The organism is Arthrobacter oryzae, assembly GCF_031454875.1.
Classification (GTDB): Bacteria; Actinomycetota; Actinomycetes; order Actinomycetales; family Micrococcaceae; genus Arthrobacter; species Arthrobacter oryzae_D.
Window position 1 is genome coordinate 1 of record NZ_JAVDRQ010000009.1, and the last position, 57,671, is coordinate 57,671.

Sequence of the window (57,671 nt, forward strand, 5' to 3'; positions counted from 1 at the left end):
TCGCCACACCCGCCTCCGCATTCATCACAGGCCAAACCATCGCCTGCGACGGCGGATACACCCACAGCAGCTAAACCACCGCACACACCACACCCACAGGAGAACAGCGATCATGAAGCAGTACCCGCACCTGTACATCGACGGCCAATGGACCGACCCGACCAATGCCCGTGAAGTGGAGCTCATCGACCCCACCCGCGAGGAGGCTTTCGCCAGGGTCACATTGGGGAGCGCTGAGGACGTAGACCGCGCGGTCGCCGCAGCCCGACGTGCGTTCGAAAGCTTTTCCAACACATCGGTGGACGAACGGATAGCGCTGATCGACCGCATCATCGACGTCTACGAGTCGTACACCGACGAGTTCTCCGAGTTGATTGCGCGCGAAGTTGGCATTCCCGTCAGCAGCCGCGCCCAGGTCATGGGCCCTGCAGACCACATGAGGGTGGCCCGGGACATCTTGCGAGAGTACCCCTTCGAGGCGCGCATCGGTGGCGCCATAGTTCGACGCGAGCCGATCGGCGTCTGCGCGCTGATCTCACCGTGGAACTGGCCGATCCAAACCGGTGTCATCAAAACTATTTATGGGCTGGCTGCAGGGTGCACGATCGTCGCCAAACCCAGTATTAACTCCGCAGCCAGCGGCACCCTTCTTGCCCAGGTGATGCACGAGGCGGGTGTGCCGGCAGGTGTGTTCAACCTGGTGAACGGGACCGGCCGCGTCGTGGGCGATGCGCTGTCCCGCCACCCGGGCGTGGACATGATCTCCTTCACTGGGTCCACCGGCGCCGGGCAGCAGGTAGCGGCCGCCGCCGCAGAAACAGTGAAGCGCGTCTCGCTCGAACTGGGTGGAAAGTCAGCCAACATCGTGCTGCCCGACGCTGACCTCGAAAAAGCTGCCCGTTGGAACATTCAACGCAGCTTCTTTAATACTGGCCAGTCCTGCCATGCCCCCACTCGCATGCTGGTACACGAGAGCCAGATGGAGCAGGTGGTCCCCTTCCTCGTCGATGAGGCTCAGCGCTTCCGCCTCGGTGACCCACTGGAAAGCTCGACGACAATGGGTCCGGTCGTCAGTGCCGACCAGTACAAGTCAATCAGAGACCTGATTCAAACCGGTATCGATGAGGGAGCCAACCTCGTCACCGGTGGCCTCGAGCGCCCTGAGGGCCTGGAACATGGCTATTTCGTGCAGCCGACAGTATTCACTGGGGTTACACCGGACATGACGATCGCCCGGGAGGAAATCTTTGGACCCGTCCTGGCCGTCATCCCCTACCGTGACGAGGACGAAGCACTACGGATCGCCAACGATTCCCCCTACGGCCTCGGAGGCTACGTCTTCGGCGGCGACCGGACCACCTGCCGCCGTGTGGTCAACGGGCTGCGTGCCGGGCGAATCAGCTACAACGGCGCAGCCACGGATTCATACACGCCCATGGGCGGATACAAGCAGTCAGGCATCGGCCGCTCCATGGGCAGGTTCGGACTCGAAGAATACCTCGAAACCAAATCCGTGTACGGATTCGAAGACGAGGCCCAAACACTGCCGGCTCTCTTCGGCTGAAACAACCCAAGTCGATCAGGAGACATAGGACATGAACAACGAAGCCCCATTGCTGCGCAACCACGCCAAGGAAAAGTTATCCAGGGGCGAGAGGGTGTATTCCATGACAGTCCGTCTGGTGCGGACCGTCGACATCGCCTCTATCGCCTACACCGCAGGCTTCGACTCCATTTATATCGATATGGAGCACAGCAGCTTTTCCCTGGAGGCGGCGGGTCAAATCTGCCTTGCCTGCAATCATCTCGGCGTCACTCCTCTTGTTCGCGTACCCGGCCTGGATCCGTCCTTCATCGCCAGGGTCATGGATTCCGGTGCCATGGGGATCATCGTCCCCGGCGTGGAGTCGGCCGAGGAGGCGCGCGCTTTGGTCCGTGCCGTCAAGCATGCGCCGCTGGGCGAGCGTTCCCTGGCAGGGGCCGCGCCCCAGCTGCACTACCGCACCCTGCCGGCGGATCAAGTCGTCCGTGAGCTTGATCAGGCATCAATGGTGGTGCCGATGGTCGAGTCCCAGGCAGGCCTGGACGCAGTGGAAGCCATCGCGGCAGTAGACGGTGTGGACATGATCCTCGTGGGTGCCAACGACCTCAGCGTAGAGCTCGGTGTTGCAGGGCAAATGGACCACCCCAGGGTGCACGAGGCATATCTTCAGGTCATCAAGGCCTGCCAAGCGAACGGAAAGTCCGTAGGCATCGGCGGACTTGGTGGGCGCCCGGACCTCATCCGCAAGTATTTGGACCTCGGTGCGGGCTACGTCTCCACCGGGAACGACATTTCATTCCTCAGCGGCGCTGCAGCACAAAAGCGTCAGCAGTTTCAATAAACGGCAAATTTCGGAACAGGGAGCACACATGAAAATCTGCGTATACGGCGCAGGGGCCGTGGGCGGGCACATCGCCGGTCGGCTCGCAGGCAGTGAAGCCGAGGTCTCACTGATCGCCCGCGGCGAGCAACTTGCCGCGATCCGGAAGAACGGGCTGCGGGTGGAAACGCGTGACGGAACCTTGCTCTCTCACCCGGTGGCCACGGACCGGCCCGCGGATCTGGAGCCGCAGGACATCGTCATCGTCGCGGTGAAGGCCCCGGCCCTGCCGGCCATCGCCGAACACGTCGCTTCCCTGCTCCACCGCGACAGTCTGGTGCTGTTTGTCATGAACGGCATCCCCTGGTGGTACTTCCACTCTCACGGGGGAGCCCTGGACGGAACCCGCCTTCAACGGCTGGACCCCGCGGGAGAGCTATGGGACCACATCAGTCCTGAACGCGCTGCAGGCGCCGTGGCTTACACGGCCTGCAGCGTAATCGCACCGGGAGTGATCCGTGCCGAGAATGCAGTCAACCGCCTGATCATCGGACGCCCCGACGGTCAGCCTGACGCAAGGCTCGACACGCTCGCGTCGCTCCTAAACCCCAGCGGTCTGGAGGTCACCACCACGCCGAAAATTCGAGACGCGGTATGGGCCAAACTGGTGATGAATCTGATCGGGGGTTCGCTGGGCGTCCTTACCGCCTCGGCAATGAAGGACGTCCTCGATAAGCCTGCCGTTGCCGGCACCGCCAAGGCAATGGCGGACGAAGGCGTCGCCATCGCTCGCGCTCTCGGATGCGACCCGGGCGAACCCGACAAAGGCCTGGGTAAATTGGCGACGTCCAGCCATCTCCAAAGCATCGCGCAGGATCTGCTGGCTGGACGGCCCATGGAAATCGACGGGCTGTTCCGGGTCCCACTCGACCTGGCCGAACTCGTGCAGGTCCCAACCCCCAACCTCGATTTGGTGATCGAGCTGGCCACCCAGCGTGCACGTGCCGCGGGGCTGTATCACGACACCGGTAGATGACGCCGCTCGTCCTGCGGAAGGCTCCCGCGCTTGAGGTGCCCTGAGAGCGGGCTATGAGACATCCAGACGGCCGTAAATCGGTTGGGGGCACAGTCTATTGAACCAACCATTATCGAACTCAAGGGGAAGTCATGATCACTGATGGTAGGCAAGATGACGAAGACGCCTTCATCGTTGTGGGAACGGACACCGAGCCGACCAGTCCACGCTGGGTGCCGAAGCCAAGCGAACGCGTTGAAGTGCGACGAACAGGATCTGACATACGACGAGGGGTCATCGAGACGGTGATGAAGGACAACTCAGGCTTCTGGTTGGCCGCCGAAGGGGTAGAACCCCGCTTATTTGTTCTCCTGCACGACCAGAAACAAACCATTCGGCGCATCACGGTTTCTGGCTGACGCCAGACCTCAACAAAGTAGCTGCCGCCTGGGGGCAAGGCGTTGCCCTCCGGATGATTGCCCACATGCCGGTTGTTCTTCCGCATCGCAGCCCATTTTCACTCAATCTTGCCGGGTCCGATTGTGCTCGCAACCGGTCGGATCCGGCAATCCAAACAGAACCGAAAGCGACAAACCGTGCCTATTGATCAGACAGACGTAAACACCATTGAACCTCGGCTCAGGGCTATCCACCGGTTGGGGCCAGTCTGCGTAGGAGACACCAACCGGAGCGACTGCCCCTACTGCACAAGCCCTGAAACCGACTAGCCCCCAAAACCCCAGGGCCCCGCAGTTCAAGGTGTCTGACGAACCAGCAAATTCATAAAAAGATTCTTCGTGGAGGAGATTATGCGCACCGTTCCCTTTGGGCCAACAGGCAGCCATGTGCCCAACGTCGTGGCGGGCATGATGAGGATCAAGGACAGTTCCGACAACGACATCCGTAAGCTGTACACCACGGCCCGTGATGCCGGTGTCGACTTCTTCGACCACGCCGACCTGTACGGCGGACAACCGCACACGTGTGAGCAGCGATTCGCCTCGGCCCTGAAACTGAGCACGGCCGAGCGCGAACAGATCACCCTGCAAACGAAGACCGGCATCGTCGCGGAGGAGTGGCATTACGACTCCTCCTACGAACACATCGTGACCTCCGCGGAAGAGTCGCTGGAAGCCCTCGGGACCGACTATATTGACGTGCTGCTGCTGCACCGACCCGACGCGCTCGTCGAGCCCGAGGAGGTCGCCCGCGCGTTTGACCACCTGGAATCCAGCGGGAAGGTCCGCGCGTTCGGCGTCTCGAACCACACACCGCGCCAGATCGACCTGCTCAAGACCGCGGTGGCGCAGCCGATCGTCGCAAACCAAATACAGTTGTCACTCACCCACTCCACGATCATTGCTCAGGGCCTGTCATCGAACATGACCGGCGAGGACGACTCGATCAGCCGGGACGGCGGCGGCATGGTCGACTACGCCCGCATCAACAAGATCACCCTGCAGGCGTGGTCACCCTTCCAGAAGGGATTCCAGGACGGCGTGTTCTTCGGCTCAGCGGAGTATCCAAAACTCAACGCCGAACTCGACCGGCTCGCCACGAAGTACGGCGTCACGCCGACCGCTATTGCTACGGCGTGGATCACCCGCCACCCGGCCGGCCTCCAGGTCGTACTTGGGACTACAACCCCCCAGCGCATCACCGACGCGGCAGCAGGCTCCGACATCCCGCTGACCCGGGGCGAGTGGTACGGCCTCGTTCAGGCCGCAGGGCACAACGTGCCCTGACCCGAGCAGGGCGGACGTGCGGAGCACGACTCCATGCCCATCACCCGACCGGCCAGAACTTCGACTCCGCCGATGGGCGCAACCACGTGTAACGGGCAGGTCCGCACGTGGCCGCCCGTCTCAATCGGCGCATCCGAAACGTGCCACGGACCAAAACAGGCCAGCGACTCCGAAGCAAACACCGCACGCCACAGAAAGCAGGAGCGCACGAGCGCTCCTGACTGAGCGCCCAACTGGTGGCGCCATGGACGGTCACCTCGTGTGTTCCGGCACTGCCGTAACCTTCGTCCATGGTTGCCGAGGAACCCGAGACCGCAAATCCGGACCGCTCCCGGCTACCAAATCTGAGGCAGGCGGGAGTGTCCCGAAAGGCCCGGACGGGCAGGTAATGAACCGGCCGGTCTGCGTGGCGATGGGTGTCACTGCCGACGGGAACGGGACATTCTGGGGCAGGGCCGGAGATGGCGGGAAGGAGCGACGTCCTGGCTCGCGGTGCTGACCGAGACCGAGAACCGCGGTGTTGAGGACGTCTGAATCAGTGTCTGTGATGGACTCAAAGGCCTGCCGGAGGCGATCAATACCGTGTGGCACCCCTCCGCCGTGGTATGGACCTACCTCGTGCACCTGGTCCGAAAACCTTCCGTTGTGACTCGCGGACATGCTGGACCGAAATGGCCCGGGACCTTCGCCTGGTCTACACGGCGCTGTCCGAATCCGCGGCCAAACAACGCCTCGGAGAGTTCGCTGGCAAATGGGGCAGACGGCACCCGGTAATCATCCGGCTGTGAGAATACGCCTGGAGCGAGTTCGTGCCATTTTTAGACTGAGAGGTGGAGATCCGCCGAGTCATCTGCAGCACGAACGGCAACGAATCCCTCAACGCCCGCTACCGCCGCGTAGTCAGGGCATGCGGACACTTCCCCACCATCCCGGCCGCCCTGAATGCCTCAACCGCACGTATGAGCATGCATGGTGTAGCTGTCGTTAGGCGGCGGCAAGGACGGCGTCGGAACGTCTGCCCCGAAAGCAGCGCACTTCAAATGGCAGAGCACTGACGACCCGCGACGTTAGTCCAGACGAGACGCGGTTGGGAGCTGGCATCGACTTTCCGCGCTTTGTTGCTTCGGTGGCATGTCCGCCGCCGCTCGTCCCGTGCCGGAGGAGGGCTCCCCTGTCGCGAGAGCCCGGTTTCTTTGAAAGAACCATAGGGTGAGCGCTAAAACGACGACGAGTGCTGAGCAAGCCATGACCGCCGTCCACTGACCGACCTGCCAGAGCACAGCTGCCAGAGTTGAACCGAGGGCACCGCCAATGAAGTTGCTGACGATGTGGGCCGTGTTGAGGCGGCTGCGCGCGGCAGGGTTTATCGAGACCATCATCGTTTGAAGGAGCACCAGTACGGATTGGGTGCCGACGGAGAGTAATGAAATGGCAATGAGTACGGCGACCATGGATGCGCCGCCGAATCCGGCAAGAGCGACCGCTGCCAAGGTAACAACCAGCCCAATGCCGATGGCAGGCACGGCCCAACCACGGTCATACACCCGTCCTGTGAACTGGGCGCCGATTATTCCCACTACCCCGAACAGGCTCACAAGGCCAATGTGTGATGCTGGAAGGGAGAACGGAGGCGCGGACAGCAACAGTGTAAGCCCAGTCCAGAATGCAGTGAAAACGCACATCAACGACGCTCCAAAGAGCGGGATCACCCTGGCCCGCCGATGCCGAAAAGCAACTTGGAGGACCGAAGAGAGGAGCCGGCCGTAGGTTAGCCGCTCCCTAGGGTTGAGGACTGGAATCGCACGCCACATGATGACGGCAAGTACAAGTATCGTGCCCGATGCCAAGACATAGATCATGCGCCACCCGAAGGCGTCCGCCACTATACCGCTGACCAATCGAGACAGCAGGATGCCCGATAAGAGCCCGGACGCCACCGTCCCGAGTACCCGTCCGCGCTGTTCATCGGTAGCAAGATCTCCCGCGAGTGGCAGCAGCATCTGACCAGCTACGTTGGTGAAGCCAACCAGGGCAAGAGTCGACAGAAGAAGGGCAAAGTCGGGAGCCAGCACACAGCCCGCCAGTGACAAGGAGCAGCAGATCATGATTGCCGGGATCAGGCGCTTCCGGTGCATGGTGTCGCCGAGCGGCACGACGAAAAACACACCGAGCGCATAACCGATCTGCGTCAGGGTGACGAGCAGCCCGGCCGTGCCTGGTGCGACGTCCAGGTCTGCAGCAATGTCGCCCAGAAGCGGCTGGGCCCAGTATAAGTTTCCGACGCCGACGCCGCCAACGAAAGCGAAGAGAAGAGTTAAGCCCAGGCCGATCCCCGGCATTCTGGCGGGCCTGTCTTTGCGGGCGACCAAGGCGACCCCTTTCAGCGTGGGAATTAGGCGAATGAGTCTCTTCGGAACAACCCTGTTGCTGGCAGCTAGAAATTAAGAATATCTCAAAACATAGGATTTTGCAGAGGACGTGAGGTGTTATACACCCTCCTCGCCGTCGCGACCCGTGGTCAATGCCGCGCCACCCCTGCAAGGAAAGGGCGGAAGCCGTGCCACGCGCGGTGCGAAATTGCCGCTGGCAGCCAGCAGAACAGCAGTAGTCCTGGGGCTGCCTTTAGCGGCTGGTGCTAGAGCCTGCCTGAATCGGACAGCCCCGATTGCAGCGAAACGCCGTGCCGCACCGGCCCGGCGACCATGTTCAATAGATCTTAAGCGACCTGCGTCGGGACGTAGGATCCGAGCATGTCCGCCATCGGTATGCGCCCGAGTTCGCCAGCGATTTTCTCCATGACGTGCAGCACACCTTGGGCTGCCTCTTCGGTGAAGCGGAAGCTGGGTCCGGACACGGTGAGTACGCCGACGATATCACTACTGCCGGCGGCTCGGATGGGATAGGCAAGGGCGGCAATACCCTCCTCGAAGATGTTGGGTAGGTACAGGTGACCAGCCGTCCGTGCCCTGTGCAGTATTTTCAGGGCCTCTTCGATGCTGCGGGGCGCGGCAGAACCGTACTCGTCCGGAAGTGCGAACCCTTCTGCCTGTAAACGTACCGCAGCCTCGTCGTCGGAGAGGTTGCTAAGCAGGAGTAAGCCGCTTGCGGTGGAGGCAAGGGGAATGCTGCCGCCGTGGACATGAAGGGGATCGTACTTCAGGCCGGACTGCCTGCCCTGGGCCTTGCTGACGCGTACAAGGTGGTTTCCGTCGACGAGGTTCAGGCGAGCGAGCTCCCCGCTGGCCACAGCGAGATCTTCCAGCAAGGGGCCCGCAAGGGCCACCAGCGGGATCAGTTCGAGGTACTGCAGGGCGTGAGACGTAAGTTTCAGCGTCAGATGGTAACGTCCAAACTCGTCGATACGCGCATATCCCAGACGCGTCAGTTCCCCGAGCAGCCTGTGTGTGGGGCCTTTGGATGTCCCTAAGGCCGTAGCGATGTCAGTGAAGGTGAGCCCCCGTGGCGCGCGGCTCATCATCTCGATTGCGTGGAGTCCGCGCTCCAGTTCAGCGCTCATGTCTTCTCCATACTGCATCCACCAATTCTTCCTGCCGAACCCGGCGTCCTTCACAGGCGGCGAGCATACGGCGTCAGGACCTGCCCGCGAGTTGCGAGCCGTCCAGCACTCCCAGCCTAGACGACTGGAACCATGTTCCACAGTTCCGCGAAGGCTATTGACCAAATCCTATATCGCGGGATACTGTCAAGTTCTGGAACTAAGTTACACAAAGCTGAGGTCCACATAAGCCTGCGAATCCCACCGCCGAGCCAAGGCATTTGCGCCCACGTCATCGGTGATGAGCTGAGACCAAGTAGCACAGAGGTCAGTGACTGCGCGAGGCCACAGCCCGCACTCTCACTCACGGCGCAACAAATTCGCAAGGGGCAGGAGACCACCCGCGCCAACGCCACGAGCCTAATCAAGATCTCGAGGGCATTCGAGGGCACCTGAACGGAACTTGCGACACTTACCTGCCCCCACAAACGAGAAGTCCCTATTACAGCAGCATCATGCAGGCACTCAACGAGGAGACGTACCATGAAAAAACCTAAGACCGAAGTTCGCCCACATCAGAGACTGTTGGGCGGCGCCATCGGCAGCGTCGTCGAGATTTTCGACTTCTCGGTGTACGCACTGACGGCACCGGCGCTTGCGATTCATTTTTTTCCCAAGGGCGATCCGGCCGCAGCGCTGCTTGCAACATTTGCGGTCTTCGCTGCGGCGTTCTTCGCCCGGCCGCTGGGGGGCGTACTTTTCGGCATCCTCGGCGATCGTCTAGGCCGAATGCGTATTCTGTCCCTGACGGTCCTGATGATGGGCGGGGCCACGCTGCTGACCGGGTTGCTCCCCTCGTATGCGGCGATCGGCATCGCTGCACCGATCCTGCTCGTGATCTGCCGCCTCGTACAGGGCCTGTCACTGGGTGGCGAGTCCTCCGGCGGCTACACCTACGTCATCGAATCCGCCCCCGACAACAAGCGGGGGAAGTGGATCGGTATCGTTATCTTTGCGCTCTACTTCCCGACCGCGTTCCTGTCGCTGATGATCGTCGGTATCAGCGGTGCAATGGGCGACTCCGCCTACATGGAATGGGGATGGCGCGTGCCCTTCGTTATCGGTGGAGTGATCGCTGGGGTCGGCTTCTGGCTGAGGTTGCGCCTCGATGACCCTGAGGAGTTCAAGGCCGCGTCGGTCAAGAAGGTCACGGTCAAGGACACGATGCTCGGCCTCGCCCAGTCGTGGAAGTCTATCGGCCGGATTCTCCTGCTGCAGGCTCCGCAGACAGCAGCGGCCTACCTGCTTATCGGGTACATGTTCACGTTCGTCGTGACGCACGGCCACCTTTCGCAGTTTCAAGCGCAGCTGACCACTGGAGCCTCGGTCCTGCTCTTGGCCTGCCTCGGGCCGGTCTTCGGCAGCGTCAGCGACCGCGTCGGACGCAAGCCTGTGCTTTGCGCGGGATTCATCTGGTTGGTGCTGATGGCCTATCCGGCATTCGCTCTGGCTTCGAACGGCACCGTGATCGGGGCCCTCCTTGGTCAGTGCCTCCTGGCGATCGGCGTTGCTCTCATCAATTCGGCGTTCTTCGTCATCGCGGTCGAGGTCTTCCCGACGAACGTGCGGTACGCCGGGCACGGGCTGGCCTTCAACCTCGCAGCGGCCATCTTCGGAGGAACGACGCCGCTCGTCGCCACAGCCCTTGTGAATCAATTCGGTACTCCCGTCGCCCCCGCCTTCTATGCAATCGCGCTCGCACTGACGCTGGGCTTGGCTGGATTCCTGCTCACGCCGGAAACCCGTTACGTGAGCCTGCGCCACTCTTTGCTAGGCGACCGCAAGCACAGTGCGAGTGACTCATCCGCGGAGGCCACTGCATCCGCCGGGGCGCCCACCGCTCCGAACTCGCCCGACATCACAAGGCAGTAGTCGCCTAGGCACCTACCATGGTCCGGGCCAAAACCTGACTCCGATTTTCACCCAAGAGAGGCAATACAGCCGCATACTATCCGGGAGGGCTTCCAATGACTAATAACCTGATGACAAACCATGATTCGGTATTTATCGGGGGTGACTGGGTAGCATCAGCAACACGTGACCGTATCGAGGTGGTTTCACCGTGGAGCGAGGACGTTATCGCTACGGTGCCTTCGGGCTCCCGCGCGGACATCGACCGTGCGGTGGCCGCCGCTCGTCGTGCCCTCGACGCCGGGCCGTGGCCCTCAATGTCTCTCGCAGAACGTGTAGCGATTCTGAAACGGCTGCGCGAGCTCCTCGTTCAGCGCAGCGAGGAGCTCGCCCAGCTCATTACGGCTGAGATGGGCTGCCCCATCACTCAGTCCCGCAACATTCAGGTCGTCAATCCCGTTGGCATCCTCGACGCGTACCTCGAGACTGCGGCGACGTACCCCTTCCGTACGGTGCGCCGTTCGGCGAACGGCCAGGCTCTCGTTACGCGTGCGCCGGTTGGCGTGGTGGCGGCTGTGGTGCCGTGGAACGTACCCGCCTCGCTGACTGCCCAGAAGATCGTCCCGGCGCTGCTGGCTGGTTGCACGGTTGTACTCAAGCCGGCGCCAGAGACGCCGCTGGACGCCTACTTCGTGGCTCGACTGCTCTCAGAGGCCGGCCTACCGTCGGGGGTTCTGAATGTTGTGCCGGCCGACCGAGAGGTCAGCGAGTACCTGGTGTCGCACCCCGGTGTGAACAAGGTGACGTTCACCGGTTCGAGTGTCGCCGGTCGGCGGATCGCAGAGGTCTCCGCACAAGACCTGCGACGAGTGACCCTGGAGCTCGGGGGCAAGTCGGCCGCCGTCATCCTCGACGATGCCGACCTGGATGCCGCTGTATCAGCCCTGCGCATCGGGTCCTTCAGAAATAGTGGACAGGTCTGCAGCCTCAAGACCCGGCTCCTGGTGCCCGCGCAGCTTGAAGACGAGTTCCTCGACCGCCTCAACGCGATGATCGACACGATGCCGATCGGTGACCCCCGGGACGAGGCCACTCAAATCGGCCCCCTCGTAAGCGCCCGTCAACGTGAGCGGGTTGAGGGGTACATCGCATCCGGAATCGCGGAAGGCGCCCGGCTCGTCCGGGGCGGGGGGCGGCCTTCCGGCCTAGATAAGGGGTGGTTCGTTGAGCCGACGGTATTCACCGGCGTCGACCCGGACGCCACCATTGCCCAGGAGGAAATCTTCGGACCAGTGGTATCGGTCATCCCGTACCAAAACGAGGACGAAGCGATCGCCATCGCCAACAACTCCGACTACGGCCTCAACGGGTCGGTCTTCACCGCGGACATCGAGCGCGGATTGCGCGTAGCCGGCCGGATGCAGACGGGAACGGTGGAACTGAACGGGAATCCGGCGGGTTTCCGCGCCCCGATGGGCGGAGTCAAGCAGAGTGGAATCGGCCGCGAGTTCGGCCCCGAAGGTATCGACGCATACATCGAACTGAAATCGATCGGAATCTCGAAGGAAGTCGCCGATTCACTGCAGTAAGCAACCCTGTCCTTCCGCGCCGTACTTCGAATGCTGTGCGACCCCCTATGGCGCACCCACCGATGGCGTGAGCCGCTGACCATGCACGTTTAGCTTTCTACATCAAGGAGAATCCCATGCAAGGAGTTCTATTCAAGGGCGACCGCAAACTCGAACTGCAGGAGTTTCCGGACCCAACTCCGGGACCCGACGAGGTCGTCGTCGAAGTTCGCGCGTCGGGAATGTGCGGATCAGACCTGCACGAGTACCGGAAGCCGTCAGGCCAGACCCCGAAAGCCATCGCCGGCCATGAACCGGCCGGCGTGGTCGTGGCCGTCGGCGAACTGGTGCCGGCGTCATGGATCGGGCGCTCGGTGATGATCCACCACTACATCGGTTGTGGGCGCTGCGACCAGTGCCGGACGGGTTGGACCCACATGTGCCGTGAGGAGCATCGCGCGCTCGGATACGCGGTGAACGGAGGGCACGCCAACTATATCCAGGTGCCGTTCTCGATTGTTATGCCGTTGCCTGACGGTCTGTCGTTCGAGGCGGCTGCCGCCATCAGCTGCGGGACGGGAACCGCGTGGGGGGCACTCGAAATGATTAACCTGCGCGGCGACGACACCATCGCCATCTTCGGGCAAGGGCCGGTGGGTCTTTCCGCTACCCAATTGGCCACCGCGCTCGGAGCCAGGGTCATTGCGCTCGATATCGAACCTCACCGGCTGGAACGTTCGCGCGAGTTCGGCGCAGCCGAAGTCATCAATCCGCTCGAGGTCGGCTCCGTCCGCGAGGCAGTATTCGACCTCACCCACGGCCGCGGCGTGACGAAAAGCCTTGAGACATCAGGTGCGCCGGTTGCTACCAATCAGGCGCTTCAGGTGCTCGGCCTCTGGAGTACCGTGTGCTGGGTCGGGCGTGGAGCCCCGCTCCAGGTCGACATGACAGAACTGCTTTCGAAGCAAGTAACGGCCAAGACTTCCTGGACACTCTCCACGGAGCAGATGGGTCGGCTGGCAGACTTTGTCCTTAATCGCGGGGTTGACGTCGATGCTCTCTTCACCGATCGATGGAAGCTCAACCAGGCAGTCGAAGCCTATGAATGGTTCGACCGCCAGAGCAGTGGTAAGGGCGTTATCGTCCCCTGAGCATCTCTACTGTGCGCAGCCAATCGGCATAAGACATGGCTGAATCCCTGATTGAGGTAAAACGAACAGAGAGGTTTGGACTCGCGTCATGGAAGGACAGGAATTGCTATCCAGCGCGGGTTCAGAGCCAGGGACTCCGGCAAGCGCCGGCAGTCTGGCTAGGATGCCCCCACATCCTGTCGCTCTTCAACGAACCGGAGCCGGTTTGGTCGACAGCGTCTCTCGTTGAGGCTCCGGGAACTTCTCGTGCCACTATACGAGGCAGGGTTACTCACCAAGTCCGCAACGGCTATTACAGTCTAGGCCCACGGTCGACACGGATCTGCAGATCCGATTGGCAGACCCGCAGCTGATGGCCAGTGAGAGGCCCTCGAGGGATTGGTGGAGGAGATCGGCCAATCAGCCCTTCTGCTCACCGCGTTCCATGATGCCTCGCCCTGTGCGGCGGGGAGTGCCGCGCGTCCCGGAGCTCCCCGAATCAAATAGATGGAGGACGGCGGCGCTCGCTGTTTCAAGGTGGAGTCCAGCGGGAAGGTCCGCGCGTTCGGCGTCTCGAACCACACACCGCGCCAGATCGACCTGCTCCAACCGCTGTGACGCGGCCGATCATCGCGAACCAGGTACAGCTGTCACTCACCCACGCCGCAATCATCGCCTAATGCCTGTCATCGAACATGACCGGCACGGACGAATCGATCAGCGTGATGGCGTCGTTGTCGTTCTTGCCGGCTGGAAAGATACTCAGGTCCGGACCGTACAGGAACAGCGCGACGCCCACCGCCACGCAAAGGAGCTCCACCACCAGCTCCAAGGGGTCATCGGGCACGGGCCGGAACACACCAGCACCCGGAACACGACGACGATCACGATGGGCAGCAAGTTCCTGAGCGCCTGAAGGAATTCAGCTCTGAATCGGCGGAATATTTTCGATGTGCTATTTCCGTTGGAACCGGTGCGGCGATTCAAGAGAGCGGCAGCCAATTCCCCACGCAACTATGGATGTCGGCTAGTCATGAACTCGGGGCCCTTGCTTCTCGAACACATATCCTCAAATTCGCCTGCCGGTGAAGACAGATGTCGAAGCGCCAATCAAGAGGACGAGGATGAAGCCAGTCACCTCGCTGATGAGACGCACCACTCCTACCCTGGCCGCCGCGGCGACAAGAGTCGCCTCTTCCGCCGCGGGCACACGCGCATTGGACAACTGGGAGGGCCCCGGTCCCTGGCCTCCGCGTCATGCCGCCCCGCTCCCCCACTTCCATGAACCACCAGAAGCAACTTCGCTGTTTGTCATTCTGATCCACATCATCGCTGGGCGGGTCCTCCACGCAACCAGGGCGCTACGCGCCGCTCACGATCCAAAGTTTCGTTCGGCGCTCCTCCGTCGCTTATTTCCTCGCGAAACTTTGAACCGCTCCCGGTTCCCCAAGTTGCGTTCCGGACCCTCCAACCCAGCGGTGACTCCGTCTATCAGAACGACGCATAAATCTGACAGACACATCCGGTGCCCGCCAGTCGCTGAAGGAGAAGGACCATGGAACCGCTCACCATCAAAACCCCGGCCGACGTCCTCAGTTTCGTCGGGCACACCCGCGGGTTCTGGCCGCACGAGAGCCTCGTCTGCATCACACTGGACGCCAACCGCGTCGGCGCAACACTCAGAGTCGACCTCCCGACACGGGAGGGCGGACTCAGGTACGCCCGCACTGTGGCCGACTACCTCGCCCACGACGCCAGCGCCGCCAGCGTGCTCTTCGCCGTGTATACCTCCGAACCCCAGAAACCCGGGCAGCCCAAGCCGCACGCAGCAACCATCGCGGCGCTGACGTGCGCGCTGGCCGAACGCGGCATGACCATCCGTGACGGGCTCCTCGTCGGAGACACCACCGTCTCCCCGTACGACGGCGACCTCAAGGACGGACTGACGCTCCCGCTGAAAGCGACCCAGTCCAGCCAGATCAACGCCGAATTCGTCTACCGCGGCAGCACCGTCGCACCGACCAGCCGCATCACGCTGCCGGCCTCGACAAAAGAAAACCGCACAGCGGACGCCGTCGATGACCGGGTGAAAGCCATCCACGGGATGAATCCGGGCGAGGCCCTCGAGCAGGCCAGAACACTCTGGGACGGCATGCTGGACGCGATCTCCTACCCGAACCACGATGAGACCATCAGCCTGATTGCCAACTTCCAGGCCCCCGCCATCCGCGACCAGCTCATGGCCGACATTCCCGGAATCGACGAACCCATGGACCGGGTTCTCCTGGCCCAAACACACGGCGGGCCTCAATGGTCCCGGGTCGAATGGGCACAGCAGCTGCTGCTCCACGCGTACACGCACAGCAGCACCAAACACTCGGCCCCCATCCTCACCGCCATCGCCTTCGTCAATTGGTGGGAAGGCCGAGGCAGCAAAGCCCACCAGTTCCTGGAACTCGCCCTCGAAGCAGACCCCGCCTACCGTTTGGCCAGGCTCAGCGACCTGATGATCGGCTCCGGAATGGTGGCCGGCTGGAACATGGACAAAGACCGGGCCTTCCGGCCCTGGGGCCTCGAAGCGTCCTGACCTGCAGTCAGAGGGATGAGGACGACGACGGCGGGACGTCCCGGAACCAGCTCCCCGCCGCCGCGTCCCACCCGTCCGGATCAGAATTCCACTCCTGCGTATGCTCCACGGAAGGGAAAGTGAACAGTGTTGCCAGCTCGGGGCGCCAAAGTCGGACGGATCAACCAAATCAGGGCTGTCCGGAAGAAGAGTCCGGATCCCACACACCTGCACTCTGTCGACGGATCGTGCGCCGGCATCGGACAGCCCGGAGACGTTCCAGCTGAACCCGGGACGTCCAACGACACCGACGATCCGGGCCGCAAAGTCATGTCGCCGGCAACAGAGAACCGCATGAAGTAGTGAAGGCAGAACGATGAGGAAGGGACCAAAATGCAGGCCGAAAGGCCGACTGTGCACAGAAGTGTGCACAATGTGCACACCCCTTTGGCCGGACAAACACGCCATGAGCGCACTCTGCCTGCCTCGCAGAAAGCAGCCCATCCTTCGAACATCCTCGAAGAAATTCAGAATCGTCATGTCGTCACCACAACTCTTGGCCATGAATGAGTGACGGCCAACACCCGACCACCGGTGCAGCCAGATAGGACGGCACATATCCCAGATTCCAGCCGGAGGAGGGCCCACAGGCCAGGGCTCTGATCCCACCACCCACATAACTTCATAGGCCATCGCGGCGCCAGGCACAGTCCGTGGCCAGTGTCAGAGGGACCCGCGGAGGGTGAATGTCCAGACATTAAAAGCAAAAACCCCTCTGGCGAGGGGTCATGCGTGCCCGAGGTGGGACTCGAACGTGATTCCAGGCCTTGGAAACGCTTGGAAGTGGCAGAAACATGCGGAATCCGGGCCAATCCGATGGCTGTACGAGGTAGTTCGAGACGGGAAGTGTGGACATTGTCCACACTTCCTTTCTGCGCGATGGACGCCGAGCAACAAGGCCTTGACGCGTCCCTGCCCATCCGTGGGGCGTGCCGGGAAACCGGCACTGCCGCCCTTGCAGCACGCAACCCCCCGGATCGATGAAGTATCCACCACAGTGATTACACCTCCTTCATCAAGAACATGGTGGAGACGGCACCGTAGAACAAGACCAAGCCCCACGTGTCAGCCCGAAGACAGAACGTCCATTGTCGGCGCTAGAGCGGGACGAGTGGCATTGGATGAGGTTACTTGTCCAACGCCGCTTTGAACTGTATTCCTGAGTCACAGATGGGTCCGGTTGTTTGGGTCGGCATCGACGGCATACTCGGCATCATTTCGCGTAGCAGCAGTTACTTAGTCAACTTGGCGGGTTCCCTCTCCGCTGACAAATGGTCGCTAGCCGCCGTTGCTTCATAGAAAGCAGTGAGCTCACGTTTCAGGATCTTTCCGCTGGGTCCCAGCGGCAGTTCCTTCATGAATTCGATGATCCTGGGGTACTTGTAGGCGGCCAGCCGCGTCTTGGCAAAGGCTGCCACTTCCTCCGCCGTCAGCGTGGCGCCAGGGGTTGGAATGATGGCCGCTGCTATTTCTTGCCCGTGGGTTTCGTGGGGGACGCCGAAAACGGCAACGCTGATCACCTCAGGGTGTTCGTTCAGAACTTCCTCGATTTCACGCGGGTAGACGTTGTAGCCGTTCCTGATGATCATGTCCTTTTTGCGGTCGAGGATACGAAGGTAACCGTCGCTGTCCTTGGTGCCGAGGTCCCCGGTACGGAACCATCCGTCGATGACCGCTTCAGCGGTGGCATCGGGGCGGTTGAGGTAGCCCTTGAACAGGTTGTGTCCTCGGATGACCAGTTCTCCGAGCTCTCCATCGGGCAGCAGTTCGATCCTGTCATCGATCTCGGGCCGTGCTACCTCGATCTCTACGCCCCAAATCGGGGTTCCGATGGTGCCGGGTCGCGGCTTGGTGCCTACGTGGTTGAAGCTGGCCACCGGTGACGTTTCGGTAAGCCCGTAGCCCTCGTGGACCTCGGCGCCGAAGACTTCACGGAATTTTTCCAGAACAGCCAAGGGAAGTGATGAGCCGCCTGAGACGCCGTAGCGCAGCCGCACAGGTCGGGCGGGATTGGTTTTGGCAGCCGCCAGTAGAGCTGCGTACATGGTCGGCACTCCGAAGAACACGTCGATTGCGTGTTGATGAATAAGTTCCAAGGCGGCATCGCCCGTAAATCTGGGGCACATGACAATGGTTGCGCCCGCGCGCAGGCCTGTGTTGAGAACGCATGTCTGGCCGAACGTGTGGAACAGCGGCAGACCACCGAACACCGTGTCGCCAGCCCGGAAATCAAGAGTGCCGGTCAACAGCACATTAACCTGTTCCATCAGGCCAAAATGCGTGCCGAGGGCTCCCTTGGCTTTTCCCGTAGTCCCCGAGGTGTACAGGATGGTTGCCGTGTCCTCCGGCCTCCGCGGGACATAGTTTTGAATTGGGGTCGCCGTGGCGGCTTCGGCTTCCAGCCGCCCAGAAACTCCGGCACCTTCGGGGGCCATGACGCTGACGACGTCGACTTCCGCCCTTGCGGCCCCGGCGGCGCCTTCTTCGAGCAGCGGCGCTGCACAAACCAACAACTTGGTGCCGCTGTCGCGCAGGGCGAACTCGATTTCTGCGGCTTTAAGCAGTGCATGCACCGGGACCACGATCCCTCCGAGGGCGAGGATTGCGTAGTAGGCACGGGCGAAATCTGCCACGTTGGGGATGAGGACGGCGACGGGGTCACCCGGTCCGATGCCGCGCTCACGCAGGGCTCCGGCGTAGGCGCGGGTCTGCTCCCACAGCCTTTTGTAGGTGATCTCTTCCTCGCCGACAATGAGGGCTGTGGCGTCAGGTCTGCGGGCTGCGGATTCGGCCAGGATAGCCGCCACGTTTATGGTGCCGAAGGCATTGTTGGCTGGCGTGTTTGTCATGGTGTCATGTCCTTGCTTGGTGGTTTCGGTAGGTTCAGGCTTTGAGAATGAGGGCATCGCCCTGACCGCCGCCGCCGCAAAGGCCTACGACGCCGGTCCCGCCGCCGCGGCGCTGGAGCGCCAGTGCCTGATGGAGGACCAGCCGGGCGCCCGAGGCGCCAACGGGATGCCCGAGGGCGATGGCACCGCCGTCGGTGTTGATTCGGTCCGGGCTGACGCCAAGGTCTCTGGCCGACTGAATCACAACGGACGCGAACGCTTCGTTGATTTCAATCAGGTCCAAGTCTTCGACTGCCAGTCCTTCATGTTTGAGCGCGAGTACAATCGCCCGCGAAGGCTGGGAGTGGAGGGATCCATCGGGACCTGCAGTCTGACCGTGGGCACGGATTTCGGCGATCCACTCCAGGCCAGCCGCTTCAGCCGCAGCCTTGCTGGCGATGACCACCGCAGCGGCCCCATCAGAAAGAGGTGAAGACGAACCGGCCGTAATTGTTGCGTCGTCCGCAGCGGAAAAGGCAGGTTTGAGCTGGGACAGTAGCTCCGCAGTCGTTCCCGGACGGATGCCTTCATCGGAATCCAGCACAATTGCCGGCCCCTTACGCTGGCCGATCGTGACGGGCACGATTTCGTCGCTGAGGATTCCTGCCGCGCGGGCCTCTTCCGCGCGTTGGTGGGAACGTGCTGCGATCTCGTCCTGCTCCTCGCGGGCGATACCGCGGGCAGAGTTGCCGGCATCGGTAGCGGCGCCCATCAGGTCACCACTGAACGGATCCTGCAGACCGTCGTTGTAGAGGGAATCGATCAGGGGCGCGTCCCCGATGGTGATACCGGAACGAAGACCCATGGCCAGGTGCGGGGCGTTGGTCATGGATTCCTGACCGGCAGCCACGACAAAGTCGGCCTCGCCGGTCCGGATCATCCGGGCTGCGTCGATCACGGCGGTCAGACCTGACAGGCAGAGCTTGTTGACCGTTACGGTTGGGACGTCCCAGCCGATCCCTGCACCCAAGGCGGCTTGTCGGGCAGGCCCCTGACCCGCGCCGGCTTGAACGACCTGGCCGACGATGACTGCTTCAATGTGTTCGGCTGCCACGCCGGCCCGTTCCATGGCGGCACGGATGGCATGGGAACCGAGTTGGCTGGCCGTGAGGGAGGCAAGCCCACCCCGGAAGCGGCCGAAAGGTGTACGGGCACCGCCGAGAATGACAGGGACATGGGTATTTGGGGACATGGGTAACCTTTCAGAGGTTTCAGAAGTCACAGCGGCATGGAAATGGGCTGCGGAGGCGTTTACGCATAAGCAGCGATGGCCGCGGCCTGATGGAAGACAATCGGCACGGACGGGCGGGAGATCAGCAGCATTACGTGGCCCTGCGCCTTCTCATACAGCGCACGGGCCTCGACTCCCTCTGCTGCAATTCACAGGGCATCCGCGGCCATGGTTACGGCTTCCACGTAGCCGGTCCGGATGACCCGACCGTTCTTGAGGACGTGCACCTCGAGGCCGACTAATTCATTCCAGTCAGCCATATCCCATTCACCGGGCGTGTGGTGGGCGACGGGGGCATCTTCCTCTGATATCGGCTCCCTCCTATCGATCATCGCTAATCGCTTTCGGTGCTGTGTTGCGGATTCCGTCAATGATGACCTGCAGGCCGTCCCGGAACAGGGTGGGCTCAATCACGATCGGCGGAAGCAATCGGATCACGTTCTCGTGCACGCCGTTCGTCAACGCCAGCACTCCGTTCGCGTGGCAATAGGCTGATACCGCCTTGGCGCGGCCGGACGCAGGCTCCATCGTCGCCTCGTCGCCGAACTCTATGCCGATCATTGCCCCGCGGACGCGGACATCAATGACGCCGTGCCCCCCTCCGACGAGCGGGCGGAGCATCTCGATGGCGATCCTGCCCAGATCCGTTGCCTTGTCCAAAACCCCGTCGGTGTCCAGCTGTTCGAAGACGGCAAGAGCAGCTTCACAAGACAGCGGATTCCCCGCGTACGTGCCTCCGAGGCCAGCGGGATGCACTGCGTTCATGACGTCGGCCGCTCCAGTTACCGAGCTGAGCGGCATACCGTTGGCAAGAGCTTTTGCTGCGACCAGGAGGTCTGGAACCACATCTTCGTACTCAATGGCCCAGATCCGTCCTGTACGACCCATCCCGCTTTGGACTTCGTCGGCAATCAGAAGGATGCCGTGCTCATCGGCGATCTCCCGCAACCCGGCCAGGAAGCCCTTCTGTGGAATCAGGCATCCGGCCTCGCCGAGGATCGGTTCGATGATCATGGCCGCAAACGACGTAGGATCGTTCTCCCGCAAGGCTGCCCGGACACAGTCCAGTGAAAGCTCAACTGCGTCCGCCGAAGCGCGTGGTGAAGTTGGTACCGGGACGTGGATGACGTCGTTTGAGAACGGCCCGAATCCGGTCTTGTAGGGATGTGCCTTGGAGGTCAAGGACATCGTCATGTGTGTTCGGCCGTGGTAAGCACCGTCAAAGGCCAGAACCTTCGACCTTCCTGTGAAGTAGCGGGCAATTTTCACAGCGTTCTCGTTTGCCTCGGCTCCCGTGGAGAACAGCGCAGTGCGCTTCTCCTTGCTGCCAGGTGCCCGCCGGTTCAGCCATCGGCAGACTTCCACGTAGCTCTCATACTCGGTGGTCATGAAACACGTGTGCGTGAACCGGTCTAGTTGTGCCTGCAATCGCTCCCTGACGCGTTCGTTCGAGGCGCCAAGGGAAGTCGGTCCCAGTCCTGAAGCGAAATCGACGATGCGGTTTCCGTCCACGTCCAGGAGGATGCCGCCGTCGGCACAGTCAATAAAGACCGGCAGCTGCGCGCCGAACCCGTTCGACACATGGGCGCGCCGTTCAACCATGAGCTCCCGTGAGCGCGGGCCGGGGATCTCCGTGGCGAGGTACCTTTCCTGCGGTACTCCCTGAACTGCCCGTCGCTGGTCAAAGCCTGGGAGCAACTGGTTACCGGTGATCATGAGGACGGTCCTCCATGTAATCGGCGATGAAGCCTGTGTTGAATTTGCCGCTCCTGAACGTCTCCGTGTTAAGGACTTCGCGGTGAAATGCAGCTGTGGTCACGACGCCCTCGATCGTGAACTCACTTAGGGCCCTGAGGGTCCGCTCGATCGCCTCTTCCCGGTCCTGCCCCCAGCAGATGAGCTTGCCGATCATCGAGTCGTAGAACGGCGGGATGCTGGATCCGCTTTCGATGTGGGTGTCAAGCCGCACGCCGAATCCCCCCGGTGCCCGGAATCCTTGGATCGTTCCGGGGTTGGGTGCAAAATTGCGCTCAGCGTCTTCTGCGTTGATACGGCATTCGATGGCATGGCCGCGTATGCGAACGTCGTTCTGGGTGATCCTGAGTTTTTCTCCCCCGGCTATGTTCAGCTGCAGCTTGATCAGGTCTATCCCCGTCACCATTTCGGACACCGGATGCTCAACCTGGATACGTGTATTCATCTCAATGAAGTAGTACTCGCCGGTTGCGTTGTCGAAAACGAACTCCACCGTTCCGGCGTTGGTGTACCCAACTTCCTCGCAGAGTGCTACGGCTGCCTTCGCCAGGCCTTCCCGTGTTTCGTGGTCGATTACCGGAGAAGGCGCTTCTTCGACGAGTTTCTGGTTGCGACGTTGCACAGTGCAGTCCCGTTCGCCCAGGTGCAATGTAGTTGTGCCGTCCGAGACCACCTGGATCTCGATGTGGCGGATGTCGGTGAGATAGCGCTCGATGTATACGGAGGGGTCTCCGAAGGCGACTTCGGCTTCGGCCATGATTTCCGCGAGGTCACCGGCAAGCGTCTCGGCGGCCTTCACGACGCGGAGGCCGCGGCCTCCACCACCGGCCGCAGCTTTGATCAGTAAGGGGAAGCCGACTTCTTCTGCCACCCGAAACGCCTCGTCGTGATCGGCAATGGCTCCGTCGGAGCCGGGGACGGTGGGCACCCCTGCACGTCTGGCGATTTTCTTCGCCTCGATCTTGTCCCCCATGCGGCGGATAACCTCTGCAGATGGTCCAACGAAGCCCACGCCCTCGGTCTCGCACAGTGCTACGAAGTCGGCGTTCTCCGACAGGAACCCATACCCCGGGTGGATCGCGTCCGCACCGCTCCCCTGTGCCGCGGCGATCAGTGCATCGGCGTGGCGGTAGCTGAGCTTGGCCGGTGCAGGACCTATGCAGAGGGACTGGTCGGCAAGCCTGACGGGAAGGGAGTCCCGGTCGGCTTCCGAATGCGCGATGATGCTGCGGATCCCGAGTTCCTTGCAGGCGCGGATCACTCGCAGGGCGATTTCGCCGCGGTTGGCGATCAGCACACTGGAGAGCGTCATGCTGTTTTCCGGATCACGATCAGGGGTTGGCCGTATTCGACCATCGACTCGTTCTCCACCAGCACGCGGGCCACGGTGCCCTCGACGCCGGCTTCGATGTTGTTCATGAGCTTCATGACTTCGACGATGCCCAGGACGCTGTTCGGAGCCACGGTGTCGCCAATGGATACGAAGGCAGGCGCACCCGGCTGGGGGGAAGCATAAAAGGTGCCGAGCATAGGAGCGGTGATCAGTACCTCATTGTCGGCGAGTAGTCCGGCGTCGTTCGCTGCATTTGGCTCCCCCTCAGCGGGTGTGACCGCTGAGTTCTGTGCCGCGGGCACGGGCGCTGCCTGCTTTGTTGGACTCGACGGCGCGGCGGCCGTGGGTGCAGGTGCCGGAGGGGCGCCATGGTGGCCGTTAGTGGACGCCGGTGCTTCTTGTACGCGGCCGGTGGTGTGGCGGTTTCGCGATACGTACAGTTCAATGTCGCCGAACTTGAGCGAAAGTTCCCGGACGTCTTCTGCGAGATTCACCCAGTCAACAATTGCCTTGAGTTCTTTCATGTCGGGCAGGCTATTGACCATTTTCCTTGTCTCCTTTTTCCAGGGTGATCAGCAGATCGCCACTTTTGAGTGCCTGTCGGCCGGTCCGGGTGGTGTTGTAGAGGGTGGTGATGAGGTCGAGCGTTGGTGTCGGTTGATCTCCGGCGGACCCGCCTCCTGAGACGACCCTTTTCATCTCATCCACCTGTGTTCCTGCGAACTGAGCCCGGAGCAGCCACAGGTCCATGTCTTCGTCCGGGTACCGCGCCCGGAGGGACGGCAGCATCGGTGCCAATGGCTCCGGTGTTTCTGCAATGTTTGAGGATCCGTTGGCCAGGATCTTCTCCAGCGCTGCAGGCTCAAGGGGTGCCAGAGGCTTGCCATAGTAGCCGAGGGCGTATTTCTTCACCTCGTTGGGAACCACGCGATAGCGTTCTCCGCTCATGACGTTCATGACCGCTTGGGTTCCCACATGTTGGGCGAAGGGGGTGATCATGATGGGATAGGCCAGTTCGGCACGCACGCGGGCAACTTCCTGCATGAGCTCATCGAAGCGGTCCGCCAGGCCGGCCGCCTCGAGCTGCGACTGGAAGTTCGACAACATCCCGCCGGGTGTTTGGTGCATGTAATGCATGCCCGTGTATTCGTGGGGCACTCCAATCGGCTTGCCTTCTTCCTCTGCGATGCGGGAAATCTTCCGGCTGATCGCCGCGACGCGTACGTCATCGACGTTCACCGTGTAGCCAAGCGCCCGCAGATCCCGCACCGTGCCCTGGGTGGAGGGTTGCCCGTTGCCCGAGGCGAGCGGCGCGATGGAAGTGTGTATGGAGTCGGCTCCGAGTTCCACCGCTTCCAGGCAGACCAGCGGCGCAAGGCCCGTCAGGCTGTGGGTGTGTACTTCCAGCGGCCTGTTTCCTATGACGGCACGCAACGCCGGTACCAGGGTACGGACCCTATCCGGAGTCAGGAGCCCTCCGGCGTCCTTGAGCATGATCCTGTCCACGCCGGCTTTTTCGATCAGCTCCTGCGCTTTGGCGACGAACAGATCGTCGGTGTGCACCGGCGACTCACAGAAGGACACTGCGCCGAAGGTCTCTGCGCCCAGGTCTTTGGCCCGGAGCAGGGCTGCGGAGATATTGTCGACGTCGTTAAGCCCGTCGAACGCGCCGATCTCCCTGAAACCGTTGGCCACAAGGCGATCAACCCACGCCTCAATGACGTCGTCGGGCAGGAAATCGAAGCTTGCCAGGTTCTTTGAGCGGATTAATGCTCTGAAGGTCGTGTTGGGCGCATGCCGGTGCATCAGCCGGACCCGCTCCCACGGGTCTTCCTTCAGGTACCGGACGGCGACATCGAATTGGATGGGCGCCATCAAGTCCACGTGCTCGAACCCCGCAGCGTCGAATTCCTCGATCATCTCGATCATGTGAGATGTGCGCATGCGCGTCGCCCACAGGCTCTGGTGGCCGTCGCGCAGCGTGGTGTCGATGATTTTCACTTCACGGCGACTGTGTGGGGGTCGTCCGCCGCGGCTCATGACTTCCGCGATGTTGACGGAGGAGTTCTCCGGCATGTGCCTCAGCTCCTTTGCTGGTGTGGTGGTGGGGTGTGCGGGTTCCGCGTCAGCGTGTGGCAAGGTGCGGCGAGCCGGCCTTCGCCGAGAAATTCTTCGGCGGGAGGTCCGCCATCGTCAGGAGCCCGGGCGGGAAGCCAGGAAGCGACGGGATGACGTTCGCGGCGACAGCGACGGTGGACGCATAGCTGTCGACGCGGCTGCTGGAGAACTGCAATGTTTGGAATCCGCTGTCAATCCTCCAGCTGTCGCCCTCGGGGAAGCTGTCCGCGGTCTCGAAGATCCCGAAGTCGATGGCTGCATCGACCACCACCCGGCCATCGACGAGTCCCTTCGCTGAGTGCCTGAGCACTGCGATCGTTCCAGCTTCAAGGGTGAGGTGAGGAGTTGTGCGCGGGTGCTCAGTGAAGAGGACAGGTGCCGGCTCATCGACGACGATCTCGTCGAGGCTCCAGCCCAGGCCGTCACCAAGGGCGGCGACGGACTCCCGGAAGCCCACGTGCCCGATCACCCCGCCCTCCTTACGTTGGGCGGCAAACTGTGTGGCCGTGAGCCCGAAGCCGAATTTCGAGAGGATGCCTCCGTACCCGGACATCTCCGCTGTCCTGCGCATCGTCACGCTGGTCACGTCCGTGGTGAGGCTGCTGAGCAGCATGGGGAGGGTGTCCAGGAGGATTCCAGGGTTGCAGCCGGTGCCCAGGACGGTGCGGCCCGCGGCCCGGGCCCGCGCGTCGATGCGCCGGGCAACGGGACCATGGTCGAAGAAACCGAAGCCCAGCTGTTCGCAAATGGTGACCACGTCCATGCCGCGGTCCAGGAGCGCGTTGATGATCGGTTCGACCTCCGCGACGAACGACGTGGTGGCGACGAATGCGACGTCGGCATCGGGCGCATCTGCCACGCCAGCCGCCACGCGGGCAGCCGGGTCCGCGCCGGGGACGACGGAGGCGAGGTCACCTGGGCCTGTTGCAGGGTCGACGGCGCCGACCAGCCGGCATTGCGAGGCGCCGACCAGCAGCGCTCCCACGGCACGGCCTACGGCTCCCAGACCGACGAGCAGCACGCGTGGGGCGTCAGTAGAGTTCATGATTGTCCTTTGGGATGAGTGGGGGTTAGGGATGGCGGCTTGGCATCAGCGGTCAGCCGAGGCCGCCCAGAGTGTCTGTCTCGGTGTAGCCGATCCGGGCCAGCACCTCGGGCCGGGTCCGCCGGATGCGGGCGAACCAGGCGAATCCGACGAGCATCGACGCCACGAAGACGTACGGAATGAGGTTCAGCGGGAACGCCGGCACCGGCCAGACGTTCGCGAAGAAGATGTACGCCATGGCCAGCACGGCGATGGTCGCACACACCGTGACCAGGGTGCGCGGCATGCCCATCTTCCGCACGTACACCGCGCAGGCGAACGAGACGAGGGCGTAGGCGGCCATGTAGCCGTACACTCCCAACGTGTCGAGCCAGATCACGATCTCCATCGGGTGTATTCCGTTGAGCAGCAGGGCGATGTCAACGACGACCGATAAGGTGCCGCCGATGAGGAGCACCCGGTGTGGAGTGAGGTGCTTGCGGTGAGTCCGGCCGAGGCTCTCGTGCACCACTCCCTCCTTGCCCATGACGTAGACGATGCGTCCGAACACGTTGAGCGCTGCGATGCACACAGCCGAGAACGAGGCAGCGACGCCGAAGAGCAGTACGGCCGTGAACCAACCGGGCATGCCGATCCTGTCAGCGATGTCCTGCAGCGGGTTCGCCGATTCCGCGAGCCCGTCGCCGAGCACCGCGATCTGCGTGTACGCCCCGAAGAGGTAGATCAAGCCGATGCCGACGACGCTCCACATGATGACGCGGGGAATGGCCTTGTACGGATTCTTTGCCTCACGGCCGAGCGCGTCGGCCGAGGAGAAACCCGCGAAGCCGAGAACGCCCAGCTCCATACCCGCCGCGATACCCTGAGGCGGTGCACCTACAAGGGTGAACTGCTGGGGATGCCACGCGTCCGGTCCGATCGCGAAAAGTGCGGTGACGAACAGCGTCAGGATGATCAGCACGGACACGATCTCCAGCACGAACGAGACACGCGCTGAGATCTGGATCCCTTGGATGGTGAAGAACGTCGTGACGGCACCGAGGATCAGGGTCAGCACGACGTACCCGACCGTGCTGGCCGCCGGCACACCGAAGGCCTGCAGCAGGTCGGCCGCGTAGGAGACGCCACCGCCGAGCGAGCCCGCCGTGACCCCCCAGCAGCCGATGATCAACGCCAGACCGGCAATGTAAGCGGCCGTCGGTCCGAGCGACTTCGACACGTAGGTGTAAAGGGAACCGGCCGAGGCGTTCTTCCTCGCGAAGATGGTGACGCACCAGCCGACGCTGAGGATCACAATCATCGCGAGCAGGAGCGACAGCAGTGTGCCGCTTCCCGCGCTGATGAATATCGCGGCCGCGGTGAACGCCAGGACCGCGCTCGGGGCGATGTTGGCGATGGCCTGGGCGCCGAGCTCGGCGGGCCCCATCACGCCGCGACGCAGCCCGGCATCTTGGGGAGGTGCCTGTTTGACTGTGGACATGGGTGCTCTCCTTCGAGCGAATGATTTGTGAGGTTTTGTTCGGTCCTTCTGCTCAGATCAGGGGATGAGCAGTGTCCGCAGCACGCCGCCCGCCTCGAGGTCATCAAGCGCCTCCGCAGCTTCGGCCAGTGGTCGGCGCCCCGAAATGAGCGGGTCCAGCTTGAGCCGGCCTTCCATGTATTGGTCCACCAGGGCGGGAATGTCGATTGAGGGGCGGACCGAACCATAATTGGACCCGAGGATCCGCTGGTCAGCTTCGGCGAGGACCAACGGCTCAAACGAAGCCTTGGCACCGGTGGGCGGCAGTCCAACAATCACAGCGGCGCCCCCGAGGGCCAACATTGCAATCGCCTGCTCGGTAGTAGCGGTGCGTCCAATCGCATCGAACGCGTAGTCGACACCGTCAGGAAGCAACGCGCGCAGCTGCTCAACCGCGTTGCCTTTGGAGGCATCGATGCGATCGGTCGCACCGAACTCCAGAGCCATCTCCGTCTTTTCGGGCACGACGTCGATCGCGATAATCCGCTCGGCTCCCGCTATTCTGGCGCCCTGGACCACGTTGAGTCCCACCCCTCCGCAGCCGATGACGGCGACCGTCGAGCCGGGCTCGACGCCTGCGGTGTTCGTGACGGCGCCGACGCCCGTAGCGACTGCACAGCCGACCACGGAGATCACGTCGAGCGGGGCGTCATCGCGGACCTTAATCGCACCGGATGCCGGCACCACCACCTCCTCCGCGAAAGAGGAAACGCCCAAGTAGTGGAATAGGGTTTCTTCGTCGCCGTCGTCGGTGGTCTTGCTCATGCGGGGGGTGCCGTCGAACAGCACGCCCTTAGGCGCCACGAGGGTCGCAACTTTGTGGCAGCGTGCCTCGTGGCCCTGTTGGCAGTAGCGGCACTCGCCGCACGGCGGCACCCAGCTGAGGACCACATGGTCACCTACGGTGAGCGATGTGACGCCCTCGCCGAGTTCGACGACGACGCCTGAACCTTCGTGCCCCATCACCATGGGGACGGCGGCGCCCCAGTCACCCTGGCGGACGTGCAGATCGGAATGGCAGACGCCGGCCGCCGCGATCTTGACGCGGACTTCAGCCGCTTTCGGGGCAGCTAGATCGACATCGTTCACGGCAACGCGGGTAGCGGAATCGCGGAAGACAACAGCCTTCATGCTTCCTTCTCCTTCAAATTGGGCATGCGGGATCAGCACCTCGCATGTAAGGGGGGTGGGGGTCGAGGCAGTGCGGCAGCTCTGCCTCAAAGTCCGGATATCCGGATGATGCCGGTGGTTTATTCAGCGACGAAATAGAGTCGTTTGTTCGCGAACTCCCCGATGCCCACGGGTCCCATTTCACGGCCGAAACCGGATCGCTTCACGCCGCCGAACGGGATGTCCGCTCCTTCCGCGGCAATAATGTTCACGTGGGCCATGCCGACCTCCAGCTTCGAGGCCACGCGTGCAGCGCGTGCCGTGTCAGTCGAGAACACCGAACCGCCAAGGCCCATCGGGCAGTCATTGGCCAGCTCCAGTGCCTCTTCGTCGCTGTGCACCCGATACACAATCGCGACGGGCCCGAAGATCTCTTCACGGTAGGACGCGGAATCGCGCGGGACGTCGACGAGCACTGCCGGAGAGTAGTAGGCACCGGGCCCGTCGGACAGGACACCGCCGGCCAGCAAACGTGCACCTTCAGAGACGGCTCGGCGGACCTGCGCGTCAACGGTTTCCGCTGCGGCGCGGGTGGAGAGTGGGGTGTACTCCCCCGCTTCGAGATTCAGTTGGTCGCCGGGTTTGAGCCCGTCGGCCAGTCGCACCAGTTCGGCGACGAAGTCGTCGTAGATGTCGTTCATGACGATCAGGCGCTTGTTGGAGTTGCAGACCTGGCCGCAGTTGTAGGTGCGGTTCTCCCACGCCGTCTGGGCGATGCCGGCCACGTCGTCGGAGCCCAGGACCACCATCGCATCGATACCCCCGAGTTCCAGAACGCACTTCTTCAGAGCAGCACCGGCCTGGGCGCCGATTATTGCACCCGCGGCTTCCGAACCCGTTAGTGAAATGCCCTGCACCCGGGGATCGCCGATGATGGCTGCGATCTGCGCATGCGAGGTGAATAAGGCTTGGTAACCTCCGGCCGGAACGCCGGCCTCCTCCAGGATCTCCTGCATGACCACGTTCGAGCGCGGACAGATATCGGCATGCTTAAGCAGGATCGAGTTCCCGAGCACCAAATTCGGGGCCGCGAAGCGGGCCACCTGGTAATAGGGGAAGTTCCACGGCATGACACCGAGGAGGACGCCCAGCGGCAGCTGCTCGACTACCGCCTTGCCCGGCACGGAGCTTGGAATCTCGTAGCCGGCGATGAGACCCGGTCCGTGGACGCCGTAGTAATCGAAGATCGAGGCTGCGAAATCGACTTCTTCAAGGGCGGCTTCGATGGACTTGCCCATTTCGGTGGAGATGATCCGCGCAAGCTCTGCACGACGCTCCGTGAAGAGCCCGGCGACGCGCCGTACTACTCCGGCGCGATGCTGCACGCTCTGGCCTCTCCATTCCCGATAGGCGCTCTCAGCAGCTGTGAGCTGTTGCTCTACCTGGTCGTCGGTTGCTGACTCAAATGTTTCAGTAATGTCGCCGGTCGCCGGGTTCTGAACTCGGTACTTGGCCATGATGGTTCCTGTCCGTTTCTTTGGAATTTCGTCTGAGCGCCCTTTAGTGGGCGGCGAGGCGTGCCCGTCGTCGGCTGCCGTTGAACAAATCGCTGACCCGGTCGAAGAGCCAAACCGCGCGCAGCACCAATGGATTTATCGCCGGAGAGGGCGCGTAACCCGCTTTTTCCTCCCAGACCGACTCAAGGTCCGCTGATCGCTTGCCGTCGACGATGTTGTCGGCGATGAGCGACCCCAGATAGGGAGCCTGCGCGAGCCCGTGGCCGTTGCAGGAGGCGGAGTAGTAGACGTTGTCTCCGACCCGCCCGGCCACCGTGGTCCACGACGAGGAGAATGAGATCCAGCCTCCCCAGCAGCGCGCGATGGGAACGTCGGACAGCGATGGGAAGCGCTTGTAAAAATTGTCCGCCAGTTCCCTCATCATCCCCGGGTCGGGACTTCTTGGCTGGAGCGGATAGTTAGCCCCCGATTCCAGACGCCGGACACCGAAGACAATGGTGTTGCGGGCCGTGAGTCGGAAGTTCTCCATGATCTGATGCTGCGTGACCACGCCCGAGCGGCTCGTCCATCCCAGTGCAGCGATCCGCTCCGGAGCGATCGGCTCCGTCTCGACCTCGATGATCCATGAGGGGGTCGAGAGGTGCTTGGGGATGATGTCCCACTCGCCGGAGTAGGCATTCGTCGACAGTACGACTCTGTTCGCGATGAGCTCTGCACCAGAGGAGGTGGTCATAACGACCTTGCCGCCCCTGCGCTGCACATCGATGACCCGGGACTTTTCGAACACACGCGCCGACGAGTCGAGCAGTGCCCGCCGCACCCCACGGCTCAGCTTGCCCCGATTGAGCATTCCGCCGCGACGCTCGCGCATGCCTCCAACGAAGGCCTCGGGGATGCCGATCTCCTTGGCCGTGCCGACCTGTCCATCGACTCCGACCTTCCTGAGGATCGCCGCGAGGGTTTTCACCCGGAACATCTGGATCGGGGACACAGCCGCCCACACCATGCCATTGGCGTCGTAGTCGCAATCGATCTTGTGGTCCTCGATGAGCCCGTCCACGTAGTGCGCCGCGTTGTCGGCGAACCTCACCATGCCGGGCAGCTTCTTCGGGGAGAGGACGCGCAGCATCCGGAGGTCGCCGCCGGGAGCGGAGGCTATCTGCCCGCCGTTACGCGAGCTGGCTCCGTATCCGCAGAACTCGGGTTCGAGGAGCACCACGTCCACTCCGCGCTGGGCGAGCCGCAGCGCGGTTGCCATACCGCCCACGCCGCCGCCGACCACGGCGACGTCGCACTCCTGGATCCCCCGCAGGGACGGCGCGAGTTCCGTTGGTGGGTCAATCCATCCGGTGAACGTGGCGTACTCCACGTTCTTGAACTTGGCGTTCATGACAGTATTCCTTCTTTGTTCGCGGCGGCAGCGACGTCCTCCCGCGCGTTCCGCTCCGACAGCGCCTTGTAGCCCTTGAAGTAGATGAACCCCTGGGTTCCCCACGTTGCCAGCGCAGCTGTGTAGAACCAGGAGCGGTGGGCGTCATCGAACGGCCATGGGAAGAAGTCGTACGTGGTGGCGATCAGCATCGCCACGAGCGTGATCATCTCGGTGGCTATGGCCCAGCCCTTCGAGCCGGCACGCCAGAGCCTCCGCGCGAAATAGAACAGGAAGATCGACGTGATCAGGTTTGTGACGGCGAAAAACGTCGCGGGGGCCACGCCATACGCCCCACCCTCGTGGAGCCCCACCAGGAAGATTCCGCCGGCAATCGCGAGTACGAAGGCGCCGATCTCCGCCCAGAGGGTCGGCTTGTAACGATGAGTGACCATCATCAGGCCGAGGATGAGGACCAGAGTAAACCCGAACGAGCGCGAGAACGCGTCGAGGAAATACGCAATCGTGTACATGGGGCTGCTCGGGTCGCCGCCGCTCAAGAGCGACCAGAGCAGGAAGTTGGTCGCCGAGGTGCCGACCACCATCCACTCGAGCCCGAGGAGATAGTTCTTATGCCTCCGGATGAACAGCCACCCGTAGAAGAAACCTACGAATATGAGCCACAGATCTGCGAGAAGGAAGAGCGTTTCAATCATTTTTCTGATTCCTTTCGAATGCGCTGGGCGACGCGCTCAGCAGCACGCTGTCCGGTGAGTACCGCGCCGTTCATGCATCCGGCCCATTCGCCGGCGGTCTCGGTGCCCGCCCACTCGACGCGACCATGCGGTTCGGTAAGGGCGCGTGCATACGTCGTCGAGGCATAGGGGGGTGCCGCAGGGTTGGGCCCTCCTGGGGCGAACGTGTCCGTGCCCCAACAGTGGTCTACGTAGTCGATGGGTTCTTTTGCCCGGTCCCCATATAGTCCGGCCAATTGGTCAAGGACACGCGCGCGTCGGAGTTCTGGACTGAAACCATCGAAGACTCGCGGATCGCAGAAGGCCATCAGGATCCCCGGACCGTTCTGGGGCGAGACATCGAAGGTGATGAACACGGTGCCGGTGTCGGTAACGGCCTCACCGGAAAGCCCTTCGGCCCGCCAGAACGGCGTCTTGTATGCCACCAGTGCCTTACTCAGGGCACCCATGCGCCAGGTCTTGGTAAGGCCTTCGGCTGTCTCGGATAATGCAGGTTCGAACTGAATGTCAGCGCGGTGTGCGGGAGCGACCGTAACTATGGCGTGCCTGGCCTGGATTGTTGCCGAGCCGGCATGGACAATGACGCCCTGTCCGTCCTGGACTATCCGGCGAACCGGCGTATTCAGCACCACACGGTCACCGAGTGTCTGTGCAAGCCGCCGGGCGATTTCCTGGGTGGTCTCGACAATCCGGTCCTGCTGCTGACCGTTTTCGACATCCAACATGTGGTTGAGGTCCCCCACGGCCCGGATGTAGCGCAGTGCGTGAAGCAAGGACACGTCACCTGGGCTGGCGCCCCACTGCACCTTACTGATCAAAGTCATCAAGGCGCGTGTGCTGGGTAATGCACGCTTCTTGTCGAGCCATTCGCCGAAGGAGATAGAATCCAGCTTGGCCGCGTCTGGAGACTCCCAAGCAGCCTCGACGTCGATCGCGCCCACGAGCTTCTCGAGGGCCATTTGGATGCGGGCCATGTCGACCACACCGGCGGGTGAGACCGGCGGAATCGTCCCCTTGTATTCCCGTCGCTTGCCCGCCAGCCACTGGACGTTGCGGCCTGTGGCGAATTGGCTCGTCGTGGTGCAGCCGACGCGGGATGCTAAATCACGGATCGCGGTATGGCGGGGTGAGACCCAGGTGGCACCGAGATCCACTTTCACGCCGGCAACCTCCCCTGTGTAGGACCGGCCACCAACCCGATCCCGGCCTTCCAGGACCATGACCGACGCGCCAGTGCTCACAAGCCGGTCCGCGGCGCTCAGCCCCGCGAAGCCCGCCCCCACGATCACGACGTCGACGATTTCCCTGCGTGTCCGTGTATCAATTGATCTGGACATGGCATCCTCCTGTTCCAACACGTTCGGCGTGCTGGGAAATGTATTGAGTGATGGGGTCCACCAAGGCTTCGGGCATGTGGTGACCCATTCCGGGAATGACCACGTGCTGCGCCCTGCGGATCGCCTTGACGGTCGCTTCCCCGCCGGTTTGGGCCACCATGAGGTCACGGTCACCGTTGATGACCAAGGTTGGTGCTGTGATTCTGGCCAGATCCGCGGTTCTGTCTCCGGTTAGCTGGATTGCCTGGATCTGACGTGCTGTTCCGGCTGCCAGGTCCCCGGTGCTGCGGTCCCACCCCCGCGCCGCGATGGCTGCCTCGGCGGCATCGTCGATCGGGTATTCCTTGCCTGCAATGTGCCGGGTGATCCTCAGATGGGCGCGTACAGCCTCGGTACGGTTGCGGGCATCCGGGCCCATGAGTAGCCGGACCGTTGCCTTTGCAGGCTGTCCAACCTTCCGGGAGCCGGTGGTGGAATAGATCGACGTCAGGGACAAAACGCGGCCAGGTTCGGTCGCCGCGGTGGTCTGGGCGATCATTCCGCCGAGGGAGCGGCCAACTACATGCGCCCGCTCGATCCTCAGATGGTCAAGCACGCCCACTGCATCTTGGGCCATGTCAGCAAGCGTGTATCCGTCGCGGCGCGGACGCGCCAGGACTTGGCGCCACACCGCCGGGGCCGGCGTCGTCATGAACGTGGACCTGCCGACGTCGCGGTTGTCCATGGACACCACCCGGAAACCATGCCCGACTAGGGCATTGACCACCGGCTCGGTCCAGAACGTTAGATCCTCCCCAAGTCCAGCGATCAGCAGTATCACCGGGTCAGTTTTGCTGCCGGCGTCGCGGAAGCAGATGGTCACTCCTGAGGGCACGACGGCGAAGTGGTCCAGATCCGTAGTGGCTGGCTCAGACACGTGCCACCTGCTGACCGGATGCACGACGGCCAGCCGACCGCACCCCGAATTCGAGGTTTTCGTCGGTAACCGGTCCGCGCAGCGCCTTGGCATCCTCCGGGTACGACATCATGGTCCGCCAAGGCTTCACCGGCCCTTGCCGGGGAAGGACGCCCTCCCCGCGTTTGGCGTATCCGGACTGCAAGTCCATGATCGGCTTGGTGGTCATTCCCGGCACCGCCACCGGCACGACCGTGTCGTATCCATGCGCGTCCATGTGCCTCACCAAATCGATGAAATAGCGGCACAGCAGGCTGACTTTCAGTGTCCAGGAGGACGTCGTATAGCCGATGGCCATGGCCCAGTTGGGGATCCCGCTCAGCAGTGTCCCGCGGTAGGCGATGCTGTGGGCAATATCGATCCGGCGACCGTCGACTTCGATGGGCATGCCGTCGAAGAGCTGCAGATTCAGTCCCGTCGCCGTCACAATGATGTCGGCCGGCAGTTCCTCGCCCGAGTCCAGGACCACGCCCCGTTTGCTGAAACGCGCGACGCTCCCGGTGACGACCGATGCGTCGCCTGACTTGATTGCCTCGAAGAAGTCCCCGTCGGGCGCGGCACAGAGCCGCTGGTCCCAAGGGGCGTAGGGCGGGTTGAAATGCTTATCGACGTCGAAGCCCTTCCCTAGCCTCTTGATGTTCTCGCGGCGGACCATGGCGCGCCCGACTTTGGGGAACCGTCGGAGGCCTTCGACGATCAGGTGCTCGGTCCAAATGTTCTTGATCCTGGTGGCTTTATAGCCGCGCCGTTCGCCAAGGAGCTTGGTGAGGGCCAGCGCCACACGGTCCACCCGAGGCAACGGCATGATGTAAGTGGGCGTCCGTTGGAGCATGGTGACATGGGTGGCTGCCCCTGGTCCTTTGGCCATGGCAGGAATCATGGTTACGGCTGTGGCGCCGCTGCCGATGATCACCACTTTTTTGCCGCTGTAGTCGAGTCCCTCAGGCCAGTGCTGCGGGTGCACCAGAACGCCTTCGAAGTCCTCACTGCCCGCGAACCCCGGGGAATAGCCCTCGTCGTACCTGTAGTAGCCGGTGGCGGCGAAGACCCAGCCGGCCCTGATGGTCTTAGTGACGGGGGCACCGGTTTCCGAATTCTTCGTGGCGACCGTAAGGGTCCACTGCGACTCCGCGGAGGACCATTCCGAGCGCCGCACGCGATGCCCGGTCCTGATGAGGCCTGCCAGACCGTTTTCATCGACCGTCTCGCGGAGATAGTCCAGGATCAATGGTGCGTCGGCGATTGCGTTCTCGTGGCGCCACGGTTTGAATTCATAACCGAAAGTGTGCAGATCGGAGTCCGAGCGGATTCCCGGGTACCGGAAAAGGTCCCACGTGCCGCCGATGTCGTCCCGGCCTTCGAGCACGATCAGGGACTTGCCGGGCAGCTCGCGCCTGAAGTACGTCGCTGCGCCGATCCCGGAGATTCCTGCTCCAATCACGACTATGTCGAATTCGTCGACCTCGTCTGATGCTCCACTGGTCATCGTTGGCTCCTTGCTGTTCAAATGCTGTTGATCAAGTGTCACCAGTCACACAGGGTGGTCACTACGACAATGCGCACCCCCTTTGACGGGCCCGGGTGCACCATGCACACATGCCGCCTCCCGCGGCGGAGTCCGTCGTGACTCATCCGCCACATCAAGGCAAACTGTCGATATGGAAGAACTTTGGGCCCCGCCAAGTCCCGCGGCTGCAGCCATGATTCGGTCTCTGTGCGAACGGCTCCTGGACGATGCGGACTCATTCGTAAGCGCTGTCTGGGAACCTACAGTGATTGCCCTCAACGCCCCTGCTCTGCTGTCGGACGCATCGCTGTTGGCGGAAGACCGTGAACTCAACCGCTCTGATCTTGTTCAGTGGTTGACCTCGAACATCCAGCGCCCGGGGATTCGAGTGGATGTTTATGTCGGCCCGAGAACGGCCGCCTACATTGGCGACCTTGTATCTCGCGGTATCGCTCCGAACTTTGCTGCCGGGTGGAGGTCTGCATTGGCGGTCGGTTGGCGGGGATGGCTCACCCAATGTGTGTCTCACTGCTCTGAGCCGGATGTTCTTGTCGAGGTTCTGGACATATCGGCGCACTCATTGGTGCAGTACGCCCTCGACTCCGTTTCTGTTCTTCGTGAAGCAAGCCTTGCTGCGGCGATGGGCAACGCCGGTGCCGACGCGGTTGAACTGATCCAGCTGATCGCCAGCGGTGCACCCATGACGCAGGATTTCGTCGAGGAGCGCCTAAGTTACCGCCTGGCCCGCCAGCACGTCGCACTCGTTCTCTGGACAGATGACCCCCACCAGGGAAGTTGGTTGGATGAGGCCGTGTCAGCCTTGCGCTCGGCCGCCCCAAGGCGGGCTCTCCTTGTCGCCAGGGCCAGTGCCGCGGCACGATGGATCTGGATTTCCGGCCAGGAACTGCCTGACTTCCACCATCTGGAGAAAACCTTGATGGAAGAAACCCCGGTTCGGGGCGCTGTGGGGAGGCCGGGTCACGGGCTCGAAGGTTTCAAGTCAAGCCACCAGGACGCCCTGGCGGCCCAGGCGATGCTCACGAGGCTGGGATCGGGCCGTCAGTTCACTGTCTATGCCGACGTCGAACTGGTCGACAGCCTCACGAAAGACCGGGCCGGAGCGCAGCGCTTTGTGGCCAGGACGCTCGGCCCGCTGGCCGAGGCGGAGGTGACGTTGCAGCAGGCGCTGCTGACGTACGTGCAGTGCGGCTTTAACACCACACGGGCTGCGTCCCGGCTCTATCTGCACAGGAATACCGTGGAGCGTCGCGTCTCCAAGGCCAACGAACTCTCCGTAGTGAAAGTTGAGGACAACCCTGCCCACGTCGCCGCCGCTCTCCTCGTACTGGAAATCGTGCCCGGCATCATGGGGGCAGCGTCCACTTAGGGCAAGAATCGGACGCTAATGGCGTCTGCTCTTTGACTGTCAGGTCACCGTTGTAGCTGCAACCCAACGGTCTCTGCTCAAGTTATAGAGAACTTGACAGACGCAAAGATGCACACTTGGCTGGCCGAAGAAGGCGACCCAACGTGCGCGCCCACTATGCCGATGTGAGTTGCACACTCTGCGGATCGCCCTTGCCCGGGCAAACCGAAGCTTCGTGGCCGCCCAAGCACGGATAGGAGTGGACCTGGGCCTTGAGAGTTCAGGTTATTCGAAGTCATGTTGCGCTCAGCCGACCTACCCATGAAGAGGTGTAGGCCAACCACGACCTACCGGACGAACCAGGAGAGGAACGCATGACCCCAGCTCAGAGCAAGCGGAGGGTGCAGGAGCCACGACCCTAAACCCGCTCCCCCACAACTGAACAGGCCAACGGGCGGCCAGGCACAAGCCGGCACCACACATCAGAGGCCAGTGTCCACAATTGTCAACACTTAAAAGCAAAAACCCCCTCTGACGAGGGGGTATGCCGTGCCCGAGGTGGGACTCGAACCGGACTCCCGCCCCTCCAAACACTGGGAACTCCCGAAAACATGCGGACTCCGGCCGGATCCGACCTACGTACGGGCCAGTCCGCAGCCCAGAGTGTGCACAATGTGCACGCCCCCATTTGTCCCCTTGCCTGCCCCATGCAGCCGTCCAGCTCGTTGATCCAGAACTTGTCCTGCGGGTTCTCTCTTCTCGCCCTCCCCCGGGCCGCTGGTTCGCTACGACACCCGACATCCCGAATGGCGACTGCACTAAGGCAACACGAGGATGAGCCGGCTTAGGCCAGAACGACAAGACGTCCATTATCGGCGTTTGAAAATAGACAGGGGGAGTGCCTGTAAAAGGGGTGTGTCGTGCCATCGTTCGTAGCATTTATGCCCAAAATTCCGGAAGCTCCTAGGCAGCGCTTAGGCGTTCTGCGCATACGCGGCGTCGCCTGAGTATGGCTGGAACCCGGGTCTGCGAACAGTACTTCGGTACGCACCCTGCGCAGGTCTGCATCAGCGCTGTGCTGGGCTGGATATCAGCAAACGGGACGCAAGGTCTGTGCACGCTTACTACTCCGAGTCGTGCCCCATAGTCCCACCCGATACCCCGCATAGCTTTTTGATGCCTATCAGGTTCAACGGTTACGGCAGATGCTTATTGCATCAGATACCGATCTTGCCTTTACGCCGCCAGGCGACGTTGAACAGGCAGACACCGAGAGTAGGAATCCCTATGTCACCAACGGAATTTTCAGTCAATGGCCGTAGCTACGCATTTTCCGATGCACCCGTCGTGGTTATCTGCATTGACGGCAGCGAACCGGCATACCATGAAGAAGCGATTGCCGCAGGACGGATGCCGTGGCTGAAGGATCTTCTGGTGTCACGGGGTACGTCATGGGCGGCGCACTGCGCTGTTCCGACTCTGACAAACCCTAACAATATGTCTATCGCTACCGGCCGTCCCCCTGCTGTCCACGGGATCTGTGGCAACTACATTCTCGACCCTGAATCAGGGGAAGAAGTCCTGATGAACGATCCGAAGTTTCTGCGGGCGCCGACAATTTTTGCTGCGGCAGCAGCAGCCGGGATGTCGGTCGCGGTCGTAACCGCCAAGGACAAACTCTCCCGGCTGCTGGCCGCGGGCCTGACCCAGCCGGGCCTGGATCCGGCAGGGTCAGGTGCCCTGGTCGAACCAACTAACAAGGGCATCTGTTTCTCAGCCGAAAAAGCGCACCAGGCCACCGTGGAAACCAACGGCATCGATGCCGTGATGGAAATGGTCGATATGGATCTTCCCGAGGTTTATTCGGCCGCGCTAAGTGAGTTCGTGCTCGCCGCCGGCGTGCGGATCCTGCAGGACCGCACCCCTGACCTGATGTTCCTGACGTTGACTGATTACATTCAGCACAAGAACGCACCGGGAACGGAGACGGCCAACGATTTCTACGCCATGATTGATCACTATGCTGCCGCTCTTGACGAACTCGGCGCCGTCGTCGTCATCACTGCCGACCACGGCATGAGCCCGAAGCACAAGACCGACGGCACCCCTCAGGTCATCTATCTGGAAGAAGAAGTCAACCGGGTTCTAGGTATCGCCGGTGATGCTCCTGAAGGCGGCAGCCGCGTCATTCTTCCGATCACCGATCCCTACACCGTCCATCACGGCGCGCTTGGCTCGTTCGCCAATGTTTACCTGCCCGACGGTGCAGACCGCGAAGCAGTATTGGCCGCGCTTGAAGTGCGGGAAGGGATCTCCGGCGTCTACCGGTCCGAGGAGGCAGCCGAACTGTTCGACATGCCGTTGGACCGAATGGGTGACCTGACGGTGCTGTCGGATAAAAATACCGCGTTGGGCCGGTACGCTGCCTGGCACGATCTGGGCAATCTGGAAGTTCCGCTGCGTTCGCACGGAGGCCTGGGCGAGCTGAACATCCCGTTCTTCATCAACCGCGTTTTGCCCGCGCCGGCGGAGACCGCCAGCAAAGCCCCGAACGGCGATACGGCCATTGCTCACAACTACGACGCGTTTTGGGTCGCTACAACCCACGCCTCCCTGAACCTCGTGGGAATCAGCTGATTATCTGTCGCAGGGCCCGCCGGACCGGCGGGCCCAACAGGCACCTGCCCTGCCAGGGCATGCCGACTTACAGGTTTGCATGACGAGAGGACTAAGGAATGTCCGATTCAAGCCCACCCCAAACCGAAGTACAAGCCCAGCCCTCAGGAACTCCTTCAGAGAACCCGAAGACCTCCACGAAACGGCAGGAGCTGTTCAAATGGCAAGTCAGAATATTCGCGCTCTCCTGGCTCGCGTATGCGGCCTTTTACTTCCCGCGGTCGGCATTTTCTGCCGCTAAGGTCGGAATCCTCGAAGAAGGCTTCCTGACCCGCCAGACACTCGGACTTCTCGACTCCGCTTATCTGGCTGCATACGCCGTCGGCCAGTTTGTCTGGGGAGCGTGCGCTGAAAAATACGGCACGCGCGTCGTGGTCGCCGGTGGAATGGTGATGGCAGCGGTTGCTTCGCTGCTGATGGGCGTTGTCCCCGCCGTGGCACTGTTCCTGCCGCTGATGATCGTCCAAGGTCTGGCCCAGTCAACTGGCTGGTCTGCACTGAGCAAGAACATCGCTTCGTTTTTCTCCATCAGCAAGCGCGGCCGCGCCATGGGCTTTTTCTCCACCAGCTACGCTTTTGGCGGCCTCGCAGGTGCACCCGTTACGGGCTGGGTCGCCTACTCACTTTTTGACAGTTGGCGTTGGGCCTTCGTCGCGGGCACCGCCGTCATCATGATCGCTTTCGTTCTCTTCATCATCTTCCAGCGCAACTCCCCGGAAGAGGTCGGGCTGCCGGGGATCGACGAGGATCCATCGCTGCTGGACACCGAACATGAAAGAGGGTCAAAGTCTCCGGCCGGCGCCTCGGCCAGGACAAAGTTCTCCATCGGGGACCTCCTGGCCGCAGTCCGCTACGATCGCATGGTCCTCCGGCTGGGCCTGGTGTACTTCCTGATCAAACCCGCACGGTACGCGATCCTGCTCTGGGGTCCGGTACTCGTCCTGGAAGCCATGCCTGACCTGAGCGCCATGACCGCGATCATGGTACCCGTTGCCTTCGGCGTGACCGGAATGATTGCGCCCGTCCTGGCCGGCTGGATGTCTGACACCGTCTTCGGTGCCCGGCGTGTCCCGCCCAGTGTGCTCTGCCTGCTGCTTATGGTTGTGGCACTTGCACTCTGGCAGGTTGTCACGCAAACCGGGTCCCTTCCGCTGATCGTGGCACTCCTCGCCTTCATCGGCCTGACCGCCTATGCCTCCGATGCGATGATCTCGGGCGTCGCCGCCGTCGACTTCGGCACCTCCAAGTACGCCGCCGGGGCAACCGGCTTCGTCAACGGCTGCGGGTCCACCGGGGCAATCCTCGGCGGACTCCTTCCTGGATTCTTTTCCGGCATCGTCATCTTCTACATGTTCGCCGGCGCAGCACTGGCTGCCGTTGTAGTGCTCCTGCCATCCTGGAACAAACGGCCCATCAGCGTCTGATTGCCTTCCCCCAGAACCTGCTGCCACGATGCCGGCACCAAGAAAACCAACAGAGGAAAAATGAACACCTTCAATGACTCCGAACTGAACCTGAACTATATCGACGGCCAATGGCGGCCGGCGTCGGGGGGCGGCACGTTCGCCAATGTCAATCCGGCAGATACCAGGGACGTCATCGGGTACTTTCCCGATTCTTCCATCCAGGATGCCCTGGACGCGGTAGGAGCAGCGGAAAAAGCCCGACAGCAGTGGGACTCCCTGGGCACCATCAAACGAGGGGACATCCTGTTCGCGGCCGCCGAGATCCTGGCCCGGCGAAAGGATGAAATCGCGCGTGCCGTGACCAGGGAACAAGGCAAATGCCTGCGTGAATCTCTGGGCGAGGCGCAACGAGCCGTGGACATCCTGCGCTACATCGCCGGTGAAGGCCGCAGGCTCTCAGGCTCGACCCTGCCGGCCGATGAACCCAGGAGCATGGCAATCACCTGGCGCAAACCCATTGGAGTGGTTGCCCTGATCACGCCCTGGAATTTCCCGCTGGCAATCCCGGTGTGGAAGATGGCCCCGGCCCTGCTCTCTGGCTGCACCGCTGTCCTCAAGCCGTCGCCGCTGGCACCGCACACCGCCGCCCTGCTCATCGACATTTTTATCGAGGCCGGGGTGCCGGCCGGCGCACTGAATCTGGTCCAGGGCGACCGGGAACCAGGGGAAACACTGAGCAACCATCCCGATGTAAGGGGCATCTCCTTTACCGGATCGCTGGGGGTCGGTCTTGCCATCCAGAAAGCAGCGGCGCCCCGGCTAGCCAGAACCCAACTCGAACTCGGAGGGAAAAACGCACTCATCGTCCTCGCTGACGCCGACCTGGACCTCGCCGCGGACGCCATTCTGCACGGGGCGTTCGGGCAAGCAGGACAGCGCTGCAGCGCCACGAGCCGGGTCGTCGTCGAACGCAAGGTCCGCGAAGAGCTGGTCGGCAAGGTACTGGCCAGGACAGCGGAACTGACGATTGGCGACCCGTTCGAAAGTGCCACACGGCTCGGACCAGTGGTGAACGCCGACCGCCTCACCGCCTGTGTGCAGGCCATTGAACAAGCCCGCATCGAAGGAGCCACGGTCCGCACCGGCGGTTCCGCAGTTGCCGTCGGGAACCTGGCCCACGGTTACTTCATGGAGCCCACTCTCCTGACTGATGTGGCCCCGGACTCCGACCTGGCCATAGAGGAAGTCTTCGGACCAGTCCTGGCAGTAATCGATGCGGAGAATTTCGACCATGCCATGGACATCTCCAATTCCGTCCGGTACGGGATGTCCGGGACAATCTTCACCAACAACCGCACCCACATCTACGACGCGCTGCAACGCTTCGAGGCGGGCATGCTGCACGTCAACCGTCCGGGGGTCGGGGCATGGCCGCACATGCCCCATATGGGCGCCAAACTCTCCCAGTACGGCGCCCCGGAATGCTCACCGGAAACCTGGGACTTTTATATGGAGTGGCGGTCCGCGTGCATCAGCTTCCCCGTCTGAGGACCACCGGCTAGGTTCGTGATCATGAACCTGAGTATCCAGGGATTGCGGATCTTTCTCGCTGTTGTTGAAACCGGAAGCTTCTCGGCCGCAGCCCGCAGACTCTACATGAGCCAACCGTCGGTATCAGCCCACGTACGCAGCCTTGAGACCTCCCTGTCGGCTCACCTGCTGGACAGGAGCCCCGCCGGTGCCACACTGACTCCGGCGGGGCAGGTCCTGGCCGGTCATGCCCGGGCGATCTTCGAGGTCATGGACCAGGTCGACGCGGACGTTGCCGCCGCCCAAGGGATCCAGGACCGTCAACTCTCGGTCGCCGGCACCAGCACTCTCGGGTCCTATCTGCTCCCCCGGGCCATCAGCCGCTTCCTCAGCGAGAACCACGGGCTCAGAACCGAGCTGCGGGTAGGAAACACCGAAAAAGTTGCCGATTGGCTGATTAACCGGGAGGTGAGCCTCGCCATCTGCGCCGGCGAAATTGACCACGAGCAGCTAGAAGGCACCGTGATCTTTGATGACGCGCTTGTACTGGTCGCAGGCCGGGCTAACCCTCTGGCCGGACGCGACCTCACCCCCGCGGATCTGGAAGGTGAACGGTTTCTGTTGCGGGAGATAGGCTCCTCAACCCGGTTCGACCAGGACCAGTCCCTGGCTGACTGGAAGCTCACCCAAGCCGAGCAGTGGACCATCTGGACCTCGGAGGCGGCCAGGGAATCGGTCCGGGCCGGGCTTGGCCTGGCCCTCATCTCCGAACACGTCGTAGCCCAGGACCTGCGCTCCGGTGAACTCGTCAGACTCAATATCCATCCCGCACCGCGCCACCGCCCCGTATCACTCGTCCGTATGGCCGGACAGCTGCTGACCCCGGTCGAGCAGTCATTCGTTGAGATGATCCAAAAACTGCATGCCTGGCCCTAAACACCGTTCAGGACCGGCACCTCTCCCGGCCGGCACAAACTTCCTTCCCAGAAAGGCAGGACCTATGAACACCCCCGATCCCACCGACACGCTCAAAGGCGAGCACACGGACCTCATCATTGTCGGAGCAGGCATCATCGGCCTGGCCCACGCCTTTGAGGCCCACCGCAAGGGCTACACCGTCCGGATCATCGAACGGGATGCCCGCCCCAATGGCGCCTCCATCCGGAACTTTGGTCACTGCTGCATTACCGCCCAGGACGGCGCGCACCTCGATACCGCCTACAGGTCCCGGGAAGGCTGGCTGGCAGCCGCCCAAAGCATCGGTTTCTGGGCGCCTGAAGCCGGCGCCGTCGTCGTTGCCCGAAGCCAGACAGAACTGGCGGTCCTCGAACAGCTCAGGGACAAACGAGGCACCGACAGCGTGCAACTGCTGACAGCCGAGCAGACGGCGGGACAGCTCGCATCAGCCGGCACGCCCGACCCCGACATTCGCGGCGGCGCGTTCCTCCCCGCGGACCTGCGGGTGGACCCGCGCACCGCCGCCCCCGATATCGCCGGCTGGCTGCAGAACCAGGACGGAGTCAACATCCATTGGGGAACGGCGGTCAAGGACATCCAGGCGGGCGGAAGTGTCACTACCAGCCGGGGCGACTTTCACGCCGACAAAGTACTCGTCTGCGTCGGTCATGACCTGGACTACCTGCTACCCGACGTCGCCGCCCGTTACCAGGTCCAGCGCTGCGCCTTGCAGATGGCCATGGCACCTGCACCCCAGGGCTACAACCTGAACTCCGCTGTGCTGACCGGAACATCGATGACCCGCTACGACGGTTTCACAACCATGCCCGCAGCGGACGCGCTCCGACAGGAAATTTACAGCCACAGCCCCGAACTGATCGACATTGGTGCGAACGTCATGTTCACCCGCCGCCCCGACGGGACAGTCCTGCTTGGCGACAGCCACGTCTATGGCCAGACCATAGGCCCTTTCCAGGACGAGTGGATGACCTCACGGCTTGTCCGCGAAATCGAGAAACTCCTCGGCGCGCCGTTGACCGTCACCCAGCGCTGGCAAGGGATATATGCCTCCAGCCCATTGACCTCCCTCCTCGTCGAAGACATCGACTCCACCACAACCGCCATCACCGTAACCTCCGGAATCGGCATGACCCTGTCCTTCGGCATCGCCGCCGAAACCATGGACCGACTCTGAATCCAGGTAGCTGCCAGCACTGACGCAGCTGGCCCCGTTAGCCGCCTGTCCCTCCGCCTCAATCCCGGCCGTTCCGCCCGGTCCTGCCCCGATCGGGCCCGCCCGCTGCTGTCGTGAATCGGCAGCCAACCTTGGAGTCTCCTCCGTGACACCTCAAACACCACAAGACCCGCCTCCCCGCCGGCCGTTTGGCAGCCTCCTCACGGCCATGGTCACACCCTTCACCGCCGAGGGGCAGCTGGACCTGGACAGCGCCGCGGAACTGGCCGCCCTGCTCGTGGACAACGGCAATGACGGGCTGGTGGTCTGCGGCACGGCCGGTGAAGCCTCCACACTGGAGGACCGTGAAAAGGAAAACCTCGTCCGGGTCATCAAGGAGACAGTCGGCAACCGGGCAATAGTCGTGGCAGGTACCGGAACCAATGACACCGCCCGGTCCATTGAAATGGCCACGAGAGCCGCCCGAGCCGGTGCCGACGGCCAGCTGGTCGTTACCCCGTATTACAACAAACCGACCCAGACCGGAGTGTTCAACCACTTCACCAGCATCGCGGCAGCAACCGAGCTTCCCGTGATGCTCTATGACATCCCCGGACGTGCGGGCATAGCCATCAGCACCGACACCATGAAGCGGCTCGCCGACAACCCGCAAATTGTTGCCCTCAAGGATGCAAAAGCCGATTTCAGTGCCACAACGGTGGTCATGGCCGATACCGACCTCGCCGTTTATGCCGGTGACGACGCACTCGCGCTGCCATGGCTGACAGCTGGGGCTGCGGGACTGATCAGCGTCTCGGCCCACGCCGCCCCGCGACCATTCCGTCAGCTGGTCGACGCCGTCCAGGACAGAAACCTGTTCCGGGCGCGGCAACTCCACTTTGAACTTGCCCCACTCGTGCGCGCCGTCATGGACCACGTCCCCGCGGCCGCCGCGGCGAAGCACATCCTGCAACGACAAGGGACACTTTCCAGCGCCACTGTCAGGCCTCCGCTGGCGGAACCAACCTGCCGGGAATCGGAAGACCTCGCAGCAGAACTGAGCGGAACAGGATGGGCCCTTTCGTGAACCACACCGACTACCTTCTGCCCCTAACCCAGGAGGCTGCCGCATGAGCATTGACTCGCCACCGGCCGCACCCGCCGGCTATTCCTGGCTCGCGAATGAATACCGACCCATGTTCGAATCCATCGCCGCCGGAGCGGCGGAGCGGGAAACAGACCGGGTCCTTCTCCACCGTCAGATCCGTGAGCTGGCCGCGGCCGGCTTCGGCGCGCTTCGCGTGCCGCGCCGGTACGGCGGCGGTGGCGTCACTGCCACAGAGTTTGTCCGTCTCCTCACGGACCTGGCCGCCGCGGAATCCAATCTTGCCCAATCGCTGCGGGCCCATATCTGTTTTGTCGAAGACCGGCTGTTTGCCGACGACGCAGCCTGGCTTCGGCGAATCGCCGAAGGACAGATTGTCGGCAACGCCATAGCCGAACATGTCTCCCCGGTCCCGGTCCCGGGCGCCGGCGCGACAACCCTCACTCCTGACGGGGAGAACTTCCGGCTTAACGGAACAAAAAGCTACACAACAGGCAGCCTCTACGCCGACTGGATCCTCACCGGCGCCCGAACCTCGCGGGGCCGGAAAATCACCGTGCTGGTCCGGTCAGATGCCCCCGGGCTGAGCATCCAGGACGACTGGGACGGATTCGGGCAACGCCTGACCGCCTCGGGCACAGCGGTTTTCGACAACGTCCTCATTCCCGCGGCAGATCTGCTCAAGGAATCGCAACTTCCCTACGCCACCGGAATCCATCAGCTCGTCCACGTAGTGACCCTCGCCGGCATCACCAGGCGTGTCAACAGCGACGTCGCCCTGTACCTCCGCAGCCGAACCCGGGGACTGAGCCACGGCAACGCGGGGCTACCCGGCGACGACATCCAAATCCACCAAATCGTCGGTGAAATCTCCGCCCAGGCGTTCGCGGCTGAAGCCATTGTGCTGCGGGTCGCTGGGCTGCTGGACGAGATCTGGGCCCTTCCCTCTACCGTGGACCCGGACGTCTTCGGCGAGGCCATCCGCGCGATGGGGATCGCGTCCTACCAGGCGCAGATTGTGGTGACCGAGCTCGCCCAAAGAGCCGCTTCGGCAATGTTCAACGCGATGGGGGCTTCAGCTACCAGGGCTGGGCTGCAACTGGATCGGCACTGGAGAAATGCCCGGGTCGTGTCCTCGCACAACCCCGTGGTCTACAAGTCACGCATCGTAGGCGATTGGGAAATCAACCGCGCCCTTCCGGACATTCTCGGACAGCTCGGCTAGATCTCCGACACCGCCTGAAGCTGTACGGAAAAGAAACCGGAGTCGCCACTCCGCGAGAACGAAGGAGCCTGAGGATGTCTCAGCACCAGATTTTTGTATCACCCGCCAGTAAGCAGGGCGATACCGTCGAGAACCTCTCGCACGAGAATCGGAAGTTCGCTCCCTCCGACGACTTCGCCGCGAATGCAGTGGTCACTGCCGCGGACTACGCGGAGGCCGACGCCGACCGTCCCGCGTTCTGGGCCAGGCAGGCCCGTGAACTGCTCACCTGGAGCAAGGACTTCACGGAAACTCTGGACTGGTCCAACCCGCCCTTCGCCAAGTGGTTCGTCGGCGGCGAGATCAACGCCGCCTACAACGCTTTGGACCGTCATGTGGAGAACGGGCTCGGGGACCGGGTGGCCATCTATTTCGAGGGCGAACCCGGGGACAGCCGCTCCTACACGTACGCCCAGCTCACCGACGAGGTGAAGAGGGCCGCGAACGCCTTCGAGTCCCTCGGCGTGGCCAAGGGTGACCGGGTGGCCGTCTACCTGCCCATGATTCCCGAGGCCGTCATCACGCTGCTGGCCTGCGCCCGGATCGGCGCCGTCCACTCGGTGGTGTTCGGCGGCTTCTCAGCGGACGCCCTCCGCTCCCGGATCGACGACGCCGAAGCCAAACTGGTGGTCACCGCCGACGGCACGTACCGCCGCGGCAAGCCCAGCGCCCTGAAGCCCGCCGTTGACGAGGCCCTTGCCCAGTCCGGACACACCGTCCAGAACGTGGTGGTGGTCAAGCGCAACGGCCAGGACGTCAACTGGCACGAGGGCCGGGACCACTGGTGGGCCGACACTGTTGACGCTGCCTCCCCGGAGCACACGGCCGTGGGCCACGACTCCGAACACCCGCTGTTCATCCTCTACACCTCCGGCACCACCGGCAAGCCCAAGGGCATCCTGCACACCACCGGCGGCTACCTCACCCAGACCGCCTACACCCACAAGGCTGTGTTCGACCTGCACCCCGAAACGGACGTCTACTGGTGCACGGCCGACGTCGGCTGGGTCACCGGACACTCCTACGTCGCCTACGCCCCGCTGATCAACGGCGCCACCCAGGTCATGTACGAAGGCACCCCCGATTCCCCGCACAAGGGCCGCTGGTGGGAAATCATCGAAAAATACAAGGTCTCCATCCTCTACACCGCCCCCACCGCGATCCGCACGTTCATGAAGTGGGGCAAGGAGATCCCGGCCAAGTTCGATCTCTCCTCCATCCGGGTCCTGGGCTCCGTGGGCGAACCCATCAACCCCGAAGCCTGGATGTGGTACCGCGACGTCATCGGCGCTAACGCCGGCAAGAACGGCGAGAAAAAGGACAACCCGGCACCGATCGTGGACACCTGGTGGCAGACCGAAACCGGTGCCCAGATGATCGCCCCGCTGCCCGGCGTCACCGCCACCAAACCCGGCTCCGCCCAGGTCCCGCTGCCCGGCATCGCCGTGGACGTCGTCGACGAAGCCGGCGAGTCCGTGCCCAACGGCCACGGCGGCTTCCTGGTGATCCGCGAACCCTGGCCGGCCATGCTCCGGGGCATCTGGGGCGACCCGGAACGGTTCAAGGAGACCTACTGGTCCCGCTTCGAGACCATGTACTTCGCCGGTGACGGCGCCAAGAAGGACGACGACGGCGACGTCTGGCTCCTGGGCCGTGTAGACGACGTCATGAACATCTCCGGCCACCGGCTCTCCACCGCCGAAATCGAATCCGCCCTGGTGTCCCACCCGGCCGTGGCCGAGGCCGCCGTCGTGGGCGCCGCCGACGAGACCACCGGCCAGGCCGTCGTCGCGTTCGTGATCCTCCGCGAAGACGCCGTGGACACCGGGGACCAGATCGTCCAGGAACTCCGGAACCACGTCGGCAAGGAGATCGGACCCATCGCCAAGCCCAAGACCATTCTGGTGGTCCCAGAACTGCCGAAGACCCGCTCCGGCAAGATCATGCGACGCCTGCTGAAGGACGTGGCCGAAGGCCGCGAAGTGGGCGACGCCACCACCCTGGCAGACAACACCGTCATGGAGACGCTGGTGCAATTAACTGCGGTAAAGCTGAACACGTCCGGCTAGAACGCACGTAAACACGCCCCAGAGGTTATTGCAAGCGGAAGACAGGGAAACGCATGCCCTACACCCTCGAAATTCGAGCTGTGGCGGTCGCGAAGTCCGCGTAACTCGGCTGCGGCCGGCAGCATCCCTTCGCCCTCGGCTGTAGTGATGAGGGCATCGATGTCGGCTGTGGCTTTGGCAACGGGCCGGAAGCCACACAGCGCGTCGTACGTCTCGCTCAGGGCGACGACTAGCTCGGTTTGCGAAAGGCGTCCTTGTAGTTGCGGTGCGGAGCATCGAGGGCGACCTGTGCGCGGTTCTCGCGCTCGAATCCAGCCGCAGCCTGTTCGGCCGACGGGTGGGCCTGCAGTGACAGCGGCGCATCGGCAGCGAGAAGCTTCAACAGGAAAGGCAATCGTGGCTGGGTGAGGCCGGCGGACGCTGGGTCCATGACGCGAGGTCGGGATGCCCCGCGCTGGTTACGTCGGCAAGGCGAGCCGGCGAGCCCTCGTGGGCGCCGAGCCACAACTCTGCCTCCGGCTCACCGGACGGCTCGCGGCCTTGGAGCTTGGGGATCGCCGTTGGCAACCCCTAGGCTTACGGGCGCGGGGTGTTCTGCAGTTCAACGAACATGGCAGCTGCTCATGGCGTTAGATTGAACTTCGTCGGCAGAAAACAGCGGCGCTTACGCAGTGCTTCTCTGGGCGTGGTGCCCTCGCGATGAGATGATCAGGGCCGGAAGCAAGGACGCACCAACAAGAGGAGCGTCGGAGCCGAGGGCGGCCCGCACGACCTTCACCGTTCGCGCCGCGGGCAATACGGCAGCGCGGTGGGTACACGCCTCGACCATGTCGACGTAGTCGTCAGAGACGTGCGAAAAGCCGCCGCCGATGACGATGAGGTCGACATCCAGCAGTGCACACACTCCTGCGAGGGCCTGTCCGACCGCCTTCGCTGATCGTTCGATCGCCGCCCGTGCCAGCCTGTCACCGGAGCGGGCGAAGCGCCCGAGCTCTTCGCCGTTTCGGCCGGTCCATCCTTGCTGCTGTGCCCATGCCACCGAGGCGGGTCCGGAAGCGACTGACTCGAGCGTGCCGACGTTCGCGCACTCCGGAGATTCTTCGGCGGAAACGCGGAGTTGACCGATGTGCCCGGCATTGCCTTGCTCGCCGACGAGCGGTGCACCGTCGATCACGATCCCGCCGCCGATTCCGGTGGAGACCACCATCGACACACTGCTCGAGACACCCGCCGCGGCGCCGAAGCGGGACTCTGCCAATGCGATGCACAGACCGTCGAGCGCCAGTCTGACCGGAATCGTCTCTCCTACGACATCTCGCACGGCCGAGACGATCGGGAAGTCGCGGACGGGGAGATTCAACGGTGAGACCGTCTCCGCCACACTGTCCAGAGGGCCAGCACTGCCGATTCCCACCGCTTTGAGCACGTACCCCGGCGGTTGCGCCTCGAGCGCCCCAGCCACTACGGCTTGCACCACAGACCGTAGCTCGGCGGGTCCCGCGCCCGGGCCCGTTGCTGCACGCCGACGAGTCCGCGTCAACACCGCACCCTGTGTGTCCACCAAAGCGGCCTCGACCTTAGTGCCGCCCAGATCCACAGCCATAGTTACGCCGTTCACGACCACCTCCAAGTGATGTTTGCCTGAGGATTCGCGGAATCCTCGTCCCTTCCGCGCGAGGTCCGCCGGCGGGTGTAATTTCACGGTTCGGACGCCGTCGGTTCAGGTTCGCGCGATGCGCAGGGTGCGGACCTCGAACGGCTTAAGCGAGAGTTCGCAGCCGGTGCGCGTGTCATCAATGTCGTCCTCGATGAGCGAGACCTCGCGGATGCCGGCGTGCGCGAAGCCCACCGACAGCTCGCCCCGGGCGCGACGGCCGAGCGATTCGTACACGCGAACAATGACGTCACCCGAGCGGTCGTCGGCGAGCTTCACGCTCGACACGATGATGCCATCGCCGGTCACCGAGATCAGCGGCTCTACTTCGTTCGCGCCGCGCACGAGCGTCGCCGGCGCGTTGAGTTTTATGCCCTCGGCAGTCGCGATCGCGGCGTCTGCACCGATGACGAAGCCCACCTCGATCTTGTGGTGGCCGTGGTCCGTGTCGGGGTCGGGAAACCGCGGCGCGCGCAGCAGCGACAGCCGGACGGTGGTCGTGACGTCGTCATCCTGGGATGCCCTCGCCGTGTCGTACCCGTAGAGGGAGTTGTTTACGAGCGCGGCGCCGAAGCCGTCCTCTTCGACGAGCACGAAGCGGTGCATGGAGGTCTCGAACTTCGCCGCTTCCCAGCTCGTGTTCACGTGGGTCGCGCGGCGTTGGAAGCCGAACTGAGTCTCGGCAGCTGTCTCGCGGGCGAAGATGTCAAGCGGGAAGGCAAGCTTCAGCAGCTTCTCGGTCTCGTGCCAGTCGATGTCGTTGCGCAGCAACACGGTGCGTGAGTTGGGACGGAGCATGATTGTCTGCTCGATGCTCGACGCCGAGAACTCCCGCTTCACGACGACAGTCGCGACGCCGTCGGCGACGGACGCTGTGACTGCCGACGCGGCCGTGAGGTCATCGACGCGGTTGCGGTAGTAGCGGTCGATGTCCCAGGCGTCCCACATGTTCGGGAAGTCCTGGTGTATCTGGAATAGGTTTGCCGGCTGGTCGGCGGGGATCGTCTCGCGACCGGTTGCCTTATCGACGGCCGAGGTGATGAGCCCCTCGGCGGATATGAGCACCGAGACCAGAGCGTTCTCGAGGCGGTATCCGCCGCTCTCCTTCTGCAATGCCGCGGGACCGTTCTGCGTTTCGTCGCTTCTGTTTGCGAGCTCGCTGAGTGCGCTGCGCTCGGAACAGCTGGCCGCGCTGGCAGGGGCCGGGATTGTCAATGTCGTGGGACCCGACCCGAAATTCGGCGTGGACCGAAGGAAAGCGGCGTCCACTGTGTCCTCCCCGTGGCTGGACGGGCCGCCCGCCAGGGCAAAGACCGTGGGTGCAGCGCCCGGTTCTGCTGTGCCGCCTTCGCTCAACGCCAGGAAGGATGCGCCGAGTGCGCGACCGTTGTCGACCGAGGTCGGCACGAAACGCAGCACCTTGTCGCCCACGCCAGCCAGCGCCTGACGTGCCGTGGCCGAGAGCGACTGAGCATCGGCAAGCACACCCGAGAGCACCTCGACGGCCTCGCGGTGCACCCAAGCGATCGAGGTGCCGGGCAGGATGTCGTGGAACTCGTGCAGCAGCACCAGCTGCCACAGCTGCTCGAGCTCCTCGTGGGGATACTCCGCGCCCAATCGTACGGCCGCGGTCGCTGTCCACAGCTCTGCCTCGATGAGCGCGTGCTCGGCCCAACGATGCAGCGCCTTCGTGGCGTGCTGACTGGTGAGGGTGCCACGGTGCAGCTCGAGGTACAGCTCGCCGACCCAGACGGCGGGGTCGGTCAGCTCGGCCTTGGCATCTGTGAAGAAGTCGTCGGGGTGCTTCCACTCGACCCTCGCTGATCCCTCCAAGTCGGCCATGCGCGCCGCGCGACCAGTCATCTCACGAGTGGTGCCGCCTCCGCCGTCACCCCAACCAACCGGGGCGATCGACATGGTTGCGACGCGGTTCTCCTTGAACTGGCGGCTGGCCTTGGCGACTTCCATGCCGCTCAGCTGTGAGTTGTAGGTGTCCATCGGGGGGAAGTGCGTGAACATGCGTGACCCGTCGATGCCCTCCCACAGGAAGGAGTGATGCGGGAAGACGTTGCGCTGGTTCCAGGATATTTTCTGTGTAAAGAACCATTCGAACCCGGCTCGGCGCATGAGCTGCGGCAGGGCAGGAGAGTAGCCAAAGCTGTCGGGCAGCCAGACGCCCTTCGAGCGGATTCCGAACTCGCGTTCGAAGAAACGCTGCCCGTGCGAGAACTGGCGAACGAGCGACTCGCCGGTCGGCATGACAGTGTCGGACTCGACCCACATGCCGCCCAGTGGCAGGAAGCGTCCGTCCTCGACGGCGGCCTTTACACGCGCCCAGACCTCGGGCCGATGCTCCTTGATCCATGCGTACTGCTGGGCGCTGGACATGCCGTACTTGAATTCCGGCTGTTCGTCGATCAGGGTCGTCATAGACGAGGTGGTGCGGGCGACCTTGCGGATCGTCTCGCGCACTGGCCACAGCCAGGCGGAGTCGATGTGAGCGTGACCGACGGCGGCGATGCGATGGGCGCTTGCCTCCGCCGGCGAGGCGAGCACTTCGGCCAGTTTTCCTCGGGCGTCCGGCGTGGTCTGGACGATGCGCTGCAGGTCCAACACGTCGAGCGCATCATCCAGGGCCTTCAGGATGCGCATGCGGCGAGGCGAGGACTCGGGCAGCTCGGCCTGCAGCTCGATGAGCACCTCGAGGTCGAGCGAGAACTCGAATACCTCGGGCTCAAAGACGGCGAGATCCATGTGCCGCACGCGGTACAGCGGCTCCGCGGAAGAGGTGAGGATGTCGCCCTCCTGCGTCGGCAGGAACGGGTGGTAGTCGAGCAGCGTCGGGTTCGAGGCGCCCTCGAGGTAGAACTCGATATCTTGCCCAGCGACGGCCTCGACAGGGAGCCACTGGTTGCGCGGGTTGATGCTCTTGATCGGCGTGCCGTCGGGCCGATAGGCCAGGGCCTCACACTGGAAGCCGGTCATGTTCACGTCGAAGCCAAGGTCGATGATGGCCTCGACCTTACGTCCCGCCCACTCCGCCGGTAATTCCCCGCGGACACGAAACCATGTCGTGCCCCAGGCCGGACCCCACATGCTGCCGGCGGTGAAAGGCTGGTAGTCGAGGCCTAGCCCCTCGGCGGGGGTAACGGGCTCGCCGGGCAGCTGGTGCACGGTGATCTCGAGCGGCATGCGGGCCGAGTGTATGGCGGGGCGGACGCGCTCAATGAGGACACGGTTCACGCGCCCAACGGTGAGCGAGGTCTCTTCGTGCACGGTGGAACTCCTCTGCGAAGTGAGAATGAAGGTAGTGCGTTCCCGGGAATCATCATCAAATGATCCTACTAAACCGATATAGTACTAAATCGATATAGTACAGTGTTTTTATGTCAGAGGCTAAGCGATTCACCATCGGGGACATCGCCCGATTGGCCGGGGTCTCACGCGGAGCAGTCTCTTTTGCGCTGAACGGCCGCCCCGGAGTGAGCGAGGAAACGCGCCAGCGCATCCTCACGATCGCCGACCAGTACGAGTGGCAGCCAAGCTCCACCGCGCGCGCTCTCGTCGGTGCGCGTGCCGGCGTCATCGGCTTCGCGGTTAACCGTCCCGCCCGCACGCTTGGAACGGAGGCGTTCTTCACTGACCTTATTGCCGGAGTGCAGTCCTCGCTGGCGCGGCGGCGAATCAGCCTACAGATCGTCGTTGTATCGTCCGTAGACGAGGAGATCGCGACCTACCGGCGCTGGCACAGCGCCAACCAGGTCGACGGCGTCATCGTGCTCGACCCGCGTGAGGGCGACCCTCGTCCGGCGATCCTGGGCTCGCTCGGCCTCCCCGCGATCGTGATCGGCGGTCGGCCCTCCAGCGCAGAGGATCCGGCGACCATCTGGCTCGACGATGCGCAGGCTGCGCAGTCGCTCTTCGGCTACCTCGTGGGCCTGGGTCACCGGCGCATCGTCTACATATCCGGCCCCGAGGAGTACGAGCACGCGCGCCTGCGCACAGACGTGCTCCGCGAGCTTTCCGATCGCGACGTGGCCGGCGAGGCGATCGCGACCGACTACTCCCCGCTCGAGGTCTCATCGGTGATGCGCGGGCTGTTGAGCAGGCGTGAACGCCCCACGGCCGTGGTCTTCGACAACGATGTGATGGCCATCGCCGGGCTGCGCGTCGCACAGGAAATGGGCGTCCCCGTGCCCGTCGAGCTGTCGCTGGCATCCTTCGACGATTCCGTCGTGACTGGGCTCGTGCACCCCTCGATCACCTGTCTCACACGCGACACGTTCCGTCTTGGTGAGGACGCGGCGGAGTTCCTGCTCGAGCAGCTCGACGCGCCTGCCATCCTGCCTGACCGCAGCGGCCCGCGCCCGGTACTTACGGTGCGCGAAAGCACCAGCCGCCCGCAGGCCTGAGCCGGAAGCCGCAGTCCTCGGGCCGGCGTCCTTATCCGACCATGGTGTTGTTCGACGAGTAGGTCGGTACGCCCTGTGACAGGTCCGGGTGTACCAGTTCGCTGATGCTGCGGGCGGCAAGGGCCGTGGCATCACCAGCATCCTTGGACGTGACGAAGGTCGCGTCCAATCCGTCAGCGCAGGCGGAGACCCATGCATCGAAGATCGGCCCGCCCGGTGCGAGAGCGCCGCGGCTGACCGGGGTGTCCTCGGAGTCAACCTCGATGACGATGGCAAGCCGGCGCGCCGCGAGATCGCGCCGTTCGCGAAGCTGGGGGATGATCTGGGCGAGGCGCCGTCCCAACGGCTTCGCGGCACCGGACTGGTCAATCAGGCCGAGCGAGTACTCCAGCTCGGGAAAATCGGCGAGACTGCGGCTGACGTCGTGCGAGCACCACCAGGTGACACCCCAGAGGTTCTGGGTGCGCGCGGCGTTGCGGACCGTCGCCTCGAGGAAGCCCGGCATCTCTTCGGTCGTCAGGCAGTTCGACGGAGCGCCGACCTCCTGCAACCAGGTGCGCCGCTGAGGGTCGCTCGCGAACGCGCGGGAGACCTCGATCATGTACTCCGCATGGCGATCGGATGCCTCCGAGCGCCCGCCATACCGCTGTGCGGTGCCGTTAAAAATCCAGGAGTGCACGGTCGTCATGGCGCCCAGTCGGGCGGCGAGGGCGGGCGTAAAGCCGTGCCCGTCAAGGTACCAGGCGGCGTCGTACTCGCTGTGCACGTGCTCCTGGTCGGGAGCTGCGGCATTGGCGGCATCCAACAAGGTGGTGATCCAGTTCGCGGCCTCCGCGATAGTCACCGGCCACGGCGACGGATGCACGGATGCCGAGAACTGGTTGGTTTCATTGCCCGTCGTAAAGCCCAAGAAGTTCTTTGCCTCGCCGAGCGCCACAGCGAGCCTTTCGACCAACGCGACCTGCCCGCTGAGGGCATCCGGGTGTGTGAACATGTTCTTGTCGTGCCAGGTGTACAACCACGACGGCATGAAGTCGAAGCTGGACAGGTGCCCTTGGATGACGTCCACACTGACATCCAGCCCAAACTCCGCACCCACGTCGACGACAGCACGCACATCGGCCACCGCATCGTTCCGGATCAGAGTGCGGTTGGGCTGCAGGACCGGCCACAGCGGGAATATCCGCACATGATCGAGGCCGAGCTCGGCCAGACCTGCAAAATCCCGGCGCACGTCGTCGAGGTTCAGCGACATCCAGGAATGCATCCAGTTCGTAGAGGGGGTGTAGTTGGCCCCGAAGCGCAGCGGCGCACCGGCGGGAGATGTCGCGGACATTGCAGTCCTTTCTAGAACTGAATCAGGTCGTAACTGGACGGAGGAAGCATACGTGTGTAAGGCTAATCACTATAACGGTTTAGTTAGGACTGCGCACAAACTACGTTGGCGCATCTGGACCCTTCGAAGGAGAATGTCCATGAAAATCCGATCGACTCTGGCCATCGGCGTCGCCGCGGCTGCCGCCCTGGCACTGACCGGCTGTACCGGCGGCACGGCAGGCAGCGGTGATGCCGGACCCGTTGACACCTCGGGTGAGCTCAGCGGAACCATCCAGTTCCAGACCTGGTCGCTGAAGAACGAGAAATTCACCCCGTACTTCGAGGACCTCATCACCGCATTCGAGGAGGAGCACCCAGATGTGCAGGTCGACTGGATCGACCAGCCGGGTGACGGCTACCAGGACAAGATCCTCAGCCAGGCGAACTC

At 63.0% G+C, this 57,671-nt stretch carries 43 protein-coding genes (1 of these 43 running past the window's edge); 21 read left to right on the forward strand and 22 right to left on the reverse strand.

Going from position 1 to position 57,671, the window contains the following annotated elements:
• The first annotated feature begins 112 nt into the window (after window positions 1-112).
• The 6 genes from J2805_RS16350 (at window position 113) to J2805_RS23925 (ending at window position 6,178) form a co-directional block, all read left to right on the forward strand.
• Window positions 113-1,564, forward strand: coding sequence for an aldehyde dehydrogenase family protein (locus J2805_RS16350; RefSeq protein WP_309978061.1), 1,452 nt, complete (start codon window positions 113-115; stop codon window positions 1,562-1,564).
• 31 nt (window positions 1,565-1,595) lie between these two features.
• A complete protein-coding gene (locus J2805_RS16355; protein ID WP_309978063.1) occupies window positions 1,596-2,384 on the forward strand; it encodes an HpcH/HpaI aldolase family protein in 789 nt (262 codons plus the stop codon).
• Between the two features lie 28 nt (window positions 2,385-2,412).
• Complete coding sequence (locus tag J2805_RS16360) at window positions 2,413-3,399, forward strand: ketopantoate reductase family protein (protein WP_309978065.1); 987 nt, start codon at window positions 2,413-2,415, stop codon at window positions 3,397-3,399.
• Window positions 3,400-3,530: 131 nt separating this feature from the next.
• On the forward strand, window positions 3,531-3,797 hold the full coding sequence (locus tag J2805_RS16365; RefSeq protein WP_309978066.1) for a hypothetical protein: 267 nt from the start codon (window positions 3,531-3,533) through the stop codon (window positions 3,795-3,797).
• A gap of 390 nt (window positions 3,798-4,187) precedes the next feature.
• Entirely contained in the window at window positions 4,188-5,123 is a 936-nt protein-coding gene (locus J2805_RS16370; RefSeq protein WP_309978068.1) for an aldo/keto reductase, read from the forward strand.
• Window positions 5,124-5,953: 830 nt separating this feature from the next.
• Window positions 5,954-6,178 carry a transposase gene (locus tag J2805_RS23925; protein WP_396134387.1) on the forward strand — a complete coding sequence of 75 codons (225 nt, stop codon included), beginning with the start codon at window positions 5,954-5,956 and terminating at the stop codon, window positions 6,176-6,178.
• Window positions 6,179-6,190: 12 nt separating this feature from the next.
• Here J2805_RS23925 and J2805_RS16375 read toward each other — a convergent pair whose 3' ends face one another.
• Window positions 6,191-7,492 carry an MFS transporter gene (locus J2805_RS16375; RefSeq protein ID WP_309978070.1) on the reverse strand — a complete coding sequence of 434 codons (1,302 nt, stop codon included), beginning with the start codon at window positions 7,490-7,492 and terminating at the stop codon, window positions 6,191-6,193.
• A gap of 347 nt (window positions 7,493-7,839) precedes the next feature.
• The gene (locus J2805_RS16380; protein ID WP_309978071.1) at window positions 7,840-8,640 is read right to left on the reverse strand and encodes an IclR family transcriptional regulator; all 801 of its coding nucleotides are present in this window, start codon (window positions 8,638-8,640) and stop codon (window positions 7,840-7,842) included.
• A 522-nt stretch (window positions 8,641-9,162) separates the two neighbouring features.
• On the opposite strand from J2805_RS16380, the gene J2805_RS16385 reads away from it, so the two are divergent.
• The 3 genes from J2805_RS16385 (at window position 9,163) to J2805_RS16395 (ending at window position 13,249) form a co-directional block, all read left to right on the forward strand.
• On the forward strand, window positions 9,163-10,551 hold the full coding sequence (locus J2805_RS16385) for an MFS transporter (RefSeq protein ID WP_309978073.1): 1,389 nt from the start codon (window positions 9,163-9,165) through the stop codon (window positions 10,549-10,551).
• Between the two features lie 95 nt (window positions 10,552-10,646).
• Window positions 10,647-12,119 (forward strand): aldehyde dehydrogenase, encoded by a 1,473-nt coding sequence (locus J2805_RS16390; RefSeq protein WP_309978075.1) that lies wholly within the window; start codon window positions 10,647-10,649, stop codon window positions 12,117-12,119.
• A gap of 116 nt (window positions 12,120-12,235) precedes the next feature.
• A complete protein-coding gene (locus J2805_RS16395; protein WP_309978077.1) occupies window positions 12,236-13,249 on the forward strand; it encodes an alcohol dehydrogenase catalytic domain-containing protein in 1,014 nt (337 codons plus the stop codon).
• Window positions 13,250-13,904: 655 nt separating this feature from the next.
• Here the strand turns inward: J2805_RS16395 and J2805_RS16400 are convergent.
• Window positions 13,905-14,075, reverse strand: a complete 171-nt coding sequence (locus J2805_RS16400; RefSeq protein ID WP_309978079.1) for a hypothetical protein — start codon at window positions 14,073-14,075, stop codon at window positions 13,905-13,907.
• A gap of 708 nt (window positions 14,076-14,783) precedes the next feature.
• Between J2805_RS16400 and J2805_RS16405 the strand changes: the two genes are divergently transcribed.
• Window positions 14,784-15,815, forward strand: a complete 1,032-nt coding sequence (locus J2805_RS16405; protein ID WP_309978082.1) for a DUF4192 domain-containing protein — start codon at window positions 14,784-14,786, stop codon at window positions 15,813-15,815.
• A gap of 1,271 nt (window positions 15,816-17,086) precedes the next feature.
• On the opposite strand, the gene J2805_RS16410 is transcribed toward J2805_RS16405, so the two are convergent.
• The 15 genes from J2805_RS16410 to J2805_RS16480 form a co-directional block, all read right to left on the reverse strand.
• Complete coding sequence (locus J2805_RS16410) at window positions 17,087-18,703, reverse strand: long-chain-fatty-acid--CoA ligase (RefSeq protein ID WP_309978083.1); 1,617 nt, start codon at window positions 18,701-18,703, stop codon at window positions 17,087-17,089.
• Window positions 18,704-18,737: 34 nt separating this feature from the next.
• The gene (locus tag J2805_RS16415; RefSeq protein ID WP_309978086.1) at window positions 18,738-19,934 is read right to left on the reverse strand and encodes an acetyl-CoA C-acyltransferase; all 1,197 of its coding nucleotides are present in this window, start codon (window positions 19,932-19,934) and stop codon (window positions 18,738-18,740) included.
• A 360-nt stretch (window positions 19,935-20,294) separates the two neighbouring features.
• Window positions 20,295-21,689 carry an aminotransferase class III-fold pyridoxal phosphate-dependent enzyme gene (locus J2805_RS16420; protein ID WP_309978087.1) on the reverse strand — a complete coding sequence of 465 codons (1,395 nt, stop codon included), beginning with the start codon at window positions 21,687-21,689 and terminating at the stop codon, window positions 20,295-20,297.
• Entirely contained in the window at window positions 21,676-23,040 is a 1,365-nt protein-coding gene (gene accC / locus J2805_RS16425; RefSeq protein WP_309978089.1) for an acetyl-CoA carboxylase biotin carboxylase subunit, read from the reverse strand. The genes J2805_RS16420 and accC overlap by 14 nt, the downstream gene beginning before the upstream one ends.
• A complete protein-coding gene (gene accB, locus J2805_RS16430) occupies window positions 23,037-23,585 on the reverse strand; it encodes an acetyl-CoA carboxylase biotin carboxyl carrier protein (protein WP_309978090.1) in 549 nt (182 codons plus the stop codon). The genes accC and accB overlap by 4 nt, the downstream gene beginning before the upstream one ends.
• A gap of 10 nt (window positions 23,586-23,595) precedes the next feature.
• Window positions 23,596-25,137 carry a pyruvate carboxylase subunit B gene (locus J2805_RS16435; RefSeq protein ID WP_309978092.1) on the reverse strand — a complete coding sequence of 514 codons (1,542 nt, stop codon included), beginning with the start codon at window positions 25,135-25,137 and terminating at the stop codon, window positions 23,596-23,598.
• Window positions 25,138-25,186: 49 nt separating this feature from the next.
• Window positions 25,187-26,224, reverse strand: a complete 1,038-nt coding sequence (locus J2805_RS16440; RefSeq protein ID WP_309978094.1) for a hypothetical protein — start codon at window positions 26,222-26,224, stop codon at window positions 25,187-25,189.
• A gap of 52 nt (window positions 26,225-26,276) precedes the next feature.
• Entirely contained in the window at window positions 26,277-27,704 is a 1,428-nt protein-coding gene (locus J2805_RS16445; RefSeq protein ID WP_309978096.1) for an APC family permease, read from the reverse strand.
• A gap of 57 nt (window positions 27,705-27,761) precedes the next feature.
• On the reverse strand, window positions 27,762-28,874 hold the full coding sequence (locus J2805_RS16450; protein ID WP_309978097.1) for a Zn-dependent alcohol dehydrogenase: 1,113 nt from the start codon (window positions 28,872-28,874) through the stop codon (window positions 27,762-27,764).
• Window positions 28,875-28,993: 119 nt separating this feature from the next.
• Window positions 28,994-30,370 carry an aldehyde dehydrogenase family protein gene (locus J2805_RS16455; protein ID WP_309978099.1) on the reverse strand — a complete coding sequence of 459 codons (1,377 nt, stop codon included), beginning with the start codon at window positions 30,368-30,370 and terminating at the stop codon, window positions 28,994-28,996.
• Window positions 30,371-30,413: 43 nt separating this feature from the next.
• Window positions 30,414-31,760: an NAD(P)/FAD-dependent oxidoreductase gene (locus tag J2805_RS16460; protein WP_309978101.1), complete on the reverse strand. Its 1,347-nt coding sequence runs from the start codon at window positions 31,758-31,760 to the stop codon at window positions 30,414-30,416.
• On the reverse strand, window positions 31,757-32,455 hold the full coding sequence (locus J2805_RS16465; protein WP_309978103.1) for a hypothetical protein: 699 nt from the start codon (window positions 32,453-32,455) through the stop codon (window positions 31,757-31,759). The genes J2805_RS16460 and J2805_RS16465 overlap by 4 nt, the downstream gene beginning before the upstream one ends.
• Complete coding sequence (locus J2805_RS16470) at window positions 32,452-33,831, reverse strand: flavin monoamine oxidase family protein (RefSeq protein ID WP_309978105.1); 1,380 nt, start codon at window positions 33,829-33,831, stop codon at window positions 32,452-32,454. Before J2805_RS16470 ends, J2805_RS16465 begins: the two co-directional genes overlap by 4 nt.
• Entirely contained in the window at window positions 33,815-34,747 is a 933-nt protein-coding gene (locus J2805_RS16475; RefSeq protein ID WP_309978107.1) for an alpha/beta fold hydrolase, read from the reverse strand. The genes J2805_RS16470 and J2805_RS16475 overlap by 17 nt, the downstream gene beginning before the upstream one ends.
• Window positions 34,740-36,272 (reverse strand): flavin-containing monooxygenase, encoded by a 1,533-nt coding sequence (locus tag J2805_RS16480; RefSeq protein ID WP_309978109.1) that lies wholly within the window; start codon window positions 36,270-36,272, stop codon window positions 34,740-34,742. Before J2805_RS16480 ends, J2805_RS16475 begins: the two co-directional genes overlap by 8 nt.
• Window positions 36,273-36,558: 286 nt before the next feature.
• On the opposite strand from J2805_RS16480, the gene J2805_RS16485 reads away from it, so the two are divergent.
• From J2805_RS16485 to acs, 9 genes are all read left to right on the forward strand, one after another.
• Window positions 36,559-37,680 (forward strand): PucR family transcriptional regulator, encoded by a 1,122-nt coding sequence (locus J2805_RS16485; RefSeq protein ID WP_309978111.1) that lies wholly within the window; start codon window positions 36,559-36,561, stop codon window positions 37,678-37,680.
• 1,266 nt (window positions 37,681-38,946) lie between these two features.
• Window positions 38,947-40,296, forward strand: a complete 1,350-nt coding sequence (phnA, locus tag J2805_RS16490) for a phosphonoacetate hydrolase (protein ID WP_309978113.1) — start codon at window positions 38,947-38,949, stop codon at window positions 40,294-40,296.
• A gap of 98 nt (window positions 40,297-40,394) precedes the next feature.
• The gene (locus J2805_RS16495) at window positions 40,395-41,759 is read left to right on the forward strand and encodes an MFS transporter (protein WP_309978114.1); all 1,365 of its coding nucleotides are present in this window, start codon (window positions 40,395-40,397) and stop codon (window positions 41,757-41,759) included.
• 60 nt (window positions 41,760-41,819) lie between these two features.
• A complete protein-coding gene (locus J2805_RS16500) occupies window positions 41,820-43,289 on the forward strand; it encodes an aldehyde dehydrogenase family protein (RefSeq protein WP_309978116.1) in 1,470 nt (489 codons plus the stop codon).
• Between the two features lie 24 nt (window positions 43,290-43,313).
• Window positions 43,314-44,207: a LysR family transcriptional regulator gene (locus J2805_RS16505; protein ID WP_309978117.1), complete on the forward strand. Its 894-nt coding sequence runs from the start codon at window positions 43,314-43,316 to the stop codon at window positions 44,205-44,207.
• 64 nt (window positions 44,208-44,271) lie between these two features.
• The gene (locus J2805_RS16510; protein WP_309978119.1) at window positions 44,272-45,423 is read left to right on the forward strand and encodes a TIGR03364 family FAD-dependent oxidoreductase; all 1,152 of its coding nucleotides are present in this window, start codon (window positions 44,272-44,274) and stop codon (window positions 45,421-45,423) included.
• A gap of 145 nt (window positions 45,424-45,568) precedes the next feature.
• Window positions 45,569-46,489 (forward strand): 4-hydroxy-tetrahydrodipicolinate synthase, encoded by a 921-nt coding sequence (gene dapA, locus J2805_RS16515; protein ID WP_309978121.1) that lies wholly within the window; start codon window positions 45,569-45,571, stop codon window positions 46,487-46,489.
• Window positions 46,490-46,532: 43 nt separating this feature from the next.
• Window positions 46,533-47,732, forward strand: a complete 1,200-nt coding sequence (locus tag J2805_RS16520; RefSeq protein ID WP_309978123.1) for an acyl-CoA dehydrogenase family protein — start codon at window positions 46,533-46,535, stop codon at window positions 47,730-47,732.
• Between the two features lie 74 nt (window positions 47,733-47,806).
• A complete protein-coding gene (gene acs, locus J2805_RS16525; RefSeq protein ID WP_309978125.1) occupies window positions 47,807-49,840 on the forward strand; it encodes an acetate--CoA ligase in 2,034 nt (677 codons plus the stop codon).
• A gap of 229 nt (window positions 49,841-50,069) precedes the next feature.
• Here acs and J2805_RS16530 read toward each other — a convergent pair whose 3' ends face one another.
• The 3 genes from J2805_RS16530 to J2805_RS16540 all read right to left on the reverse strand — a co-directional run bounded on the left by J2805_RS16530 (window position 50,070) and on the right by J2805_RS16540 (window position 54,770).
• Window positions 50,070-50,270 carry a type I phosphomannose isomerase catalytic subunit gene (locus J2805_RS16530; RefSeq protein WP_309978127.1) on the reverse strand — a complete coding sequence of 67 codons (201 nt, stop codon included), beginning with the start codon at window positions 50,268-50,270 and terminating at the stop codon, window positions 50,070-50,072.
• A gap of 234 nt (window positions 50,271-50,504) precedes the next feature.
• On the reverse strand, window positions 50,505-51,443 hold the full coding sequence (locus J2805_RS16535; protein ID WP_309978464.1) for an ROK family protein: 939 nt from the start codon (window positions 51,441-51,443) through the stop codon (window positions 50,505-50,507).
• A 117-nt stretch (window positions 51,444-51,560) separates the two neighbouring features.
• Entirely contained in the window at window positions 51,561-54,770 is a 3,210-nt protein-coding gene (locus J2805_RS16540) for an alpha-mannosidase (protein ID WP_309978129.1), read from the reverse strand.
• Window positions 54,771-54,880: 110 nt separating this feature from the next.
• On the opposite strand from J2805_RS16540, the gene J2805_RS16545 reads away from it, so the two are divergent.
• Window positions 54,881-55,906: a LacI family DNA-binding transcriptional regulator gene (locus tag J2805_RS16545; RefSeq protein ID WP_309978131.1), complete on the forward strand. Its 1,026-nt coding sequence runs from the start codon at window positions 54,881-54,883 to the stop codon at window positions 55,904-55,906.
• A gap of 31 nt (window positions 55,907-55,937) precedes the next feature.
• On the opposite strand, the gene J2805_RS16550 is transcribed toward J2805_RS16545, so the two are convergent.
• On the reverse strand, window positions 55,938-57,242 hold the full coding sequence (locus J2805_RS16550; RefSeq protein ID WP_309978133.1) for a glycoside hydrolase 5 family protein: 1,305 nt from the start codon (window positions 57,240-57,242) through the stop codon (window positions 55,938-55,940).
• 139 nt (window positions 57,243-57,381) lie between these two features.
• Between J2805_RS16550 and J2805_RS16555 the strand changes: the two genes are divergently transcribed.
• Window positions 57,382-57,671, forward strand: the start of a protein-coding gene (locus J2805_RS16555; RefSeq protein ID WP_309978134.1) for an extracellular solute-binding protein. The gene runs 1,006 nt beyond the window's last position; the window shows 290 of its 1,296 coding nt (coding positions 1-290); it begins with the start codon at window positions 57,382-57,384; its stop codon lies off the right edge, out of view.

Bases quoted from the DNA above. Each gene is read 5' to 3' on its own strand.
- J2805_RS16350 (WP_309978061.1), top strand. From the start codon at position 113: ATGAAGCAGTACCCGCACCTGTACATCGACGGCCAATGGACCGACCCG.
- J2805_RS16355 (WP_309978063.1), top strand. From the start codon at position 1,596: ATGAACAACGAAGCCCCATTGCTGCGCAACCACGCCAAGGAAAAGTTA.
- J2805_RS16360 (WP_309978065.1), top strand. From the start codon at position 2,413: ATGAAAATCTGCGTATACGGCGCAGGGGCCGTGGGCGGGCACATCGCC.
- J2805_RS16365 (WP_309978066.1), top strand. From the start codon at position 3,531: ATGATCACTGATGGTAGGCAAGATGACGAAGACGCCTTCATCGTTGTG.
- J2805_RS16370 (WP_309978068.1), top strand. From the start codon at position 4,188: ATGCGCACCGTTCCCTTTGGGCCAACAGGCAGCCATGTGCCCAACGTC.
- J2805_RS16380 (WP_309978071.1), bottom strand. From the start codon at position 8,640: ATGAGCGCTGAACTGGAGCGCGGACTCCACGCAATCGAGATGATGAGC.
- J2805_RS16385 (WP_309978073.1), top strand. From the start codon at position 9,163: ATGAAAAAACCTAAGACCGAAGTTCGCCCACATCAGAGACTGTTGGGC.
- J2805_RS16390 (WP_309978075.1), top strand. From the start codon at position 10,647: ATGACTAATAACCTGATGACAAACCATGATTCGGTATTTATCGGGGGT.
- J2805_RS16395 (WP_309978077.1), top strand. From the start codon at position 12,236: ATGCAAGGAGTTCTATTCAAGGGCGACCGCAAACTCGAACTGCAGGAG.
- J2805_RS16405 (WP_309978082.1), top strand. From the start codon at position 14,784: ATGGAACCGCTCACCATCAAAACCCCGGCCGACGTCCTCAGTTTCGTC.
- J2805_RS16410 (WP_309978083.1), bottom strand. From the start codon at position 18,703: ATGACAAACACGCCAGCCAACAATGCCTTCGGCACCATAAACGTGGCG.
- J2805_RS16415 (WP_309978086.1), bottom strand. From the start codon at position 19,934: ATGTCCCCAAATACCCATGTCCCTGTCATTCTCGGCGGTGCCCGTACA.
- J2805_RS16420 (WP_309978087.1), bottom strand. From the start codon at position 21,689: ATGATCACCGGTAACCAGTTGCTCCCAGGCTTTGACCAGCGACGGGCA.
- accC (WP_309978089.1), bottom strand. From the start codon at position 23,040: ATGACGCTCTCCAGTGTGCTGATCGCCAACCGCGGCGAAATCGCCCTG.
- accB (WP_309978090.1), bottom strand. From the start codon at position 23,585: ATGAAAGAACTCAAGGCAATTGTTGACTGGGTGAATCTCGCAGAAGAC.
- J2805_RS16435 (WP_309978092.1), bottom strand. From the start codon at position 25,137: ATGCCGGAGAACTCCTCCGTCAACATCGCGGAAGTCATGAGCCGCGGC.
- J2805_RS16440 (WP_309978094.1), bottom strand. From the start codon at position 26,224: ATGAACTCTACTGACGCCCCACGCGTGCTGCTCGTCGGTCTGGGAGCC.
- J2805_RS16445 (WP_309978096.1), bottom strand. From the start codon at position 27,704: ATGTCCACAGTCAAACAGGCACCTCCCCAAGATGCCGGGCTGCGTCGC.
- J2805_RS16450 (WP_309978097.1), bottom strand. From the start codon at position 28,874: ATGAAGGCTGTTGTCTTCCGCGATTCCGCTACCCGCGTTGCCGTGAAC.
- J2805_RS16455 (WP_309978099.1), bottom strand. From the start codon at position 30,370: ATGGCCAAGTACCGAGTTCAGAACCCGGCGACCGGCGACATTACTGAA.
- J2805_RS16460 (WP_309978101.1), bottom strand. From the start codon at position 31,760: ATGAACGCCAAGTTCAAGAACGTGGAGTACGCCACGTTCACCGGATGG.
- J2805_RS16465 (WP_309978103.1), bottom strand. From the start codon at position 32,455: ATGATTGAAACGCTCTTCCTTCTCGCAGATCTGTGGCTCATATTCGTA.
- J2805_RS16470 (WP_309978105.1), bottom strand. From the start codon at position 33,831: ATGTCCAGATCAATTGATACACGGACACGCAGGGAAATCGTCGACGTC.
- J2805_RS16480 (WP_309978109.1), bottom strand. From the start codon at position 36,272: ATGACCAGTGGAGCATCAGACGAGGTCGACGAATTCGACATAGTCGTG.
- phnA (WP_309978113.1), top strand. From the start codon at position 38,947: ATGTCACCAACGGAATTTTCAGTCAATGGCCGTAGCTACGCATTTTCC.
- J2805_RS16495 (WP_309978114.1), top strand. From the start codon at position 40,395: ATGTCCGATTCAAGCCCACCCCAAACCGAAGTACAAGCCCAGCCCTCA.
- J2805_RS16500 (WP_309978116.1), top strand. From the start codon at position 41,820: ATGAACACCTTCAATGACTCCGAACTGAACCTGAACTATATCGACGGC.
- J2805_RS16505 (WP_309978117.1), top strand. From the start codon at position 43,314: ATGAACCTGAGTATCCAGGGATTGCGGATCTTTCTCGCTGTTGTTGAA.
- J2805_RS16510 (WP_309978119.1), top strand. From the start codon at position 44,272: ATGAACACCCCCGATCCCACCGACACGCTCAAAGGCGAGCACACGGAC.
- J2805_RS16520 (WP_309978123.1), top strand. From the start codon at position 46,533: ATGAGCATTGACTCGCCACCGGCCGCACCCGCCGGCTATTCCTGGCTC.
- acs (WP_309978125.1), top strand. From the start codon at position 47,807: ATGTCTCAGCACCAGATTTTTGTATCACCCGCCAGTAAGCAGGGCGAT.
- J2805_RS16530 (WP_309978127.1), bottom strand. From the start codon at position 50,270: ATGGACCCAGCGTCCGCCGGCCTCACCCAGCCACGATTGCCTTTCCTG.
- J2805_RS16535 (WP_309978464.1), bottom strand. From the start codon at position 51,443: ATGGCTGTGGATCTGGGCGGCACTAAGGTCGAGGCCGCTTTGGTGGAC.
- J2805_RS16545 (WP_309978131.1), top strand. From the start codon at position 54,881: ATGTCAGAGGCTAAGCGATTCACCATCGGGGACATCGCCCGATTGGCC.
- J2805_RS16550 (WP_309978133.1), bottom strand. From the start codon at position 57,242: ATGTCCGCGACATCTCCCGCCGGTGCGCCGCTGCGCTTCGGGGCCAAC.